This window comes from Endozoicomonas sp. ALB115 (assembly GCF_049310245.1).
Taxonomy (GTDB): Bacteria; Pseudomonadota; Gammaproteobacteria; order Pseudomonadales; family Endozoicomonadaceae; genus Endozoicomonas.
The window spans coordinates 1-42,232 of the sequence record NZ_JBLYZG010000051.1; the positions used below are offsets into that span (position 1 = coordinate 1).

Here is a 42,232-nt window from a genome sequence, read left to right on the forward strand (position 1 = left end):
GTTGTTTCATCTCCTCAATATCATTCAGGAAACGGGTTTTTATCTCAGGAAAGGCGGCATGGGTTTCCAGTTCCTCGTAACAATGAACCCCAGGCAATTCAATATATTCCGGCTGATCGGCAACCGTTGGTATTGGTGGCTTTTCAGAAGCAGTATCTGGTTGCCAGGGTTGGAAAAGTATTGAGTTGATTTCTGTATTTAACGAAAGCATGAATTTGTCCAATGTCATATTTGTTTTGGACATATTCGATTGCAAAATAGTGGAAAAGTTGCATGTTAATGGCTTGCATTGACCTGACTTCAGCAGTTGATCACCCCTGAGCCATGGCTGCTGGGATTGCTTTCGTTGGAATGCGACACCAATCCTGAAAACCGCGGTTAGATATTTCTGGAGACTGCGGTGAACCTGCCTTTGGTCCAGCCCTAAAAAAAGGGCCGGTATTCACAAAATACCGGCCCCTTCGCTTGCAAGGGTTCGCCTTAAAACAAATGCTGATTAACAGCTTCTGACAACCGCGAAGTCCGCAAGGTCCGCCATAGCACTGCGATACTTGCCTTCTGGCAATAAGTTCAGGCAACGTTTTGCTTTGGCTGTGTATTCCCGGGCTTTAGCCGCAGTGTACTGAAGTGCTCCACAGCTGCGAACCGCTTCCACAACGGCTGCAATATTGTCCCGGCCGCCTTGCTCAATCGCTTCCCTTACCAGCGCCTTTTGTTCACTGGTGCCATGTTTCAGGGTGTAAATCAGCGGTAATGTCGGTTTGCCTTCTGCCAGATCATCCCCGAGGTTTTTACCCATGGTTTCAGAATCGCCCTCATAGTCCAGCAAATCATCCACCAGCTGGAAGGCAATGCCGAGGTAATTACCGTAGTTAGCCATATCTTTTTCCAGTTCCGGGCTGGCTTTGCTCAGCACAGCGGCCGTCTGGCTGGAGGCCTGGAACAGCATGGCGGTTTTGCAGCGGATGACTTCCATGTAGTCATCTTCGGTAACATCAGCATCATTGATGTTCATCAGCTGCATAACCTCACCCTCGGCAATGACATTGGTGGCGTCCGCCAGAATATGCAGCAGCTTGAAGCTCTCCAGCCCTACCATCATCTGGAATGCGCGGGAATAGAGAAAATCACCCACCAGAACGCTGGGCGCGTTGCCCCACAGGGCATTCGCCGTGTCTCTGCCGCGGCGCATGTCTGACTGATCCACCACGTCGTCATGCAGCAGGGTGGCAGTGTGCAGGAATTCAATAATGGCGGCCAGTGGTACGTGGTTGCAGTCATTGTAACCACAGGCCCGGGCAGTCAGCAGTACCAGCAATGGGCGTAGCCGCTTGCCACCGGACTTAATGATGTATTCACTGATTTTGCTGACCAGGGCGACGTCAGAGTGCAATTGATCGTGAATGCACTCGTTCACCCTGCGGAAATCGTCGTGGACTGCGATCTGAAAAGAGGCTTGTTGTTTGTCCGGCATCTGGCTTATTTGGTGGGGCGAAATTGGGCATCGTATTTAGTGCTACTGCAACTGTCAATAGCAGCCGGTGATGAAGGCATTAATACAGGGTCTTTGCGGGGTGCCTACTTATTTCAGTGAAACAGGCAGCAGACCTGCTGACCCCTTTCACCGGGCAGGGCAGGATAAAATGCCAACAGGTCTTGCCAGTGAGGCTTGACTCCCTTAAAATTTGCGCCCCTATCTGAGAATCCGGTGCGGTGTGCCGCTTTGTCATGGATTGCTGATTAATAGCTGGTTTCAGCTGCCCTTCAGCTCATGAGGTGCCGCCCATCCCTGATGGTAACTGAAAGGCCGTACTGGTCTTGTTGGAGCCATCAGCTTCTTTAATAGCCATCAGCTTCTTTAATAGCTGTCAGCTGCAAAAGAAGTGGTTTTTAGATAGCTAAAAATTCCACCATGCCTTTCCAGGGCCGGTGGATGCCTTTGACAAAGAGGCTCTTAAGGATTTTCGGAGATCAAATCATGTACGCAGTTATCAGAACTGGTGGTAAGCAGTACCGCGTTACCGAAGGAGAAATCCTGAAGGTAGAAAAACTGAGCAACGCCGCTGGCGAAAGTCTGGAAATCAACGACGTTCTGCTGATCGCCAATGGCGAAGAACTGAAAGTTGGTGCTCCAGTGGTTGAAGGTGCCAAGGTTACTGCTGAAGTTATCAGCCACGGCCGTGGTCCAAAAATCAAGATCATCAAGTTCAAGCGTCGTAAGCATCACCGCAAGCAGATGGGCCATCGTCAGTGGTTCACTGAGCTGAAGATCACCGGAATTGCCGGTTAATTATTGCTGACAGGTTTTTTTAACCTGTTGATTACTTCTAAGGACGGTCTCTGGTGTGGTAGCTGGCGGCAGGTCCGGGATAAAAGGAGAGCAAGATGGCTCACAAAAAAGCTGGCGGTAGTACCCGCAACGGTCGCGATTCAGAAAGTAAACGCCTTGGTGTCAAAATCTTTGGTGGTCAGGCTATCCAGGCGGGTGCCATCATCGTTCGTCAGCGTGGTACCAAGTTCCACGCTGGTGCTAACGTAGGCATCGGTAAGGACCACACCCTGTTCGCCAAGGCCGACGGTAAAGTCGTGTTTGAAGTGAAGGGTCCTAAAAAGCGCAAGTATGTCAGCGTAGCTGCTGCATAATGGCGTTCGGGCTGTCAGTGATTATCTGATGATTGCTGACGGCTCACCCTGAAAGCCCCGCTATCGCGGGGCTTTTGTTTATCTATTGACCGGACAGTGCCTACAGGTAAGCCCTGACATCTATTAAGGGTTTACCTGCAGGCATTGGCAGATGACTGGTTACGCTGCAATTATGGTTGCAGGAGAGTGGCGCAATGAAGTTTGTAGATGAAGCGACAATCACGGTTCAGGCGGGTAAAGGTGGTAATGGCTGCCTGAGCTTTCGCCGTGAAAAATTTATTGAAAAAGGTGGCCCCGATGGTGGCGACGGTGGTGATGGTGGCAGCATCTATGTGATTGCTGACAACGACCTGAATACCCTGGTGGATTACCGCTACCAGAAGCACTACCAGGCACAGAACGGTGAGCCGGGTCGTGGCCGTAACTGTACCGGTGCCAAAGGTACGGATATCGAGCTGAAAGTGCCGGTGGGCACCACGGTTGTGGATAACGAGACGGAAGAGGTTATCTGCGATCTGACCCATGTTGGTGAGCGCGTCAAGGTCGCCCAGGGTGGCTTTCACGGGTTGGGGAATACCCGTTACAAATCCAGTGTTAACCGTGCGCCGAGACAGACCAGCCCGGGTTCTGAAGGCGAGCGCCGGGATCTGCGCCTTGAGCTTAAGGTGATTGCCGATGTAGGCCTGCTCGGTATGCCCAATGCGGGCAAGTCTACGTTTATTCGTGCCGTATCCCAGGCTCGGCCAAAGGTGGCTGATTATCCATTTACTACCTTGGTTCCAAATTTGGGCGTGGTGGCGGTGGATCGTCATCGTGGCTTTGTTATTGCCGATATTCCCGGTCTGATTGAGGGCGCTGCTGAGGGTGCTGGCCTCGGTATTCGTTTCCTCAAGCATTTGGCCCGATGCCGTATTCTGCTGCACCTTGTTGATGTGGCACCTTATGATGACACCGATCCGGCGGAGTCTGCCAAGGCAATTATTCATGAGTTAGAACAGTTCAGTGAAACCCTGGCGAACCGGGATCGCTGGCTGGTGTTGAATAAAGTCGATTTGCTGCCCGACGATCAGCGCGAAGCTGTCTGCCAGCATATTATCAAGGAGCTGAACTGGACCGGCCCTGTTTACCAGACATCCGCTATTGCTGGTCTGGGCACCGGGATTCTTTGTCAGAACATCATGAGCTTTATCGAAGAGCGCGCGCTGGAACAAAGTGAAGATGAAGAGCTGGCCAGACAGGAAGAAGAGCAGCTGAGCAAGATGGAATCTGAGGCGCGCATGCGTATGCGGGAGCTGGCCGAAGAGCGTCGTGCTCGTCGGGCGGCAAAAAAAGCGGCGGATAACGATGACGACGATGATGATGACGATCACGATGTCGAGGTCTTCTACGTATGAGTGAACGCAACCGCTTGCAGGCAGCCCGGCGCTGGGTGATCAAAATTGGCAGTGCGCTGTTAACCAATGAAGGTCAGGGCCTGGATCTTGATCGTATGGACGCCTGGGTGACGCAGATGTGCCAGCTGCGTGATCAGGGCGTGGAGGTTGTGCTGGTCTCTTCCGGTGCGGTTGCGGCAGGCATGGAAAGGCTGGGCTGGATGGAGCGGCCAACAGCGTTGCATCAGCTGCAGGCCGCGGCGGCGGTGGGTCAGGCCCGTCTGGTGCAGGCCTGGGAGGTTGGTTTTCAGAAGTATGGTGTGCAGCCGGCACAGGTACTGTTGACTCACGATGACCACAGTAATCGCCGACGTTACCTGAATGCCCGGAGTACCCTGAAAACCCTGTTGGAAATGGGGGTGGTACCGGTCATCAATGAAAATGACACGGTTGTGACTGACGAACTTCGCTTTGGCGATAACGATACGCTGGCAGCGCTGGTGGCGAACCAGGTGGAAGCGGATGTTCTGGTGATTCTGACGGATCAGGATGGCCTGTTTACCGCCGACCCAAGAACCAACCCTGATGCCAGGCTGATGCATGAAGTGCGTGCCGGGGATGAGTCCCTGGATGCCATGGCGGGTGGTGGCAGTGGTCGCCTGGGGCGCGGAGGCATGCAGACCAAGTTGCGCGCATCCCGCCAGGCAGCTGCGTCCGGCTGTGCGACGGTGATTGTTGGTGGCCGTGCAGACAATGTGATTACCCGGGTGTTTGCCGGTGAAGAGCTGGGTACCTTGCTGCTTCCGGATCAGGAGCCAATGGCGGCACGCAAGCAGTGGCTCCAGGGGCATCTGAAAACCGCTGGTGAACTGGTGCTGGATGCCGGTGCTGTCCGGGTACTGAAGGAGCAGGGTAAAAGCCTGTTGCCGGTAGGGGTAAAGGCGCTGAGAGGCCGCTTCCAGCGTGGTGAGATGGTTACCTGCCTGGATGAAAACGGCAATGAAGTGGCTCGTGGGTTGATCAATTACGGTGCCAGTGAAGCGGAACGCATTATTGGCAAGCCCAGTCATCAGATTAAGGCGTTACTTGGCTATCAGCGAGAGCCTGAGTTGCTGCATCGGGATAATATGGTGCTTGCGTCTTGATCGTATAGATACAAAAAAACCGGCAAAGGCCGGTTTTTTTGTATCCTGACAACGCGCAGTGGTTGTCTGTCTCAGCGAGGCTCAGGCAGTTGCCAGGGCCTTGATCTGAGCGTTCAGACGGCTCTTGTGACGAGCAGCCTTGTTCTTGTGGATGATGCCCTTGTCGGCCATGCGGTCGATCACAGGTACCGCTGCAGTGAAGGCAGCTTTAGCGGCTTCAACGTCTCTGGTGTCGATCGCCTTGATCACCTTCTTGATAGAAGTGCGAACCATGGAACGCAGGCTGGCGTTGTGCTGACGACGGTTTTCAGCCTGACGGGCGCGCTTGCGTGCAGAAGGAGAGTTTGCCATTTCGGTGCTCCTGGAAATTCAATTTCGTTCGGGTTGTCTCAGGGCGGCTTTGGGGCACCCTGCATGGAATAGGTTGTTTGCCGCAGTTACTGGCAATGGCCCGGGTAAGACATTGTCAGCCCATATCCCACTTTCATTTAGCTCAGGGCTGTATCCAGCTCAGGGCTATACCTGGCTCAAGGCTGTATCTGGCTCAAGGCTATTTAGCCGCCGAACTATGCCGACTCAGGCCGGTCTTGTCAATACGGCATACTGCCTGCAGGGCTTTAAATCTACCGGACTGTGGTGTTTTTTGACGGTCCGGGAGGTGACACTGTTTTTGGGCAAAACCGGCGATTTTCACAATATATGTGGCAATCGCAATTACCTTGGATATGATTGGCTGTTTATTCTTATGCTTTTACATTCAATTGCACCATGAGTGATTCCGATAACAGCCCGCCAGCCAATCAGCCTGAACCGAAAAAATCCGGATTGCTGAGATCCAGCCTGGTGGTGGGGATAATGACCATGCTTTCCCGGGTACTGGGTCTGGCCAGGGATGTGGTGGTTGCTGGCTACTTTGGTTCGACAGCCTCAGCGGATGCCTTTTTTGTGGCGTTCAAAATCCCGAATTTTCTTCGTCGCCTGTTTGCTGAAGGGGCGTTTTCTCAGGCTTTTGTGCCGGTGCTGTCGGAATATCGTTCTAAACGAAGCTTTGACGATGTGCGCGAACTGGTCAGTCGCGTAAGTGGAACCCTGGCGGGGATATTGCTGCTGGTGACGGTTGTGGGTGTTCTGGCGGCTCCGATATTGATCCGGCTGTTTGCGCCTGGCTTTATCAATGAACCGGCAAAACTGGCGCTTGCCGGTGACATGCTGCGGATCACCTTTCCCTACCTGCTGTTGATTTCACTAACAGCTCTGTCGGGCTCAATCCTGAATACCTATGGACGCTTTGCGGTACCGGCATTTACTCCCGTGTTGCTGAATCTGAGTTTGATTGGTTCAACACTTCTGCTAACACCCTATTTTGATCAGCCGGTGATGGCACTGGCCTGGGGCGTAGCGATTGCGGGCATTTCCCAGCTGTTACTGCAGATGCCCTTTCTTTTGCAGATTCGCCTTCTGCCCATGCCCAAATGGGGCGTTCAGCATGAGGGCAGCCGTAGAATCATGACACTGATGGTGCCGGCGCTGTTTGGGGTTTCTGTCAGTCAGATCAACCTGCTGCTGGATACGGTGCTGGCCTCTTTCCTGCAAACCGGCAGTGTCTCCTGGCTGTATTACTCTGACCGCTTATCCGAGCTGCCACTGGGCGTGTTTGGTATCGCCATTGCCACGGTGATTCTGCCCAGCCTCTCCACCAAACACGCAGAAGCAGACGGTGGGCATTTCTCCAGAACACTGGATTGGGCTATTCGTCTGGTACTGCTGATTGGTGTGCCGGCGGCCGTTGCGCTGTTCATTCTGGCCGGGCCATTAATCGCGACCCTGTTTGACTATGGCGAGATGACGGACCGTGATGTGTTGATGTCCGCCATGAGTTTGCAGGCCTACTCCCTTGGTTTGATTGCTTTTATGTTGATCAAAGTGCTGGCACCGGGTTATTTTGCCCGCCAGGACACCAAAACACCGGTAAAAATTGCCATTATCGCGATGGTTGCGAATATGGTGTTTAACCTGATTCTGGTATTCCCCCTGCAACATGCCGGGCTGGCACTGGCCACAACTCTGTCGGCTTTTCTGAATGCGGGCTTGCTGTATCGTGGTTTGCAACGGTCCGGGGTTTATCAGCCTGCCAGTGGCTGGCTGGTTTATTTCGCCCGGCTGGTGGTTGCTAACCTGGCGATGGCGGCAACGCTGATCTGGCTGGCCAAAGATATTGAACAATGGCTGGCCTGGTCACTATGGGAGCGAGTATCCCAGACTGGCCTGCTGGTCCTGTCCGGATTGGCGGTTTACATCGGTGTGCTTTTACTCAGTGGTATCAGGCCGGGGCAATTCAGGCATTAGGGCCTGTTGACGTTTCGTTGCGTGCTCAGTGACCCGTGGAACCTGCTGGGGTATACTGCCCGGCTTCATCGTCAACATTTTTTCAACAATGGTTGAATACAGGAAGTAAGGGAGTCCGAGCCCCTCCATGCAGTTGATCCGCGGGTTGCACAATATCAGGCCAGAACATCAGAGATGCGTGGCCACCATCGGTAATTTTGATGGTGTGCATGTGGGCCACAGAACCATTCTTGAGGCCCTGAAACAACAGGCGTTTGAGTTGGACGCCAGGGTATGCGTTATCACCTTTGAGCCCCAGCCCAGAGAGTATTTTCAGGTGGATGCTGCACCCGCGAGGCTGTCCAGCCTGCGGGAGAAGCTGGCGCTGCTGGCGGAAAATCATGTGGACCAGGTGCTCTGTCTGCCGTTTAATGACCGGCTGCGCAGCCTCAGTGCTGATGATTTTGTCTTTCGGGCACTGGTTGAAGGTTTGGATATTCGCTACCTGATTGTGGGTGACGACTTTCGCTACGGCTGTGACCGCAAAGGCGATTTTACCCATCTGGAACGGATGGGTGAGCGCTACGGTTTTGAAGTCTGTGATACCCAGACCGTATTGATGCAGCAGGGGCGTATCAGCAGTACCCGCATTCGTGATGCGCTGGCGGAAAATAAGTTTGCCGAAGCGGAACATATGCTGGGCAGACCATTTACCATGATTGGCCGGGTAGTAAAGGGGCAGCAGTTGGGCAGAACCCTGGGCTTCCCCACGGCGAACATCAGGGTATGTCGTCGACGTCTGCCTTTGCGGGGCGTGTTTGCTGTTCGTACACTGGTGGATGGCCATCGTTTTAATGCGGTTGCCAACCTGGGCGTCAGGCCATCGGTATCCGGCGTTAAACCGCTGCTTGAAGTCCATATGCTCGACTTCAAGGGGGATCTGTATGATCAGACCCTGCGGGTAGAGTTTGTGGAAAAGATCAGGGATGAACAGAAATTTGAATCGCTTGAAGCCTTGCGGGCAGCGATTGCCAATGATATTGAAACAGCCCGCAAGCTTTTTTAAATAACCCGCAAGCTTTTTAAATAAATAGCTGTGATGAATAGTCCGTAGAGGTTCCGGTAAACAACTATGTCCGACTACAAGCATACATTGAATTTGCCGCAGACCGATTTTCCGATGCGCGGCAACTTGGCCCAGCGTGAGCCACAAATGCTCAAGCGCTGGTATGACATGGATCTCTACGAAGAAATTCGCAAGATCAGCCAGGGACGGGAAAAGTTTATTCTCCATGATGGCCCTCCCTATGCCAATGGTGATATCCACATCGGCCATGCCGTTAACAAGATCCTGAAGGATATTATCGTTAAAGCCAAAACACTCGATGGCTACGATGCCCCTTACGTTCCGGGCTGGGACTGCCATGGCCTGCCGATTGAGCATAAGGTTGAAGGTATGCTCGGCAAGGCCGGGGATAAAGTGGATTTCAAAACCTTCCGCAAAAAGTGCCGTGAATACGCCGCCAAACAGGTGGATGGCCAGCGTGAGGACTTCAAGCGCATGGGGGTGTTTGGCGACTGGGACAAGCCATATCTGACCATGGATTTCCAGACCGAAGCTGACATCATCCGTTCCCTGGGCAAAATTGCTGCTAATGGTCATCTGGTCAAAGGCTATAAGCCGGTTTACTGGAGTGTTGTCGGTGGCTCTGCCCTGGCGGAAGCAGAAGTTGAGTATCAGGATAAAACCTCTACCCAGATTGATGTGCGTTATGCAGCGCTTGATGAAGCTGATCTGTTAAGTGCATTTACTTTTGATTCCCCAAAAGGGCAGGGTGAAGGTGAGGTAGCCGTCGTTATCTGGACGACAACACCATGGACCCTGCCATCCTCCCAGGCGGTCAGCATGGGCGGCGATCTGGATTATGCCCTGGTGCAGTGTCAGGTGAATGATGAACCTGCCCGTCTGGTTCTGGCTGAAGCCCTTGTAGCCAGTGCCATGCAGCGTTATGGCATTGAAGACTACACGATCATTGCCCGGGCAAAGGGCGCAGCGTTTGAACACAAGAAAGTTGCCCATCCATTCTATGACCGGGAACTGCCGCTGATACTGGGTGATCACGTCACCATTGACGCGGGTACCGGTAATGTTCATACGGCACCTGACCATGGTGTTGATGACTTTAATGTGGGGCGTCACTACGGCATCGGTACCCTGAACTATCTGGACGACAGTGGTTATTACCGCGCCAACGTAGAACTGTTTGCCGGTGAGCACGTTTACAAGGTTGACCCGAAAGTGGTTGAGGTTCTGGTTGAGAAAGGACGACTGCTGGCTCAGGAAAAACTGACGCACAGTTACCCTCACTGCTGGCGTACCAAAACACCACTGATTTTCCGTGCCACGCCCCAGTGGTTTATCAGCATGACCAAAGAACACCTGCTGGATACCGCCATGGATTCCCTGAAAGGTGTCGTGTTTACCCCTGAGTGGGGCCGTAACCGGATGGAAGCCATGCTGGGCCAGAGTCCGGACTGGTGTATCTCCCGTCAGCGCACCTGGGGTGTGCCGATTGCGCTGTTTATCCATAAAGAGACCGAAGAGCTGCATCCGGAAACTCAGGCACTGATTGAACAAGTCGCACTGAAAGTTGAACAGGAGGGGATGGACGCCTGGTTTGATCTGGAACCTGCGGATATGCTTGGCGCTGAAGATGCTGAGCACTATGTGAAAGTGACCGATACGCTGGATGTCTGGTTTGATTCCGGTGTTACTCACTATTCGGTGATCGAGCGACGTGATGGGCTGCAATTCCCCGCAGACCTCTATCTGGAGGGTTCTGACCAGCACCGTGGCTGGTTCCAGTCGTCCCTGAAAACCAGTATTGCCATGCATGGCGTGCCGCCCTACAAAGGCCTGCTGACCCATGGCTTTACCGTGGATGCCAATGGCCGGAAGATGTCCAAGTCGCTGGGTAATGTGATTGCTCCCCAGAAGGTCTTCAAGTCTCTGGGGGCGGATATTCTGCGTCTCTGGGTCTCTGCCACAGACTACACCTCAGAAATGACCGTTTCTGATGATATCCTCAAGCGCACGGCAGACAGCTATCGTCGTATTCGTAATACCGCACGCTTCCTGTTGTCCAACCTGACCGGTTTCAACCCAGAAACCGATGCGGTTGCCTGGGAGGATATGCTGTCACTGGATAAGTGGGCTGTGGATCGTACCCTGAGACTGCAAAATGAAGTGGTGGATGCGTACAACAGCTACAACTTCCTTTCGGTCTACCAGAAAGTTCACAATTTCTGCTCACTGGATCTGGGTGGTTTCTATCTGGATATCATCAAGGACCGTCAGTACACCACTGCACAGGACAGTCTGGCCCGTCGCAGCTGTCAAACGGCGATGTACCGTATCATCGAGGCCTTTGTCCGCTGGATGGCACCCATCACCAGCTTTACCGCCGACGAAATCTGGGAAGCGATGCCCGGGCAGCGTGGTGCATCGGTTTTCCTGGAAACCTGGTACGAGGGGCTGAACAGTCTGGAAGGTGATGAACTTGGCCGTGAGTTCTGGAATACGATTCTGGACGTGAAGACGGCAGTGAACAAAGCCCTCGAAGATGCCCGTGTGGCTGGAACCATCGGTGGCTCTCTGGAAGCGGAAGTGACTCTGTTTGCCGATGAGGCGCTGACAGAAAAACTGAACCGTCTGGGTAATGAGTTGCGGTTTGTGCTGATTACCTCTGCAGCTACCGTTAAGCCTCTGGCTGATGCGGGTGATGCTGCGGCAACTGAACTGGCAGGACTCAAAGTGCTGGTTGAGAAGGCCGGACACAAGAAGTGCGAGCGTTGCTGGCATCGCCGTGAAGATGTTGGCACCATTGCCGAACATCCGGAGCTTTGCGGCCGCTGTGTTGCAAACGTAGAAGGCAGTGGCGAACAGCGGCAATTTGCCTGATTTTCGTTTTTGCCATAAAAAATACCCGGTCAGCACCGGGTATTTTTTTGGACAGTAGTCTACTTTATGACCTGTTGTTCAACGCTGGGGTGTTGTAACTTGTTAAATTCTTATGGATTTCGGTAATTCGCACTATCCCCCGGCGGTTCAAGACACTTAGTATTGACAGGACTCACTGAATAATATGGACTTTTTAGCAGGAACCGGCCATGCAGAGTAATACTTCAGGAAAGCTTCACTGGCTCTGGCTCAGTGCCATCGTGTTCGGCTTTGACCAACTGGTAAAATGGTGGGTTATTGAGGAGTTTTCCCTTTACCAGCAATTACCGGTATTGCCCTTCTTTTCCCTGACCCTTGCTTACAATACCGGGGCTGCTTTCAGTTTTCTCAGTGATGCGTCCGGTTGGCAGCGCTGGTTTCTCAGTGGTGTCGCTATTATTGTCAGCATCATGCTGGTGGGGTGGTTGAAGCAGCTTCGCTCAGGAGAAAACTGGCAGGCCTGCTCTCTGTCATTAATACTGGGCGGTGCGTTGGGGAATTTGATTGATCGGTTGTTGCATGGGCATGTCACCGACTTTCTGTTGTTTTACTACAAAAACTGGTATTTTCCGGCATTCAATCTGGCGGATACAGCCATTACGGTGGGGGCCGCCATGTTGATTCTGGATATGTTCCGGAGTAATCCTTCGGTGGAAAGTAGCAGCAACGATAAATAGAAGAGCAGGAGCGAGTCACGGTGTCAGCAGTAATTGAGGAAGGCAGCAAGGTCACTCTGCATTTTTCCCTGAAGCTGGATGATGGGAGTGTGGTGGACAGCACACCAGCGGAGAAACCGGCATCCCTGATCATCGGTGATGGTAATCTCCCGGAAGGATTTGAAGAAACGCTGTATGGCCTGGCGTCAGGTGAAGACCGGGTGTCCCGGATTCCTCCGGAAAAAGCGTTTGGTATGCCGAATCCCAATAATCTCCAGCGTATCCCCAGGGGCAGTTTTGCCAGTGGGGTTGAGCTGGAGGAAGGGCTGGTGATGTCCTTTTCTGACGCGGCCAACAGTGAGCTTCCCGGCGTGGTCAGAAATTTTGATGATGAAATGGTTGAAGTTGACTTCAATCACCCTCTGGCAGGTCGGCACCTGACCTTTGAGGTACAGATTCTGGATGTAGAGACGCCTTGAGCGATAACCAGAGCCATAAAGCAGTGACAGAAAAGGTTGGTGACTCCCCTATGAAAATCAAACTGGCTAATCCCCGTGGCTTTTGTGCAGGTGTGGACCGTGCCATTGAGATCGTCAACCGGGCGCTTGATGTTTTCGGTCCTCCTATTTACGTCCGTCATGAGGTGGTCCACAACAAGTTTGTGGTGGAAAACCTGAAAGAGCGTGGGGCAATCTTTGTCGATGAGCTGGATCAGGTACCGGATGACGTCATCGTTATTTTCAGTGCCCACGGTGTTTCTCGGGCTGTAGAGGATGAGGCGCAACGTCGGGGCCTGAAGGTGTTTGATGCCTCCTGCCCGCTGGTAAAAAAAGTTCACATGGAAGTGGTGCGCTATTCCCGGGATGGCATGGAGTGTGTACTGATTGGTCACCATGGGCACCCTGAAGTGGAAGGCACCATGGGGCAGTACGACTCACGAAACGGTGGTGCTATGTATCTGGTTGAGAACGAAGACGATGTTCGTGCTCTTGAGGTAGCAGATCCTGCCAGACTGGCCTATGTCACCCAGACAACCCTTTCCATGGATGACACTGCCAAAGTGATTGAAGCCCTGCGTCTCAAGTTCCCTGAGATACACGGACCAAGGAAAGACGATATTTGCTATGCCACGCAGAACCGGCAGGATGCGGTAAAAATTCTGGCGGGACAGTGTGACCTGGTGTTGGTGGTCGGCTCAGTGAACAGCTCAAACTCCAACCGACTGCGTGAACTGGCCGAGCGCTCGGGCGCTGAAGCACATCTGGTGGATAATGCCGACGATGTCAAACCGGGATGGCTGGTTGACAAAGCATCCATTGGTATCACAGCAGGCGCTTCGGCACCGGATATTCTGGTTCAGGGCGTTATCACGCGGTTAAAAGAACTGGGTGCAGAATTACCGGAAGAGTTGGCTGGTAAAGAAGAGAATATTGTCTTTACCATGCCTAAAGAGCTGCGTTTGAAAGCGGTTTCTGATTAGCCTTTTTCTTTATTCCAAGAGACACGAGGGCCTATCATGATTAACGCAGAAAGAGAACCGAATCTGGAGTCAGCCAATCCTGAAAAAATGGATCAGTGACGTGTATACTCGCCGCGTGCAAAAGCACATACGGCGATTGGAGGTCACAGGCCACCATAATCACTCATAAAACTAAGTGCTTTTGTCCCCGGGAATCTCAGGTCATTCCGGGCTTTTTTGACCAACGGAAATAACCCTTGCATGGTCATACCAATGCACATCCGGGTTCATCCATGTAGCCTGAATTAAAGGAAATAATGTGTCATGCTCCGGTATTTCCTCCAGGTACGGTTCGACTTGGCTGAAAGAAAGGTACATAAAGCGACCAAAAGCATTATCACCACCCTGAACCCGTTTATACGATATTTCTGCATCTACATTAATCAGGCCGGCCTTAGTCATCATATCTGCGAGCAGATATCCCTGATCAAAGTCAACATGTTTTGACATTCTGCGATATACATTCACCACATAATCGGGAAGCTTCGTATTGATTTTGGCAAGCTGGCGGAACCGGTTTAAATTTCCAGCATCAACAAAGTCCTCAATGACCAGATACCCCCCCGGCTTCAGTGATCTGGCCAGTTTGGCGATGAGTTCATAATTGTCATTATGGGTCAGATGCATGACCACGAGTCGGATAAAAACCAGGTCAAACTTGTTGGCACCGGGATCGTAACTGGTGATGTCTTCATGAATAACTTCAATCTGAGGGGCAATTGCCGCCACTTCATCAAGAAAGTGATCATCAATATCCAGTGCGATGACTTTTCCGTTCTCTCCTGTAGATTCCGCGAGGAATTGACTCATTGACCCCAGGCCCGGACCTACCTCCAGGAAATGACCACCCGTCTTCAGATAAGGTTCCAAACTGGCCTGGGACTGAGAATCAAGAATCTGTTGCATGGCTTCCAGTCGATGTCTACTCATACCCAACTTATTGGAAAATGTGTAATCCCCTTCTGGTACCATTTGTTTCTCTAATGCTTCAGATTCAGCATAAGAATACATAGAGAATAAAACCAGGAAAATAAAAGTGAACCTTATAAAGATGTTTCCAGTTATTCTCATAGTTAACACCTGCAAACAATGGGTGAGACTACAAGAATAGATGCCGAATATACTTTATCCACTTATATTTCCAGATCAGTTTTCTAATATATTCGATCAGTGGTAATCAAACGCGATGAGCTGTTTGGCTTAATAAAATGACACTTCCGGTTTCCAGCAGGGCTTATGGGGCTTTTGGTGTCACAGTGAACCATTGGTCAAAGGAAAAAGCCATTAATAAGATAAACGTAACCACTTTATATCTGCAAGCTTAATAATGGAGTGACAAAGGCGGCTTTTTATCACCTGACATCCTCCTGGTGACAACTTTTGGTGACCAGGTAGCAAAATATTGGGTGAGACTGAGTGTCAGGGATTGGGCAATGAAGTACAAGGTTGAGCATTGTTTTTCAGCACATCATTCTGCCAGCTCTCATACAAGGTATGAGAGCAATTGCTGTTTTTTGCCCGGTCATCCTCCCCATCAATGGTTTAACCCTTCGAAAGCAATGGGGGTTTCTCTGATTGAGTTGCTGGTTTCTTTGTCCATTGCGGCTATTTTGATCGCAGCGTCTGCACCGAGCATGAAAACCCTTATCGTCAATAACCGGATCGATAATGTGGCTGATGAACTGTATGGCAGTTTGATGCTGGCCAGATCTGAGGCTGTCAAACGACAACGAACCGTTTCATTGTGTAGCACTGTGGATGACCTGACCTGCGATGAAAGTAACGCTGGCTGGCATCACGGCTGGCTTATTTTTACGGATGAACGTGATGATGGCCTGTTGAACGACAGTGATCAGGTTATTCGTCGTGTTGCAGGGCAGTCAGAGCTTATCTCAATCCTGTGGAATCGTGGTTACCGCCTTCGCTTCAATAGCCGTGGCCAGACCAGTCAGGCAGGCACTTTTCAGGTTTGTGACCAGGACAGTAACAGTGATGCCAAAGCAATTATCATCAGCATGACAGGCCGTCTCCGGACGGAGGAGCGGGGCGCATGCGGCTGAAGGATGTTCATAGCAAAAGCCCTGAGAAAAAAAACCGGGGCGCAGGGTTGATAGAAGTATTGATCAGCCTGCTGGTGATCACGATCGGCATTCTTGGTATGGCAGGGGTGCACAGCAGCAGTTTGCAGTATAACCAGTCAGCCTATGTGCAATCACAGGCTACCTTTTTAGCGACGGATATGCTGGATCGTATTCAGGCCAACAACAGCCTGGCCAGAAGCGGTAACAGTTATCATGCAGGTTTGAATGATCTTGAATACAGCCAATGCATTGACAGCGGCTACCCCGACAGCTGCGAAGCTGGAAGCTGTAGTCCTCAGGAAATGGCGGCCTACGATATTCTGCAATGGAAGTTTCAGCTGACCTGCCAGATTCCGGGAAGCAAGGGTTCAATTACCTACCAGGACAGTGAGGGTGTTCGAACGTATATCATTCGTCTCAGTTTCCCGGATATGGGCAACAGGGTCCCCCTGAGTGATGTGGTATTAAGGGGGATACTATGAAGCGGATTGAGAAAGGATTCTCACTGGTTGAAATGATGATTGCCCTGGTCCTTGGTCTGATTCTTTTTACCGGGGTTGGCCATCTGGTGCTGGCATCCAGCCGATCGTGGGTATTGCAGGATGAGCTGGCACGGGTTCAGGAAAATGGTCGGCTGGCCCTGGATATTCTGGGGCAAAGTATCAGTACTGCGGGATATACCGGCTGTCCTGCCCAGGCAAAGCTGGCGAATTTAGTCTATTCCAACAATGATAATCGTCAGTGGATGATGCATTTTGATAAAGGCGTTCTGGGCATTCCTGCCGGTAACAGTGTTGAGCAGCAGCTGGACAGCAATGCTATCTCGGAAGCCATTATTATTCATAGTGTTGATAGCAATCAGTCCACCCTGGTCAGTGGCCATAATACTGGCACTGCTTCGGCAACACTGGCACAAAGCCGTAGCCATGATGAAGGTGATCTTCTGGCGCTGATTTCATCAGACTGTGGGCAGGTTTCCATTTTCCGGGCAGGGGCGGCAACAACCAATAGTGTGGTGACGCATCCGGCAGCAGGCAGTAGCAGCCTTTACAACTGTATCAGTCAGTTACAGGGTAACTTCAGTTGTCATGGCAGTACTATTGGTTCCGGCAATATCAGTCACCAGGGATCACGAATGGCACCTTTGCAGTCTTATGCCTTCTATCTGAGGGAGAGCAATAACGTACCGACACTGTACCGAAAGCTGGCGGGTGAATACGCCAGTGGCAATAGCATCAATACAGAAGCGCTGGTTGAAGGCATTGAAGGACTGAGTATTCGTTATGGGCTGGACAGTGATAATGACGGGGTTGTCAACCGGTATATGACCGCTGGTGAAATAACACCTTACAGCGATGAGTGGCGGCAGATTATTACAGTCAAGCTTGAACTGCTGGTTCGGAGTTTCACTGAAGTGGCTCCGGAAGCTCAGGCCTATTTCTTTGCTGGCCAGCAAGTGCTGCCCGATGACCTATACGTTCGCCGGAGCTTTATGAAAACCATTAAGCTCAGGAATCGGGGGCTGTGATGGGAATCATTTTAACTGCCGCAGGCATCAGACAACATATTGAGTTTTTCAGGAGAAGCCGTTTATTGCATCCGGAAACAGGTGAGAGAGGAAGTATATTGCTGGTCAGCCTGGTGATGTTGCTGGTTATGACGGTTGCTGGTTTGATCTCTGTAAAAATGGCAACGCTTGAAGAGAAGATGAGTGGTAATTATCAGGATCAGCAGATGGCATTTTATGCGGCAGAGGCGGCGTTAAAAGAGGCGGAAAATTTTATTGCTGACAATGCGCTGGCCTTATCAGGCTTTGGCGTGAATTGTGACAATGGGTACTGTTTTGCCGGAAGCGATATTGACGATATTGGCAGCTGTGACCCAGGTGTTTCCGAGCCCTGGTTAACGGGTACCTTGTGGAGTGCGAGTGATCGGCACAGAGTGACGACAGTTACCATCAGCGGTATATCAGCCCGGGCCAAATACATTATTGAGTTTCGCTGCTATATCGCCAAAGAGGCATCAGGGCCTTTACCAGATCCGGCCAACCGTGGGGACTGGGCCAGGTTCTATCGGATTACCGCCCTGGCTAGGGGCGGTTCAGGCGATTCGCAGGTAATGCTTCAATCGTCGTATAAAAAAAGCAATTGATGTTGAGTTAGGGAATATTAACAGGGAAGTGGAGGTGATCATGGATCGATATACCTCACATGGTGTTACTTTCAGGCAGGTCGTGTTGTTCGGGCTGCTGGTGCTGTTGTCTTTTCGGGCCAATGCTGAAGCGGTTTCCAGTGATTATGCCGCAACGCCCCCCTTGATCAGTAATACATCAGAGCCACTGGTGATGCTGGTGATGTCCGTTGACCATGAACTGTTTAAAAAAGCGTACAGCGATTACACGGACCTTAATTCGGATGGACGACTGGATACCAGCTATGTGGACAGTTTTGACTATCTCGGGTATTTCGACAGTAACTGGTGCTATCAATACGCTTCCGGACGCTATTCTCCGGTAGCCCAGGCCACCGGTGATCACGGGCACTATTGCACCACCTCTCAGGCTCCCTGGAGTGGTAACTTTCTGAACTGGGCCACCATGACACGGATGGACATCCTCAGAACGGTGCTTTTTGGCGGAAAGCGATCCACGGATACCGATAATCAAACGATACTGGAACGGGCTTATATCCCCAGGGATGTGCATGCGTTTGTCAAAATTTACAGGAGCAGTGATTCAGGCATTCCCACCGGGAATTTTACGCCCTATAACAACAGTGAGATCAGTCTCTGTAATGTTGCCGGTTCTGAAAATGGCACGCCTGAAGTCAGGGTTGCCAGGGAGGCCTGGCCGCGATGGGCTTCTACAGAAGTAAAGCAGTGCCAGTGGGGCGCACAGAACAGTCCTTCTACCAGTTACAGATTAACGACAAACGATGTTTATATTAACGCCTGTGTCACCGGTAAAGATGCCGCAAGTACCGATCGCTGTAAGCTGTACAGCACTGGCAAGAGCAAACCCATAGGCTTGCTTCAGCAGTATGGTGAGTCAGGGGATATTCGCTTTGGCTTAATCAGTGGCTCTTATGATAAAAATATTTCCGGTGGCGTATTGCGGCGAAATATCAGCAAAATTGCCGGAAACACTCAGAGTTCTGATGATGAAATAGAGCTTTCTTCCGGACGTTTTACCAGTGTTGAAGGGATTATTCATAACATCAATCAATTCAGGCTGGCGAAGTACAGTTTTTCCCAAAACAAATATACAGATTGTAATAGCTACGGCATTTCTGTCTCGGCGTTTAAATCCAGCAGAGGCACCTACTCTTCACGTCATTGCAGTATGTGGGGGAACCCTCTGGCGGAACTGTATCTGGAAGCGCTTCGTTACTTTGCCGGAGAAACTACGGCTACCAGTAGCTTCGACACCACCAATGACAGAGCCTTCGTCAGTAATCTGTCCAGAGAGAGCTGGGCGAATCCAATGTCAACAGATAATGCCTGTGCCAACTGCTCGATTATTGTTTTATCCACGGGATTGAACTCATTCGATACTGATCAGCTGTCCAGTAGCTCTGATCTTCCGGGAATGACCGGCACCAGCTCTGTTAATAGTAAAACGGATGAAGTCGGGGATCATGAGTATGGCGGCAGTTTTGCCGGTCATTATCTTGTGGGGGGGACGGGTAGTACACGTCAATGTACTGCTAAGTATTTGTCTGGTCTTTCCGATGCTGTGGGCCTGTGTCCGGAAATCCCTCAGCTGGAAGGTGGCTATCAAGTGTCCGGACTGGCTTTTCATGGCAACACAACAGACCTGCGAACAGATCTTGATGGCAATCAGAGAGTGAAAACCTATGCCATAGAGCTGGCCGAAACCATGCCCAGCTTTACGTTGAATGTGGATGGCAGGCTTTTTACTTTTCAGCCGGTTTGCCAGACCAGTGCAAATTTTGGCAGTGGTAGCGGTAATTTTTCCGGTAGTGGCAGTGATTGCACGCTAACCGATGTAGTGGTGGAGAAACTGATACTGGACGGGACCGGGCAGGTGGTTGAGGGGGCTCTGCTGTTTACCTGGGAGGATTCTCTCTGGGGTAACGATTATGACTACGATGCCTCTTCCAGAATCAAGTTTTGTGTTGGCAGCCAATGCAACCAAACAGCAGACAGTACACTGAATACCACCGGGTTTAATGCCAATGAAGTCAGAGTGGCTGTGCAGGTGGATGGCGTATTTGCCGGTCTGAATATGCGTTTCTCTTATACCGTTACCGGGAGTTCAGGGCGTGATGGCCTGCAAACTGATTATGCCTACAAGGGAACAACCGCATTTAAGGTTACTGATTTTACCGCTTCCGGAGCGGCTGCTGGCGTGTTGCCCAAACCGCTGTTTCTTGCGGCAAAATACGGTGGCTTTATCGATCTTGATGGCGATGGCAGTCCCAATCATGATACTGATGGGGATGGCAGCCCTGATAGCGATGATCATCGTGAGTGGGACAATAGAAATAATGTGACGGGAGCCTTGGGCTCGGATGGCTTGCCGGATAACTATTTTTTCGCCAGAAATCCAGCCTTGCTTGCCAGTCAGTTGGGGCAGGTACTGGAGGATATTTCCAGTCGGGTCTCTTCGGCAACGAATGCGGCGCTGTTTGCCAATAGCTCTACAGGCACTGGCGCTATCTATCAGGCACTGTTTCAGCCAAGCCTTGATATCAATGGCAAGTCGGTGACCTGGGGCGGTATTCTCCATTCACTGTTTATCGATAGCAAAGGCTATATCCGGGAAGATGGCAACGGGAATGCCCAACTGGATGACTACCGCTCAGATAAAATCGTTGAACTGTTTTTTGATCCGAATGCCGGACAGACAATGGTTCAACGTTACACCTCTGACGATTTTGGTGTCACCAGGGTAGCCGATGGCCCGCTGAAATCACTCGCTTCACTTGAGACGATCTGGGATGCGCGGGAACAGCTGGCCTTATTGAGTAATCTGACCAATCAGAGAACCTATGATGCGCTCGCCTCCGGTGGCCGATATATGCTGACCTGGCTGGATATCAATAATAATCAGCAGGTGGATGATGACGAACAGCTGCCGTTTATGTCTTCAACCTTTACTGGACATGAAGGGTATCTGGGCGTTTCTGCCAGTGAAGTCGCTACTGTCGTTAACTATGTTCGGGGAGAAGAGCAGGCTGGCACCCGTTCCCGTACCATCGATTTTGATGAAGATGGTATTGATGAAGTCTGGCGCCTTGGGGATATCGTTCACTCAACACCCAGACTGGTGGCAGCACCCGATAGTCGTTACGACGCCTATTACAACGACAGCAGCTATCGAACCTTCCGCAATCAATACCTGAATCGGCGGCATGTGCTCTACGTCGGAGCCAACGATGGTTTGATTCATGCCTTTAATGGCGGGTTCTGGGAAGAGAGTTCCTACCGCTATGAGCGCACAGCCAGTCATGGTGAGGTACAGCATCCGCTGGGTTCAGAGCTTTGGAGTTACGCACCAATGAATCTGTTACCTCACCTTCGCTGGCTCACTGAGACCGATTACCCCCATGTTTATTACATGGATTCGGAACCGATGGTCTTCGATGCCAATATCTTCGCTGATGACAGCACTCATCCTGGTGGCTGGGGAACGGTTCTGGTGGTGGGTATGAGACTGGGAGGGGGCAATATTGATGTCACCATCGACAGTGAAAGTCGTACCATGCGCTCTGCCTGGGTGGTGTTGGATATCACTGATCCCGAGCAGCCCCCGGCGTTGCTGGCTGAAATTACCCATGCTGATCTGGGTTTTACTACCTCACAGCCTGCGCTGGTTAAACGGCGGAAAGCTGGTACGGATGTTAATGGCGAGACCGATTGGAGTAATCCGGTACAAAACGAATGGTACCTGGTGTTTGGCTCCGGGCCAGCAGGCAGCGGGTCTACTGCCCTGAGATCAGCCCTGGAGCAGGGAACGTCGGATCAGAATCTTCGCGTATTTGCTTATGATCTGAATAACAAGAATTTTGTTGCCGGTTTTGATCCCCTTGTGACCTCCTATTCCACGGCTTATGCAGGCGATATGGTGGCTGAAGACTGGGACCGGGATTACCAGGATGATGCCGTTTACTTTGGCACGGTTGAGACAGGAAGTATCGGTTTGAGTGGAAAACTGATGAGGCTGAGGCTGACATCAGCACTGGAAAACTCCAGCCTGAATGTGTTGATGGATGCCGGACAGCCGATTACGGCACCCCCCATGACCGTGACTGATGACAACAGCTTCTGGGTATACTCCGGAACAGGTCGGCTGCTGACCAATGGTGACAATCGCAGTACTGAGGCCAACTATTTCTACGGTGTTCAGGAACCGTTGAACAGCTCCAGGCAGTTTACCTATGCATCCGTCAGCCAGAGTAATCTGGTCAATGTGGGGGATGTGGTTGTATTTACCAATGGTGATGTCGTGCAGAAGTCAGACTCCTCCTATACGCCATTTACGGTAGGCTCCCGAACCATCAACAGTTTCGGTACCTTACAGGCGGTGGTCGCTGAGCAGGGGGGGTGGACGCTGCCTCTCAGTGTTGATGGCTCTGGCCCAGCCGGGCGAAGTGTGAACAGCGCTGCCAGGTTGTTCTCCCAAATCCTGTTTACTGAATACCGTCCACCTGCGGACAGTTGTTCCATTGATGGTACAAGCTCACTTTATGCTGTGCATTACCTGACCGGTACCGCATCGCCTGATGCCGTCCTGGGCAGTGTACCTGTGGATACTCTGGAGCTGGAGCGTTCCCTGAATAAGGTGAGTCTGGGGATCGGTTATGCTTCTTCACCGGTGGCCCATCAGGGGGAAGGAGGGAAACTGACTGCGGTGACCCAGGGGGCCGGTGGCAGTATTACTGCAAGAAACCTTGATTACAGTTTCAGCTCGGAAGGACGGCAGAGCTGGTGGCAGATTTTCAGCATTCCATGGATTGATTGATATGAATACAGATAAACCAGTGACAAATAGTCATGAAAAGGGGTTTTCATTACCCGAGCTGATTATTGTTGTCGCCATAATTGGTCTTCTGGCAGGTATCGTCTATCCCTCCTACAGCCAGTATATGTATGAAGTTCGACGCAGCGATGCCTGGGCCGCCCTGACCGGCGCTATGGCTGCCCAGGAGCGCTGGTACTCCGTTAACCATACCTATACAGACTCTATGGATATGCTCGGTGGAAGCAGTTCTCCCGAGGGTTATTACACCCTGAGCGTTGAAGCCGACAACTCCTCATTTACCCTGACAGCCACTGCGCTGGGCAATGGTGTCCAGGCTACGGACTCAGGTTGTACACAGTTTACTGTGGATCATTTAGGGGTTCTGACCCCGGAAGCGTGCTGGAAATAAACGGACGACTTCCAGTTTTTATCCTTGTTTTTGTACCGTCTATCGACTTCTGAACGTCGGTTTAACTCACACACCTAGATTTAAAGAAAGGCGTCCTCGACAGGGAAGTAGGTGGGTTTGTTATTTCTTCAAACATCGTTAAACCATAAATACAATCGTGGCTTCACGCTTGTAGAGATGATGATCACGATTGTCCTGATCGCCATCATGGTCAATCTGGTGATTCCCATCGGGCAGGTTGCTGAAGGGTTCAAGCTTGATTATGTGAATCAGCGGCTATATGCCAGTGCGGTTCTGGCCAGAAGCGAAGCGATCAAGCGTGCTGAAACCGTCAGCGTCTGTCGCTCTACAACTGGCAGTGGCTGTCAGCCCGGGGTGAACTGGGCAGATGGCTGGATTGTTTTCGTTAACCGCAATGGCAACAACTATGTTGACTGGGGTGAAGAGGTTATTCGGGTGTATAACCCGGTCAGCAGCCCGGTTGAAATTCTGTGGCACAGCAATGCTGAGGTGCTCAGTTTCAGACCCAGGGGGAGCGCAGTTCATCAGGGTGGGTTCACGTTATGTTCGGTGCCAAAAAGACCAGTGTTTCAGCGACTGGTGAATATTTCAGGATCAGGGTTGATTCGCAAGCGTGAGGGTGTGAATTGTTTATGACCAACCATATCAATCCTGCCCATGCCAGCCCCGTAAATGCTGAACCAGGTTCCCTTTCGGTTGCGGCTTTTCACAAGACAGGAAGACAGCCCGGGTCTTTGCGGCAAAAAGGGATCGGTATTGTTGAAGTCATGGTCGGTGTGCTGATTTTTGCAGGGGGCGTAATCGCGGTTACTGGTATGCAAAGTCAGGCCATTCGAGCGAATCATGACGCTATCCAGCGATCCCAGGCCGTATGGATGGTGAATGCCGCTGCTGAGGTAATGAGGCTAAACCCGGCCGGGCTGGCAAACTCAGCATATCAGAGAGAATCATCAAACGCCTCCGCCAATTTGGGGTCCTACTGCCAGGCTTCTCCTCCCCGTTGTATTGGTACCACATGTAATGCTGATCAAATGGCAGCGTTTGATATTCATGGTTTGATGTGCAGCAGTGCCAATATCGTGATCGAACCGAGAATCGACATCAGCTGTGATGGCTCCTGTTTGCCGACGGATAAAGTCAGGGTCCTGATTTCCTGGGCCGCAAGGGGAACGGAAAAAGGTGTTCTTGGGGATCGTCAGCAGGTTGAATTCAGGTACGTCAGGAATTGAGCAATGCCCAACATAATTCATCATCAAAAGGGGTTCAGCATTGTAGAAATGATGCTGGCCTTTCTTATGGGTCTGATAGTCGCAGGCAGTGCTTTACAGTTAATGGTGAACAATAGTCGCTCCGCCAGTGTGAATGAGTTTATTGCCACAGCCCAGGAAAACGGACGTCATAGTCTCTATATCATGAGTACTGAGTTTCGTAGAGCCGGCTTCAGATCCGAGATCGGAGCAGGCTCAATACAACCTTTCTACCTGGGAAGATGCGAAGGGGGGGCGACCTGTACGATTGAAGGTGGTGGTACCAACAGTGACAGAGTGGCCATTCAATATGAGCCCGTGCCAAATCGTGATAATGGTCAACTTCAGGACTGTACAGGAGCAACCGTTGTCCCGGGGGCATTGACAGCAGACGTCTATTTTGTAGCCCCGGACCATGCAAACGATCACATCAGTACCCTGTTTTGCCGTGGTTATGATCCATTAACGGGAACTCCGCGGGGGAATGCCCAGGCACTGGTTCAGGGTGTGGAGCGATTGCAGGCACTTTATGGGATTGCCCCGGCGGGGGAGTCAAGTATTAACCAGTATGTGACAGCCTCAGGGGTGGCAGACTGGCGACAGGTTTTAGGCATTCGTGTTGGCGTGCTGGTCAGTGCTGGAAAGGAGTCACGTGTTTTTGATAGAAGGTCCAGAACCTATAACCTGCTCGATAGTGGCAGTTTGACAATGGATGATCAGACGCCCAGGTATATGTACAGCACAGCCATCCGTTTGAATAATGCAGGATTTTAGCTTGAACAGTTACTCTGAAAAAAAGCAGGGCTCTTTTTACTGTTGCAGAAGTATTGGCTCCATAACCGTTATCCAAGCGTTCCGGAGAGAGAACCGATGAATAAGGTTAATAAAGGTTTCACCTTGATTGAACTGATGATTGTTGTGGCCATTATTGGTATTTTGGCAAGCATTATGCTGCCCAGCTATCGTCAATATGTCACCGAATCAAAAAGAGGTGAGGGTGCTGCCATGCTGTTGAATGTCATGCAGCAGCAGGAACGGTACTACACTGAGATGTTGAGATACACTGCCAATCTGGCCGATTTAGGGTTTGACACCACAAGCCCTGTAGAGTCTGAAAGTGGTACTTACCAGATACAGGCCGCTCAGTGTGGTTCAGACCCTCTGGAGCGCTGCGTGCAGTTAACCGCTGTTGCCCAGGGTTTGCAGGCAGAAGATGGCAATATGACTTTGGACAGCCGCGGAGCTCGAACACCTCAAAGCCACTGGCGGTGATGTTAGCAAGATGTCAGCAGGCAGATGATTTGCAATAACCCGTTTGGAATTTCACTGATGAAAAGCCTGATGCATATTATGTGGCAGAATGATCAGTCGATAGCACCATTTGAAGACCACATTAATACGGGCTGTCATTATGGTAAGCGGTTCAGAGCAACGCAAGCAGACGGGTTCTTTTTTATTAATCGTTATGATTGTCTTGCTTGTTATGACGTTTTCCGGTCTTATGGTTATGGAAACAGCATTGCTGGAAGAAGTAACAGTAGGCAATGAACAGCGAACCATTGAGGTATATCAGGTTGCCTTCAATGAGTTGGAAAGCCAATTTTCCTACCTGGATGCCAATCCCGTACACTTCCGTAACGCCTTCACCGCGAAGCAGGAAACTCTGTCTCCTATTGTTAATCCGGGTGGGTGTAATAATGCAGTTGGAATATGTCAGAGGGTTACACTCAGGTATGTTTCTAATACCCTTCCTCCCCCCGGATTTGACATTGCTAAATTCATCGGCCGTGTTTATGAGTTAGACAGCATAGCTACGCTGAATGGGAACGGAGCCAGTTCAAGCCAGACTATGGGGATTATCTTCGTTGATACATTACCAGGGAGCTAATCCGGATATTTCATAAACGTGCTCCCTGTCTGTCCTTGAATAAATGCCAGTCCATGTCGCCATTGCCAATGACTGAATTCTTTCTTCCTGGTATTACAGGCTCTCCGCCTTGCTCTATTCCTGCTCGCGTAGTTTGAAACGTCAACAGCCCATGACGATGATCTTTACGCTATATAATTCAGCAGGTAACCGCCGATAGCTTTCTAAGATCAACAGGGAAAGCATAACCATGGCATTGGGCGACAAAGACTTAATTCGCTTTTTAATCATTGACTCATCAACCAGGGAAGCAGAATCGCTCCTGAATGTTTTCCGTGAGTCTGGTTATTCCACTCGGGCAAAACAGATCAACTCTTTGGATGATCTCACTGAAGCCACGTCCGGACAGCAGCACTGGGATCTACTGTTGATGGCAGAGCCTCCCGAGCCATTAACTTATTCCCGAATCTTTGATGATATTAATCAGAAAGGCATTGATTTGCCGGGTATCGTCCTGATAAACCCGGATGATGAAACCAATGAACTGTCGCTTATTCAAATGGGTGCCCGTGCAGTGATTCCACCGGGGCATGACGAATATCTTTTGACGGTTGCCCGGAAGGAGTTCGAAGACCTGAAGGTCAGGCGACACCATCGACGCATGAGCGTCGCCTTGCATGAATCAGAAAAGCAGCGTCAATTATTGCTCGATGACCAGGTTGATCCGGTTGTATATATTAATTATGGACACATCCGCTTTGCTAATACGGCATTTATCAACCTGCTGGGGCTGGCGGAAGAGGAGTCTCTGGATGGAAAGTTGTTCAGGGATTTGATCATTACCAAAGATCAGCAGGATGTTGAAGCGTTTCTCATGGGCATTGAAGAAAGTGGTCAGGCGCTGGCAGCTATTCAATGTCCTTTAGTCGCTCACAATGGCTCAGAAGTGCCTGTGTCCATAGTGATCTCACCGACGTCATTTAATGGTGAGTTCACTCTCAGTCTGCAGATTAAGCCCTGCGAGAAAGAAGGTGAGCAGGACGAAGTAGATAAAACCCTGGAAAAGTCAGCGCCGGACGCCGAAACGGGGCTATTTGACCGAAAACTGTTTGATCAGGCATTGGATATTGCTATCCAGAGAGCGGTAGAAGGCAAAGGAAAGTCAACACTATGTTATCTCCATCTGGAAACTCTGAAAGCCGCCCATGAACAGCATGGGAAAGAGGTTAGCCAGAAGCTGTTTAAATCGGTTGCACATAAGATAACGTCACATCTTGACGCCACGCATCATGTATCCAGCCGGGGAGGGGCAAACTTTGCCGCTCTGCTTCGGGAAGGGGAAGAACAGGACGTTACCGAACTGATGGAAAGTTTGCTGGCGGCCGTTACCGGTGAGGATATTGTCATTGATCAACATCCGTTACCGGTCAAGCTGTCAATAGGTGCTGTTATTCTCAGCGATACCGCCAGCGATGCTGAAACATTGACTGGTCAAAGTCGTCAGGCCACCGTGTTGGCACAAAAGCAGGGTGGCAACCAACTGTGCTTTTACCAGAAGCGTAAAGTCAGCTCGGTTCATTCCGTTGAAAAGCAGCTGGCAGGCATGGTCGGCCAGGCGATAAAGAACAAAACATTCAGGTTGAGTTATCAACCTGTTATCTGCCTTGCAGGATCGCCATCTGAGTATTACGAAGTCTCTTTTGTCCTGACCGACCCGGAAGGAAAGGAACATGAGGCTTCAGAATTCAGGCCCAAACTGGAAAAAATCAGTTTGTGGAACAAGCTGGACCGGTGGCAACTGATTGAAGCCAGTAAAGCATTGATAGCCAAAAGAAAAGAAGGGAGTGATACCCGGCTGTTGCTGCATGTCGGTGGTTGTTCTGCAACGGATGATACATTTATCCCATGGATGAAGGCGGCTCTGAAAACGGCGGGCATTCCTGCGGATGCTGTTGCCATTGAATTGAGTGAACAGAACCTGGCCCGTTACTCAGAAGAGATACCGGATTTTTTCAGCACTCTGAAAGCGATGGGATGCCAGACAGTGATCAGTGAATTCGGTTGCAGCCTTAACCCACTGGAGGGGATTGCTCATCTTGATATTGACCTGGTAAAGCTTGACCAATCCTTCACAGAAGACCTCAGCAGTGGTGGAAATGCCCAGGAGTTACAAAAGATGATCCAGGATCTCAGTCAAAGTGGCCGTAAAGTGATTGTGCCCGGGATTGAAACAGCGGAAGAAATGACCCCCGTCTGGCAGTATGGCGCCGATTTTATTCAGGGCAGCTATATGCACCCCCCTTCAGAGCGCATGGATTTTGACTTCGGGGCGGATGGGTAACACCGCCCTGCCATCCTGCATCTTTTAATGGCTGTTTCCCACCCTCCCATGATTCGAGGCTGTTTCTCAGCACCTGGATTTATGGGTTTATCCCCTTCATTGGGTATTTCAATTTACAGACACCATTACTTACCAGACAATACCGCCCCTGATAGATGTGTTTAAACAAGGGATAGACAGGTATTTCCATGTCAGCAAAGCTCAATATGGTCATGGCCCAGCTGAATCTGGTGGTGGGCGACATTGACGGGAACACGTCCCGTGTGATTGAGGCTGCCGAGCAGGCCCGGGATCAGCTGGATGCGGATGTTGTTGTCTTTCCGGAGCTGACCCTCTGTGGTTATCCGCCAGAAGACCTGCTGTTGCGGCCCAGTCTCATTGTACGGGTAGAACAGGCGCTGAACCGACTCAGGGTGGTTAAGGGTATTGACTTGATTATCGGTGTCCCGCTGATGGGGCCACATGGTCTGGAAAACCAGGCGCTGGTGCTACGTGATGGTGAAATTGTCGCCCGCTACGGAAAACAGCATCTACCCAATTACCAGGTTTTTGATGAAAAACGCTATTTTGTGAAAGGTCAGAACACGGTTATTTATGCCTGCAAAGGTGTCAATATTGCCCTGTTGATTTGCGAAGACCTCTGGTACCAGGGGCCGGTTCGCCGGGCTAAAGAAGCCGGAGCAGACCTGATTATCAGTCTCAATGCGTCACCCTTCCACATGAACAAGCAGTCACTGCGTCAGCAGGTGGTTCGTGAGCGCTGTCTGGAGTCGGGCCTTCCTGTCCTTTATACCAACCTGGTGGGTGGTCAGGATGAGCTGGTGTTTGACGGGGGCTCCTTTGCCATGAACGGTAATGGTGAAGTGGCTGTTGGGGCAACCTGGTTTACCGAAGAACTGTTCTGCGTTGCCTTTGATAAAGGCTCTATGACATTTGAACCGGGAGAGGTTGCTGAAATCCCCGACGTTTGCTCAAGGGTTTATGATGCCCTGGTGACTGGTGTCAGGGATTATGTCAATAAGAATGGTTTTAAGGGCATCGTTCTAGGGTTGTCCGGAGGCATTGACTCTGCCCTGACTCTGGCAGTAGCTACCGATGCCCTGGGTAAAGATCGGGTTCAGGCGGTCATGATGCCCTACCGTTACACCTCCGATATGAGCCTTGAGGATGCGGCAGAAGAGGCGAAAATTCTGGGCATTGACTATAAAGTGCTGCCGATTGAACCGATGTTTGATGCCTTTATGGACACCCTGAGTACCGAGTTTGCTGGTTATGGTCGGGATACCACCGAAGAAAACCTGCAGTCCCGGTGCCGGGGTGTCATGCTGATGGCGATCTCCAATAAGAAGGGTTACCTGGTACTGACTACCGGTAATAAAAGTGAAATGGCAGTGGGATACTGCACGCTCTACGGCGATATGGCCGGTGGTTTTGATGTTCTGAAAGATGTACCGAAAACACTGGTGTTTAAACTGTCCGAATATCGCAATACCCGGGGCTATGTGATTCCCCAGCGAGTGATAGACCGTCCGCCCTCCGCTGAACTTGCCCCGGATCAGGTGGATGAAGACAGCCTGCCGCCCTATGATGAGCTGGATCGCATTCTTGAACTCTATATTGAACAGGATCAAAGTGCCGAATCCATCGTGAAAGAAGGGTTTGACCGGGATACGGTTTATCGTGTTCTGAGGCTGGTGGATATCAATGAGTACAAACGTCGCCAGTCAGCTATTGGGGTCAGAATTACGCCAAGAGGGTTTGGCCGGGATCGTCGCTATCCGATAACTAATGGCTGGAGACCGGGTGTTTAACGAAGCACCTGAGCCTCAAGCGAGGCTCAGGTAATAATGATGCAGTTTATCCAATGACCGGTGCAACTGGCTTATAGAGCCACTGTTATCAACGATATCATCGGCTCTGCCAACTCTCTGTTGCCGTTCCATCTGGCTACTGAGAATCTGCCGGGTCTGATCCTCTGTCATCTGGTCACGGGCCATGGTGCGGGATAGCTGAACACTCTCTGGCACATCCACGACCAGCACACGGTCCACCAATTCATGCTGACTGGTTTCCAGCATCAACGGCGAAACCAGTACGGCATAACGTGATTCAGCATGGGTCAGCTCAAGGATTATCTGATCCCGTATCAGGGGGTGTAGCAGACCTTCCAGCCATTTTCGTTCATCAGCATCAGCAAAGATGATGGTTCTCAGCTTTCTACGGTCAAGACTGCCATCGAGCAAAATCTCCCGGCCATAGCGCCGTTCAATGTCAGCCAAAGCCGGTTTTCCCGGCTCTACCACCACGCGGGAAGCGATATCCGCATCAACAATGCAAATTCCCTTGTTGGCAAAAAAGTCGGTCACTGCCGTTTTGCCACTGCCAATACCGCCGGTGACTCCAACCGTAAATGGGCGCTTTTGTTGAGCTCGGGGCTGCTGTGATTTTACAGTGGTCATCCGTTCAAACCCGAAAAGCTCAGATAAGCCGCAATCAGTTGATCGCCCCAGACCAGAGCAACAAAGCCGGCAATGGCCAGATAAGGACCAAAGGGAATCGGGTTGGATCGTTCCTGGCGTTTACTGACGATCAACAGTATCGCTGCAACAGTGCCAACCAGTGATGAGAGCAGGATGATCAGGGGCAGCTTCATCCAGCCCAGCCAGGCCCCCAGCGCCGCCAGCAGTTTAAAGTCACCGTAGCCCATGCCTTCCTTGCCGGTCACCAGTTTGAATACCCAGTAAACACTCCACAGGGACAGATAACCGGCAATGGCTCCCCACAGCGCCTGTTCAAGGCTTACCACCAGTCCAAAGCTGTTGACGATCAGGCCTGCCCAGAGCAGTGGCAGAGTAATATCGTCAGGCAGTAGCTGGGTATCGTAGTCGATCATGGTCAGGGTCAGCAGTGACCAGCCGAACAGACAGAAGACCAGTGTCTGTAATGTCACGCCGTAGGTCAGGCCAATCATTACCGTCATAAGGGCGCTGAGTATCTCGATGGCCGGATAGCGCAATGAAATCGGGGTCTGGCAGGCTGAGCATTTACCTCTCAGGAACAGATAGCTGATCACTGGAATATTCTCCCAGGCACGGATTTTATGCTGACAGGAAGGACAGGTAGATGCAGGCACGACAAGGTTAAAAGCAGGCAGAGGATCCGGTATCTTTTCCGGGTGTAAAATAGCTTCACTCTGCTGCTGCCACTGCCTTTCCATCATTATTGGTAACCGGTGGATCACCACATTGAGAAAACTACCGACAATCAAGCCAACGATGGTCAGCACAAAGGTCAGGTAAGGGGTTGAGGTCTCTATAAGTTCTATAATCGGTGACATTCACACAGTTCCCTGATGGTGATCAGTATGGCTGGCCAGTCCTCCCCGCCAGTACCTGATCGTTTGATAGTCCAATATTGGCATGCCTGTTGCCGTAATCAAACCTCTGAAGCGTAAGGAAAACAACGGCTGAACCGTAAATCGGGATTTGAGCAGGTTCTCAATTCAACTGTTGAATTCTGGCTAAGTTTGCCAGCTATGCCTTGATAGGGGAACTTTCCAATGATCGATCAGTCATAAAAAACAAATTTGACTATGAATTGTCGTGAAAATGTACGGTAGGACTCTACCCGGTCCGTTTTTGCACTTTGCCCGACAGGATGTGACTGTCATTTTTATCCAGTTGAGAGTCCAAAAATGTATCTGACAAATGACTGAGGTCCAACAACAATGAACTGCAATTATTCATTAGTCCCTTCCGCACAATCCAGAGCTATCCCGGAAAAACCGTCGGATAATAAGGATAATAAGACTGCAACGGGCATTCCTCAGATTCCCTGCGAACATCGCAGTCCTCCTGCACCTGAGACCGTACCGTTAGCTGATTTCACCATAACCAGGGTCGATGTTAACTCTGAGCCCGCTGCTAAAAAAGCACGGCTTGAAATGCCCAATGTGCTTTCACAACCTGACGCAATAGTTCAGATAACACCGGAGGCTTTAACCTCTTGCTTTCAAGAGTCGTGCAACTCGGATGATGGCGAGAAGCTTGCTCGTCTATTATCGGGTACGGATGAAAAAACACGGAAGGAATGGTTCAGTTGCCCACTGTCGTTCAGCGATAAAAAAGACACTCCGATGATATATGCTGCCCGGCGTGGTCATGCAGCAGTTGTCGAGACATTAATCGACCATCAGGCAAATCCCTGTGAAAACAATCCATTTTCTTCCCTTCAGAGTAGTGCTCTAACTATTGCTGCGCAGGAAAATCAAACGAAGGTCATTCAGGTGATGACCAAATCCAAACAGTTTGATCCTGACAACCCCAGGAAAGATGGTATTACCGGATTGATCATGGCCATAAAAAAGGGTTACGCCGAGACCACGAAAATCCTTTTGGAGCACAAGGCTGACCCCAACTTCAAAATTCGTTGCGCTGGGGATGATAAGATTGGATTCAGATCCATTGGCAACTTTGGAGAGAATGAATCAATACCACCAGGGCTGCTTTGGTTTACTCCTGTTATGTTTGCAATTGTATATGGAAACCACATTATTCTGGAGCAACTGCTCGCAAATGGTGGAGATCCAAATAATATTGATTCGGCTAATCCCATTCAGCAATCACCATTATTTATGGCAACATCTTCCAGGACTCCTGCAGCAGCAAAGATGATCGAGATTTTATTAAACTATGGAGCTAATATGCACGAACGGATAGCTCTGCGTAAAGAGGTTCTCAGGAATGTAACCCAGGAAAAAACTCAACTCCATCATACTCTGCTTGAACTCGCATGTTTTTGCTCTGAAACAGAATCTGATCCTGAATCTCAATTACATAACAATGCTCAAATTTTATGTGATCATTTTCGAACACCTGAAGGTCAATCAGTTGAAAGGTCAATTCTGAAGTGGTTTTATACTGGTCAAAGTATCTTGAAAAATACAGTTTTGACCAGCGATTTTTGTGATGAAGCCATGACCAGACCCTCTCTGAGAGAGTATCTCATACGCCATTTAAGTTTATTAACTTCATTGTTAGATGTGTTTGGTAATGAAGAATCTTCCGAATCCCGGGATGACAAGTATCAAAGAGCAGTCAGTTGTGCCAAAGAAACAAGACTACGTTTGCACGAAGATTTAAAAAGTGCTAATTCAGCTGAGCTTCGGCAAATGGTAGAAGAAGTGTTGGATAAATTTAATGACTACAACATGGATTTTAATGATGAAACGATAAAGAAATTTCTCAAAGCAAATGAGAAAATTGAAGTGGAAAACCCCGCCTTGAAAAAAACAGAGTATCAAATTGAAATTTTTTCTGTGCTATTAGTTAATCCCATGGAAGTTATTAACTACATTTTTCGTCTATTATTTTAGTGATCATTAAGAAGGAGTATTACAGCAAGGTTTGGGCTATTTGTTGTTAGCCCTTGCTGTGCTGCTGTCAGTGTTCCAGATCTGGCAGGGCGTGACCTCAACCATTTATGCAGCGTACTTCAGGCCAGCTCACCTGACCTGGGTGGTGGTACTGATTTTTCTGCATTATCCACTCATTAAAAACTCCGGGAATAAACAAGAAGGCAGCCCGATAATGGTGACTGGCCGATTGGTAGACCTTGGGTTCTGTGCTCTGGCCCTGTTTGCTGGATACCAGATCATACAGTTTGACTATAACGATATTAACTATCTTCTGTTTGGCTTGGCCAATACGGATTTGCTGGCGGGTGTCGTTTTTACGCTGTTATTGCCGTGCCTTTATTAGGTGATTTCGGGTTACTGGTCGCCCCGCAATGGCGAATGGGGGCAAAGCAAAGCCCACGAACCACAAGCGAGTGAACCTAATAACCGTTTTGAGGTCAAACTGCGGTGTTTATAGTTCAACTGCGCAGGGTTTTATTCTGAAAGCAATGGCATCAACCTATACCCGTCCAAAGCCTGATGGCCGGGTTGAACTGCAAGCCGGTTCAAGTGGGACGTCTAACCACTATATAAGTACATATAATGGTAAAAGAGTCTCTAATCATCAGTCCTCTGGTGGTACAGCCAAGAATCTGGACGATAGCAGACGTATTGAAGATGCCTTTTGGCAACAAAAAATGTTGCATGGGCGTCAAATCACCACGGCTTGTGTGATTACAGCCTACGGCAATGATAGAACGTCTCTTAGAAGCGGCTTCTTCCTGCAAAAACTCTGCTTAAGGAACATTCTCCATAACAATAGAAACATCACCCCGGATCAGGTTGTCCGGGCGTTTAACCTGAAACCAGATCACAATAAGAGCAATTTAGCGATAGCGTGCTTCAAAGCGGAATGTTGCCTGAAGGGGCTGTCAATGAACGACCAACGGCTCACACCGGAGGCAGTGGTTAAGGATTTCCCGGATAGCCCGGAGGGCAGAATGGCACTGGCGCACTTCAAGGAAAAATGTTGCCTGAGTGGCCTGGCGTTGAACGACCTGCAGTTCACACCGGATGTCGTGGTTAAGGATTTCCCGGATAGCCCGAAGGGCAGACTGTCCCTGGCTCACTTTAAGGAACACTGTTACCTGAAGAAGGTGATGTTGAATGGCCAGCAAGTCACAACGGAGGCGGTGGTTAAAGATTTTCAGGCAGCCGGGGCAACAAAGGCGCTGGGGCGTTTTAAGGAACATTGTTGCCTGAAGGGAGTGAAATTGAATGGCCAACTGGTCACAGCGGAGGCGGTGGTTAAGGACTTTCAGGCAGCCAACGCAAAACTGGAGTTGGCACGCTTTAAGCAGCAATGTTGCCTGCTGGGGCTGGCGTTGAATGACCGGCAGGTGACACCGGAGGCCGTTTTTAAGGATTTTCAGGCAGCCAAATCAACACTGGGGCTGGCGCGCTTTAAAGCGGAATGTTGCCTGAGAGGTGTGCCACTGAACGGCCAGCAGGTGACACCGGATGAGGTGGTCAGGGATTTTCAGGCAGCCAAAGCGACACTGGCGCTGGCGCGCTTTAAAGAGCAATGTTGTATGAATGGGCTGATGTTGAATGGCCAGCAGGTAACACCGGATATGGTGGTCAGGGATTATCAGGCAGCCAACGCAACACTGGAGCAGGCACGCTTAAAGGCGGAATGTTGTCTGAGAGGGCTCCCATTGAATGGCCGACAGGTGACACCAGAGGCAGTGGTCAGGGACTTTCAGGCACTCAGGGCAACACGGGAGCTGGCACGCTTTAAAGCAGAATGTTGCCTGAGGGGCCTGACGTTGAATGGTCGGCAGGTGGCACCGGATGAGGTGGTTAAGGATTATGCGCGGGGTGGATGGCTGCTTGAAAGTGCAATTTTCTATGCTCAGCTGGCATTGAGTGACAGGGTATTGAATGGCCGCTATCTGGATAACAAGGAAGTATTGGACGCGTTTCATCAAGCTCCGGGGGATCATTCTTCAAAGCAGGTCAGGTATCTGATTCAAAGGCTGAGACAATCCTGGCGGTACGATGAAACCAAAGAAGTTCAGGATTTGCTGCAAGCGGCCTGGCGAATCTTGGACAACGTATCGGTCAAAGGTGATGAACAACACCGGCTGCAATGCATATTGAAATTCATGGCTATGCATCATGAGTTGCGAATTGATCATAAGCGGGTGTCCGCAGAGCAGGTATTGCATTCCATCAAAATACTGAGGCGTTCATTTCAGAATTCACGCCTGCATTTCTTTTTCCTGGCATACTGCTGTATCAACAGCCAGTCTGTTAATAAACGACAGATCCATAAAGATCAGGTTATGGCGTGTCTTCAGAGTTTTCCTGAAGCCAGCAAGCTCCGCCACGCTTTAAACTGCTGGTTTGAACAATGCAGCCCGGCATCCAATATCATGGATGAGTTGCTGTTCAAATCGGATTTCCTCTCCGAAGTGATACCCGATACAGAGAGCTTTGGCCGAAGAGCAACATCGGTAGAGGTATCCGTTGCCAATCCTGACAGGGAGGAACTATTCCCTTATCAGGCCAGGGAATACCGGGATGAAACAAAACCTGTGTCTGCTACCTGGGCAATGATCGTCAGAGGGTATCAACCCCTGAAACAATGGCCACGAACAGGCGCAACGAGTGTCCGGGGAGTTCCACAGTTAAATGCGCTAACGCTGAAAACACTGGAGGTTATTCAGGAAATCAATGGTGCCAATACCGCTCCAACCATTCTGATTACCGGTTCATACTCACGTTTTTTACAGAACCTCTGCCCGGTATTTAATGATATTGATATTATCTGCACGACAGAAGAGGTCGCCAGAGCGCTTTTTGACAAGCTGCAGGCACTGAACACCGACAGGGATTCAGAAATGCCAACAAACATCAGCATCACATCAATCCCGGGATGTCAGGCGATTAAACTGCCAAAAGCCTACAACATTCATCTTATAGACGGTGATTTGGGTGCTAAAGCAATGGAGTTTCAGGTCAGTGTTGATGACAGAGTCATCCATGAGAATGCAGAGCCATCTGCCGTTCGCGTTCCCGGCGTTGAGAGGCCGGTATGGTATTTGTCGTTTGCTGAAGAAACCAGGCTTATGAACGATACGCTGGAACACCTCGCTGAGAACCTCGACCCGTTGACAGAGCAATTGCAACAAGGGGCGGTATTTGACTTACCCCGAACGCTTCTTTTTAACAACCCTGTGAACACCGGGGAACGTATTTATGGCTTGCTGATGCGCTCCCTGCTTACTCTGAATAAAGCCAGGCAATTTATCGCTCTGTACTCTGAGCAACAAACCGGAAGATCAGACTTTCGGACTGACCAGCTGCAAGAACAACAACAACGCCTGCATACACTGACTGCGAAGCTTCAAACGAAATTGAATGGCCATGTTTGCCGTCATGATTTTGAGCAACGGGTAAATGGCTGTCTATCGACCATGCATAATGATTACCAGATCAAGAGGAAGGGCTTTATCAAAGCACTGCTGGCGATGATGCATCCTGAATATGACCAGGTAAATATGATCACCGACTGCTCCTCCCCCGAACACTCCACACAGGAACCTAACCATTATTTTCAGGTCTGACAGTGGTATTTATGGTTAAAGTGCGCCGGGTTTTATTCTGAAAGCAACAGCATCAACCTACTCATCTCCACATTCTGCTGGTCGGTTTGGTCAACAAGCCAGTTCAGGCGGGGTTCCTGATTGTTCAAAAAGCACCTGTAACTGCAAAAGTGTTGCAAGTCATCCGTCTTATAGAGCCACAGCTATCCCCTCAGATATTGGCAAATGTACTGAGGATGCCTTTTGGCAAAAAAAAACATTAGAAGGGCGTCAGATAACCACGGCTGTAGTGCTTGCTACCTATGAAAATGAGAAAACGTCTCTCAGAAGCGGGTTCTTCCTGCAAAAGCTCTGTTTACAGAACGTTTTACATGGCAATAGAAAAGTTACCCCGGATCAGGTCATTCAGGCATTCAACCGGCAGCCGGACCGAAAGAATAAGTACAAATTAGCAATAGCACGCTTCAAGGCCGAATGTTGCCTGAAGTGTCTGCCGTTATATGGCTATCAGGTTACACCGGGTGAAGTGGTTAAGGATTTTCCGGGTAGCCCGGAAGGCAAACTGGGGATAGCGCGTTTTAAGGAACAATGCTGCCTGAAGGGCCTGATGTTGAATGGTCGGCAGATTTCACCAAATGCGGTGGTTAAGGATTATCAGGCAGCCAACGCAAAACTGGAGTTGGTGCGCTTTCAGGAACAATGTTGCCTGAGGGGACTGTTGTTGAATGGTCGGCAGTTCACGCCGGATGAGGTGGTTAGGGGCTATCAGGCATTAAAGGCGACACTGTCGCTAGCGCGTTTTCAGGAACAATGTTGCCTGAAGGGGCTGTTGTTGAATGGCCAGCAAGTGACAACGGATGTCGTGGTTAAGAATTATCAGGCAATCAAAGCAACACTGGAAGAGGCACGCTTCAAAGCGGAGTGTTGCCTCAGGAGGCAGACATTGAATGGTCGGCAGGTTACAGCCGATGAAGTGGTTGAGGGCTACCAGATAGCCAACGCACCACTGGAGCTGGCACGCTTTAAGGAACAATGTTGCCTGTGGGGCCTGATATTGAATGGTCAGCTGGTCACACCGGATTCAGTGGTCAGGGATTTCCCGGATAGCCCGGAAGGTGGACTGGGGATAGCACGTTTCCAGGCGGAATGTTGCCTGAGGGGGCTGTTATTGAATGGCCAGCAGGTCACACCGGGGGCGGTGGTCAAGGATTATGAGCGTGGTGGCTGGTTGCTCGAGAGAGCTATTTTTTATGCTCAGCTGGCATTGAATGCAAAAGCGTTGGATCAAAACTGTCTGGATGATCAGAAAGTATTAGAAGCATTTAATGACGTTCCCGGGGATTATTCTTCAAGGCAAGCCAGGTATTTGATGCAAAGCCTGAAACCTCCTCAGCGGTACGATGACGCCAATGAAGCTCAGAATGTACTGCAAAAGGCCTGGCAAATCTTAAGCAACGTATCGGTCCGGGACGATGAGCAACTCCGACTGAAATGTACATTGCAATTCATGGCGATGCAGTATGAATTGACCATTGATCATCTGAGAGTAACCGCAGAACAGGTATTGCAATCAATTACCGCACTGAGATGCTCATATCAGAATTCACGCCTGCATTTCTTCTTTCTGGCGCAGTGTCATATCGCAAGACAGCCTGTTAATGGACGGCAAATCCATAGGGAGCAGGTTCAGGAATGCCTTCAGAGTTTTCCCGAGGGAAGCAGGCTGCGCCATGCGTTAGGCTGCTGGTTTGAACAATGCAGCTCCGCAGCCAATATAACGGATTCTTTACTGGTTAAACGGGTAAGTGCCGTTACCTCGGGTAGTGATAATTCTGACGGATATAAAAATTTTGTCGTACAACAAGAGACTTCTGTTGCCATTGCCGCTGGTGCTGTTCAAACCCGGAAGTACTTGCCAAATGAATGGATAGCAACAAGCGGGCCGGAGACTCCGAACCATCAGATTCCGCAATTAAATGCACTAACACTGAAAACCCTGGAGATTATTCAGGAAATCAATGGTGCCAATAACGATCCAGCCATTCTGATTACCGGTTCATACTCCCGTTTTTTACAGAACCTCTGCCCAGTATTTAATGACATTGACATTATCTGCACGACAGAAGCGTCTGCCAGAGCACTCTTTGATACGCTGCAGTCACTGAATACCGACAGGGACTTTGAAATCCCCAAAAACATCACCATCAGGCTAATACCGGGATGTCCGGCGATTAAACTACCAAACGCTTATAATATTGAGCTTGAATACGGTGATTTGGGTACCAGGGCAATGGGGATTCAGGTCAGTGTTGATGCCAGAGTCATCCATGACAATGCAGAACGATTGGCTGTTCATGTTCCCGGCGTTGAGAGGCCGGTATGGTATTTGTCGTTTGCTGAAGAAACCAGGCTACTGAACGATACGCTGGAACACCTCGCCGAGAACCTTGATGCGCTGACAGGGCAATTGCAACAAGGGGCGGTATTTCACCTGCCGCGAACCATTCTTTTTAATTTTCCGCAAAGCCCTGATGAGCGTATCTACGGCCTGCTGATGCGCACCCTGCTTACCCTGAATAAAGCCAGGCAGTTTATCGCTCTGCACTCTGAACAAAACCCCGGAAGTCCTGACTGCCGGACCGACCAGCTTCAACAAGAGCAACAACGCCTTTATGGGCTTAGTGCGAATCTTCAAGCCAAATTGCATGGCCATGTTTGTCTTGCTGCTTTTGAGCAGAGAGTTAACGACTGGCTAACAACAACTCACCATGTTAATGATTACGAGATCAAGAGGAAGGCTTTTGTCAAAGCGCTGCTTGCGTTGATGCATCCTGAATAAGTGCAAGTGTGCGCTAGTCCTTTTTCACCGCGTTCACTTTATTTAGACGTCAGCAGCGTCGCCTTAATCGCTGCCGTATAATTTCAATATCTGTCGCTCGACACCTTTTGGTTCATAATCGGCAACGCTAATGGGTGAGTTTTTTTCGATGTACTCGCGAATCACTTCTGCGTCCAGAAAGCCTGTATCTACAAAGCCCGGATAGGAACTCACATCAGGATACTTATCACCTCCCCTTGCAGAGAAACTCAGAGTTGCCATCTTATAAGTTTTATTCCTATCCAGTGGTTTCCCGCCAATACGAACATGTTCAATTCCCGATGCGGTGATCACCATCTCAACACCAGAGAAGTGAGCAAATGCACCGCTATTAGCGGGCATTTGACCAACAACCTTAAGGTAATCGAGAACCTGCTGACCAGACATCTCAACAGTAGTCAGTGTGTAGCCGAATGGAAATACGATCAGAGCATCTTTATAAGTAATCTCTCCGGCATTGATGCTGGCACGAATCCCGCCTCCATTGGTTACCGAAAAGTCAGCACCGGTTTTGTCCATAAAAGCCCGGGTCAGTAACGTGCCCAGATTGGTTGGCTGGAACCGCACTTCTTTATGTTCGCCCATTAAGCGTTGGTCGACATTGCCAATTTTAACATCAACCAGTTTTGCACCCGCCTCCTGATAAGGAGAAAGAAGCCTCATCATTGCTTCATGATAAGGAATTCTGGTTTCACTTTCCTTGTGGTTAACAGGGATCAGCTGGTAATCAATAAGTTCGAGATCACCCTGTTGATAAACGAAATCTGCGCGCCCAACGTATTTGCCCCACTCATGGGCCTGTACGATCCAGGTGTCATTTTGCAAGTCAGGCTCAAATAATGGATCCTGGGAGTGACCGCCAACAATCAGGTCGATGCCGTTTACGGTACGAGCAAGTGTTACATCACCGGGAGCCTTAACACCATGATTGCCATTGGGGTAGTGACCCATGTGCGTTGAAGCAATGATCACATCGGCCTTCTCTTCCAGTTTGGGCAGTAATTCACGCGCTGCCTCAATCGGGCTTGCAAATGTCAGACCTAGCACATTCTCAGGATTAGACGTTTTAGGGGTATCGTCTGTGGTTAAACCCATAACCGCGACTCGAAGGCCATCAAGATTGAACATGGTGTAAGGCGCAAACAATGGCTCCCCACTTTTCTGATCGATAATATTGGCTGACAGGAATGGAAATTCTGCCAGTTCTTCCTGCATCATCAATATATCTCGCGGGTTATCAAATTCATGGTTGCCAACAGCCATTGCATCGTACCCAAGCATATTCATGCCTTTGAAGTCAGGTACAGCGTCCTGCAGGTCTGACTCGGGTGCACCTGTATTAATGTCACCCCCGGACAGTAGCAGTACATGTCCACCTTCTTCAGATACTTCTTTGCGAATCTCCTCAATCAAAGTCATTCGGGCTGCCATCCCGAACTGATCTTTCCTGTCATGCCAGAACCGACCATGATGGTCATTAGTGTGCAGTACCGTTAACTGGTAAGTTTTATCCGGGTCGAAGGCGGGGCCCGTTTGTTTTTCCGGGATAAGGGAGCATGCGCTAACCATAACCGCAATAGCAGCGACGGCCAGGTGAGTTGGTTTTGATAATTTAAATGCCATTTAAATTATGTCCTAAAAAATAGCCTCGTCAGTAAAATCTGTGGGTCATTTCCGGTTCAGGTAACTTGCCAAGCGCATGATATAACGCGATTTCCGCACATCTGTAGGTCCTG

General features: G+C 50.1%; 34 protein-coding genes. 27 read left to right on the forward strand and 7 right to left on the reverse strand.

The genetic code is table 11. From position 1 onward, the window contains the following. Both ACO6VE_RS18600 and ispB read right to left on the reverse strand, forming a co-directional pair. On the reverse strand, window positions 1-256 hold a 256-nt coding region (locus ACO6VE_RS18600), incomplete at its 3' end, for a hypothetical protein (RefSeq protein ID WP_422462821.1). Window positions 257-496: 240 nt separating this feature from the next. After that, window positions 497-1,474 carry an octaprenyl diphosphate synthase gene (gene ispB, locus ACO6VE_RS18605; RefSeq protein WP_422462823.1) on the reverse strand — a complete coding sequence of 326 codons (978 nt, stop codon included), beginning with the start codon at window positions 1,472-1,474 and terminating at the stop codon, window positions 497-499. A 504-nt stretch (window positions 1,475-1,978) separates the two neighbouring features. On the opposite strand from ispB, the gene rplU reads away from it, so the two are divergent. The 4 genes from rplU to proB all read left to right on the forward strand — a co-directional run bounded on the left by rplU (window position 1,979) and on the right by proB (window position 5,161). Beyond that, a complete protein-coding gene (gene rplU / locus ACO6VE_RS18610) occupies window positions 1,979-2,290 on the forward strand; it encodes a 50S ribosomal protein L21 (protein WP_101748326.1) in 312 nt (103 codons plus the stop codon). A 95-nt stretch (window positions 2,291-2,385) separates the two neighbouring features. Beyond that, window positions 2,386-2,643 (forward strand): 50S ribosomal protein L27, encoded by a 258-nt coding sequence (gene rpmA / locus ACO6VE_RS18615; RefSeq protein ID WP_020581555.1) that lies wholly within the window; start codon window positions 2,386-2,388, stop codon window positions 2,641-2,643. A 194-nt stretch (window positions 2,644-2,837) separates the two neighbouring features. Further along, on the forward strand, window positions 2,838-4,037 hold the full coding sequence (gene cgtA / locus ACO6VE_RS18620) for an Obg family GTPase CgtA (RefSeq protein ID WP_269672981.1): 1,200 nt from the start codon (window positions 2,838-2,840) through the stop codon (window positions 4,035-4,037). After that, complete coding sequence (gene proB, locus ACO6VE_RS18625) at window positions 4,034-5,161, forward strand: glutamate 5-kinase (RefSeq protein ID WP_422462825.1); 1,128 nt, start codon at window positions 4,034-4,036, stop codon at window positions 5,159-5,161. Before cgtA ends, proB begins: the two co-directional genes overlap by 4 nt. Window positions 5,162-5,242: 81 nt before the next feature. Here the strand turns inward: proB and rpsT are convergent, their stop codons facing one another. Then, a complete protein-coding gene (gene rpsT / locus ACO6VE_RS18630; RefSeq protein ID WP_101748329.1) occupies window positions 5,243-5,512 on the reverse strand; it encodes a 30S ribosomal protein S20 in 270 nt (89 codons plus the stop codon). Between the two features lie 417 nt (window positions 5,513-5,929). Between rpsT and murJ the strand changes: the two genes are divergently transcribed. The 6 genes from murJ to ispH all read left to right on the forward strand — a co-directional run bounded on the left by murJ (window position 5,930) and on the right by ispH (window position 13,622). Beyond that, window positions 5,930-7,507, forward strand: coding sequence for a murein biosynthesis integral membrane protein MurJ (gene murJ, locus ACO6VE_RS18635; RefSeq protein ID WP_422462827.1), 1,578 nt, complete (start codon window positions 5,930-5,932; stop codon window positions 7,505-7,507). A 127-nt stretch (window positions 7,508-7,634) separates the two neighbouring features. Then, window positions 7,635-8,552 (forward strand): bifunctional riboflavin kinase/FAD synthetase, encoded by a 918-nt coding sequence (gene ribF / locus ACO6VE_RS18640; protein WP_422446863.1) that lies wholly within the window; start codon window positions 7,635-7,637, stop codon window positions 8,550-8,552. Between the two features lie 66 nt (window positions 8,553-8,618). Continuing rightward, on the forward strand, window positions 8,619-11,447 hold the full coding sequence (gene ileS, locus ACO6VE_RS18645; protein ID WP_422462829.1) for an isoleucine--tRNA ligase: 2,829 nt from the start codon (window positions 8,619-8,621) through the stop codon (window positions 11,445-11,447). A 209-nt stretch (window positions 11,448-11,656) separates the two neighbouring features. Continuing rightward, on the forward strand, window positions 11,657-12,163 hold the full coding sequence (gene lspA / locus ACO6VE_RS18650; RefSeq protein ID WP_422446859.1) for a signal peptidase II: 507 nt from the start codon (window positions 11,657-11,659) through the stop codon (window positions 12,161-12,163). A gap of 20 nt (window positions 12,164-12,183) precedes the next feature. Continuing rightward, window positions 12,184-12,621 (forward strand): FKBP-type peptidyl-prolyl cis-trans isomerase, encoded by a 438-nt coding sequence (gene fkpB, locus ACO6VE_RS18655; protein ID WP_422446857.1) that lies wholly within the window; start codon window positions 12,184-12,186, stop codon window positions 12,619-12,621. 50 nt (window positions 12,622-12,671) lie between these two features. Beyond that, a complete protein-coding gene (gene ispH, locus ACO6VE_RS18660; protein WP_422447925.1) occupies window positions 12,672-13,622 on the forward strand; it encodes a 4-hydroxy-3-methylbut-2-enyl diphosphate reductase in 951 nt (316 codons plus the stop codon). 201 nt (window positions 13,623-13,823) lie between these two features. Here ispH and ACO6VE_RS18665 read toward each other — a convergent pair whose 3' ends face one another. Then, window positions 13,824-14,732, reverse strand: coding sequence for a class I SAM-dependent methyltransferase (locus ACO6VE_RS18665; protein WP_422447923.1), 909 nt, complete (start codon window positions 14,730-14,732; stop codon window positions 13,824-13,826). 362 nt (window positions 14,733-15,094) lie between these two features. Here ACO6VE_RS18665 and ACO6VE_RS18670 point away from each other — a divergent pair, with 362 nt between their 5' ends. The 13 genes from ACO6VE_RS18670 to ACO6VE_RS18730 all read left to right on the forward strand — a co-directional run bounded on the left by ACO6VE_RS18670 (window position 15,095) and on the right by ACO6VE_RS18730 (window position 30,423). Continuing rightward, entirely contained in the window at window positions 15,095-15,721 is a 627-nt protein-coding gene (locus ACO6VE_RS18670) for a GspH/FimT family pseudopilin (protein ID WP_422462831.1), read from the forward strand. After that, window positions 15,712-16,224: a type IV pilus modification protein PilV gene (pilV, locus tag ACO6VE_RS18675; protein ID WP_422462833.1), complete on the forward strand. Its 513-nt coding sequence runs from the start codon at window positions 15,712-15,714 to the stop codon at window positions 16,222-16,224. The genes ACO6VE_RS18670 and pilV (ACO6VE_RS18675) overlap by 10 nt, the downstream gene beginning before the upstream one ends. Next, on the forward strand, window positions 16,221-17,270 hold the full coding sequence (locus tag ACO6VE_RS18680) for a PilW family protein (protein ID WP_422462835.1): 1,050 nt from the start codon (window positions 16,221-16,223) through the stop codon (window positions 17,268-17,270). Before pilV (ACO6VE_RS18675) ends, ACO6VE_RS18680 begins: the two co-directional genes overlap by 4 nt. Continuing rightward, window positions 17,270-17,893, forward strand: a complete 624-nt coding sequence (locus ACO6VE_RS18685) for a pilus assembly PilX family protein (protein ID WP_422462851.1) — start codon at window positions 17,270-17,272, stop codon at window positions 17,891-17,893. The genes ACO6VE_RS18680 and ACO6VE_RS18685 overlap by 1 nt, the downstream gene beginning before the upstream one ends. A 40-nt stretch (window positions 17,894-17,933) precedes the next feature. Then, window positions 17,934-22,727 carry a pilus assembly protein gene (locus tag ACO6VE_RS18690; protein ID WP_422462837.1) on the forward strand — a complete coding sequence of 1,598 codons (4,794 nt, stop codon included), beginning with the start codon at window positions 17,934-17,936 and terminating at the stop codon, window positions 22,725-22,727. 1 nt (window position 22,728) lies between these two features. Further along, complete coding sequence (locus ACO6VE_RS18695) at window positions 22,729-23,136, forward strand: type IV pilin protein (protein WP_422446847.1); 408 nt, start codon at window positions 22,729-22,731, stop codon at window positions 23,134-23,136. Window positions 23,137-23,253: 117 nt separating this feature from the next. Then, window positions 23,254-23,793, forward strand: coding sequence for a GspH/FimT family pseudopilin (locus ACO6VE_RS18700; protein ID WP_422446845.1), 540 nt, complete (start codon window positions 23,254-23,256; stop codon window positions 23,791-23,793). Next, window positions 23,790-24,386 (forward strand): type IV pilus modification protein PilV, encoded by a 597-nt coding sequence (pilV, locus tag ACO6VE_RS18705; RefSeq protein WP_422462839.1) that lies wholly within the window; start codon window positions 23,790-23,792, stop codon window positions 24,384-24,386. The genes ACO6VE_RS18700 and pilV (ACO6VE_RS18705) overlap by 4 nt, the downstream gene beginning before the upstream one ends. Before the next feature lie 3 nt (window positions 24,387-24,389). Further along, window positions 24,390-25,178 carry a PilW family protein gene (locus ACO6VE_RS18710; protein ID WP_422446841.1) on the forward strand — a complete coding sequence of 263 codons (789 nt, stop codon included), beginning with the start codon at window positions 24,390-24,392 and terminating at the stop codon, window positions 25,176-25,178. A gap of 96 nt (window positions 25,179-25,274) precedes the next feature. Then, on the forward strand, window positions 25,275-25,676 hold the full coding sequence (locus ACO6VE_RS18715; RefSeq protein ID WP_422446839.1) for a type IV pilin protein: 402 nt from the start codon (window positions 25,275-25,277) through the stop codon (window positions 25,674-25,676). Window positions 25,677-25,815: 139 nt separating this feature from the next. Further along, on the forward strand, window positions 25,816-26,292 hold the full coding sequence (locus ACO6VE_RS18720) for a pilus assembly PilX family protein (RefSeq protein ID WP_422446837.1): 477 nt from the start codon (window positions 25,816-25,818) through the stop codon (window positions 26,290-26,292). Between the two features lie 229 nt (window positions 26,293-26,521). After that, window positions 26,522-28,612 (forward strand): EAL domain-containing protein, encoded by a 2,091-nt coding sequence (locus ACO6VE_RS18725; protein ID WP_422462841.1) that lies wholly within the window; start codon window positions 26,522-26,524, stop codon window positions 28,610-28,612. Between the two features lie 188 nt (window positions 28,613-28,800). Next, a complete protein-coding gene (locus tag ACO6VE_RS18730; RefSeq protein ID WP_422462843.1) occupies window positions 28,801-30,423 on the forward strand; it encodes an NAD+ synthase in 1,623 nt (540 codons plus the stop codon). 15 nt (window positions 30,424-30,438) lie between these two features. Here ACO6VE_RS18730 and coaE read toward each other — a convergent pair whose 3' ends face one another. Next, on the reverse strand, window positions 30,439-31,071 hold the full coding sequence (coaE, locus tag ACO6VE_RS18735) for a dephospho-CoA kinase (protein ID WP_422446831.1): 633 nt from the start codon (window positions 31,069-31,071) through the stop codon (window positions 30,439-30,441). Beyond that, complete coding sequence (locus ACO6VE_RS18740; protein WP_422446829.1) at window positions 31,068-31,949, reverse strand: prepilin peptidase; 882 nt, start codon at window positions 31,947-31,949, stop codon at window positions 31,068-31,070. Before ACO6VE_RS18740 ends, coaE begins: the two co-directional genes overlap by 4 nt. Before the next feature lie 390 nt (window positions 31,950-32,339). On the opposite strand from ACO6VE_RS18740, the gene ACO6VE_RS18745 reads away from it, so the two are divergent. The 4 genes from ACO6VE_RS18745 to ACO6VE_RS18760 all read left to right on the forward strand — a co-directional run bounded on the left by ACO6VE_RS18745 (window position 32,340) and on the right by ACO6VE_RS18760 (window position 40,457). Further along, window positions 32,340-33,986, forward strand: a complete 1,647-nt coding sequence (locus ACO6VE_RS18745; RefSeq protein ID WP_422462845.1) for an ankyrin repeat domain-containing protein — start codon at window positions 32,340-32,342, stop codon at window positions 33,984-33,986. Window positions 33,987-34,017: 31 nt separating this feature from the next. Next, on the forward strand, window positions 34,018-34,371 hold the full coding sequence (locus ACO6VE_RS18750; protein ID WP_422462847.1) for a hypothetical protein: 354 nt from the start codon (window positions 34,018-34,020) through the stop codon (window positions 34,369-34,371). Between the two features lie 145 nt (window positions 34,372-34,516). Next, window positions 34,517-37,639, forward strand: coding sequence for a hypothetical protein (locus tag ACO6VE_RS18755; protein ID WP_422462849.1), 3,123 nt, complete (start codon window positions 34,517-34,519; stop codon window positions 37,637-37,639). 268 nt (window positions 37,640-37,907) lie between these two features. Continuing rightward, the gene (locus ACO6VE_RS18760; protein WP_422446821.1) at window positions 37,908-40,457 is read left to right on the forward strand and encodes a hypothetical protein; all 2,550 of its coding nucleotides are present in this window, start codon (window positions 37,908-37,910) and stop codon (window positions 40,455-40,457) included. A 63-nt stretch (window positions 40,458-40,520) separates the two neighbouring features. Here ACO6VE_RS18760 and ushA read toward each other — a convergent pair whose 3' ends face one another. Continuing rightward, entirely contained in the window at window positions 40,521-42,119 is a 1,599-nt protein-coding gene (gene ushA / locus ACO6VE_RS18765) for a bifunctional UDP-sugar hydrolase/5'-nucleotidase UshA (RefSeq protein ID WP_422446819.1), read from the reverse strand. Between the last annotated feature and the right edge of the window lie 113 nt (window positions 42,120-42,232).

Excerpts from the sequence above, each read along its gene's own strand:
- ileS (WP_422462829.1), top strand. The coding sequence starts at position 8,619 with ATGTCCGACTACAAGCATACATTGAATTTGCCGCAGACCGATTTTCCG.
- ACO6VE_RS18710 (WP_422446841.1), top strand. The coding sequence starts at position 24,390 with ATGCCCAACATAATTCATCATCAAAAGGGGTTCAGCATTGTAGAAATG.
- pilV (WP_422462839.1), top strand. The coding sequence starts at position 23,790 with ATGACCAACCATATCAATCCTGCCCATGCCAGCCCCGTAAATGCTGAA.
- ACO6VE_RS18665 (WP_422447923.1), bottom strand. The coding sequence starts at position 14,732 with ATGAGAATAACTGGAAACATCTTTATAAGGTTCACTTTTATTTTCCTG.
- proB (WP_422462825.1), top strand. The coding sequence starts at position 4,034 with ATGAGTGAACGCAACCGCTTGCAGGCAGCCCGGCGCTGGGTGATCAAA.
- ribF (WP_422446863.1), top strand. The coding sequence starts at position 7,635 with ATGCAGTTGATCCGCGGGTTGCACAATATCAGGCCAGAACATCAGAGA.
- ACO6VE_RS18725 (WP_422462841.1), top strand. The coding sequence starts at position 26,522 with ATGGCATTGGGCGACAAAGACTTAATTCGCTTTTTAATCATTGACTCA.
- rpmA (WP_020581555.1), top strand. The coding sequence starts at position 2,386 with ATGGCTCACAAAAAAGCTGGCGGTAGTACCCGCAACGGTCGCGATTCA.
- cgtA (WP_269672981.1), top strand. The coding sequence starts at position 2,838 with ATGAAGTTTGTAGATGAAGCGACAATCACGGTTCAGGCGGGTAAAGGT.
- ispB (WP_422462823.1), bottom strand. The coding sequence starts at position 1,474 with ATGCCGGACAAACAACAAGCCTCTTTTCAGATCGCAGTCCACGACGAT.
- ACO6VE_RS18730 (WP_422462843.1), top strand. The coding sequence starts at position 28,801 with ATGTCAGCAAAGCTCAATATGGTCATGGCCCAGCTGAATCTGGTGGTG.
- pilV (WP_422462833.1), top strand. The coding sequence starts at position 15,712 with ATGCGGCTGAAGGATGTTCATAGCAAAAGCCCTGAGAAAAAAAACCGG.
- ACO6VE_RS18740 (WP_422446829.1), bottom strand. The coding sequence starts at position 31,949 with ATGTCACCGATTATAGAACTTATAGAGACCTCAACCCCTTACCTGACC.
- ACO6VE_RS18680 (WP_422462835.1), top strand. The coding sequence starts at position 16,221 with ATGAAGCGGATTGAGAAAGGATTCTCACTGGTTGAAATGATGATTGCC.
- ACO6VE_RS18755 (WP_422462849.1), top strand. The coding sequence starts at position 34,517 with ATGGCATCAACCTATACCCGTCCAAAGCCTGATGGCCGGGTTGAACTG.
- coaE (WP_422446831.1), bottom strand. The coding sequence starts at position 31,071 with ATGACCACTGTAAAATCACAGCAGCCCCGAGCTCAACAAAAGCGCCCA.
- murJ (WP_422462827.1), top strand. The coding sequence starts at position 5,930 with ATGAGTGATTCCGATAACAGCCCGCCAGCCAATCAGCCTGAACCGAAA.
- ispH (WP_422447925.1), top strand. The coding sequence starts at position 12,672 with ATGAAAATCAAACTGGCTAATCCCCGTGGCTTTTGTGCAGGTGTGGAC.
- ACO6VE_RS18695 (WP_422446847.1), top strand. The coding sequence starts at position 22,729 with ATGAATACAGATAAACCAGTGACAAATAGTCATGAAAAGGGGTTTTCA.
- ushA (WP_422446819.1), bottom strand. The coding sequence starts at position 42,119 with ATGGCATTTAAATTATCAAAACCAACTCACCTGGCCGTCGCTGCTATT.
- ACO6VE_RS18745 (WP_422462845.1), top strand. The coding sequence starts at position 32,340 with ATGAACTGCAATTATTCATTAGTCCCTTCCGCACAATCCAGAGCTATC.
- rplU (WP_101748326.1), top strand. The coding sequence starts at position 1,979 with ATGTACGCAGTTATCAGAACTGGTGGTAAGCAGTACCGCGTTACCGAA.
- ACO6VE_RS18715 (WP_422446839.1), top strand. The coding sequence starts at position 25,275 with ATGAATAAGGTTAATAAAGGTTTCACCTTGATTGAACTGATGATTGTT.
- lspA (WP_422446859.1), top strand. The coding sequence starts at position 11,657 with ATGCAGAGTAATACTTCAGGAAAGCTTCACTGGCTCTGGCTCAGTGCC.
- ACO6VE_RS18685 (WP_422462851.1), top strand. The coding sequence starts at position 17,270 with ATGGGAATCATTTTAACTGCCGCAGGCATCAGACAACATATTGAGTTT.
- ACO6VE_RS18720 (WP_422446837.1), top strand. The coding sequence starts at position 25,816 with ATGGTAAGCGGTTCAGAGCAACGCAAGCAGACGGGTTCTTTTTTATTA.
- ACO6VE_RS18670 (WP_422462831.1), top strand. The coding sequence starts at position 15,095 with ATGAAGTACAAGGTTGAGCATTGTTTTTCAGCACATCATTCTGCCAGC.
- rpsT (WP_101748329.1), bottom strand. The coding sequence starts at position 5,512 with ATGGCAAACTCTCCTTCTGCACGCAAGCGCGCCCGTCAGGCTGAAAAC.
- ACO6VE_RS18690 (WP_422462837.1), top strand. The coding sequence starts at position 17,934 with ATGGATCGATATACCTCACATGGTGTTACTTTCAGGCAGGTCGTGTTG.